Below are 49,214 nucleotides of genomic sequence, written 5' to 3' on the forward strand. Positions count from 1 at the left end.
CCAGTCAGGAGCAGCAGCTGGCCCAGCTACGCAGCGAGGCAAGCCAAGCCCAGGCGGCTCTAGACCGACTCCGCTGCGACCAGGAGGCCCAGCTGGCCCGATTGCGCAGCGAAGCTTCCCGGGCGATCAGCTCAGCGCAGGCTGCCCAGGCCGATACCCAGGCGGTCGCTGCAGATGTGTCCAGTCAGATGGCAACGATGGACCAGCAGATTCAGCAGGCCCAGCAGAGCTGCAGCCGGGCCACGGCCAGCCTCGATGCTGCTGTGGCCAGCAGTGGCCAGGGGCGGGCCGAGGCCCTGGCCACTGCCCAGCAAGCCCAACGCCAGGTGGAGAAGCTGGCTGGCACTCTGGGGGCTCAGATGGATACGGCCCGCCAGCAGCTGGCGGCGGCGGTTCAGGCCAGCAAGCAGGCCCAGGAAGTGGTGGACCGTTTGGAGCAGGGCGCGCCAGCTTTTGTGGCTGCCGCCCCAACAACCGCTACCGGTTCCGATGCCTTCCTGAGTTGCTACCGAGAGGCTTGCGAAGAGCTGGGAGTACTACCAGGCAGCGGTTGGCAGGATGTGCGCGCTACCTGGCGCCGTAAAGTGATGGATTGGCATCCAGATCAGGGTGGTGACTCCAGGCTTTGGGTCCGCCGCAATGCTGCCTATCAGCTGCTTGTGGCCTGGTACGAGTTCAACGGGGCTTCCTGATTCATACGGTGCACGCGGCGAGTTCCAAGATCCGTGGCTGGTGCCAACCCTGTGACTGAGCCAGTTGCTAGCGCTGCAGTTGCTATCGGTGTAGTTGGTGGCGGCCAATTGGCCTTGATGCTTGCCGCCGCTGCCCGCAAGCTCAATGTGCCCCTGCATGTTTTGACACCAGGGGCTCAGGATCCCGCTACTGCCCTTGCCAGCAGTGTGGTGCTGGCTGAACTCGACGATGTGGCGGCCACCCGGGAGCTGGCGCGCCGCAGTGGCGCGATCACCTTTGAAAACGAATGGGTAGACCTGCCGGCTCTGGCGCCGCTCAGTTTTGACGGAGTCGTCTTTCTGCCAAGCCTGGAGGCCCTCGCTCCCCTAGTCAGTAAGCGGGGCCAGCGGCAGTTGCTGCAGGATCGGGGGCTGCCGTGCCCGCGCTGGTGTGATCTGCCCACCAGTGGCCTGTTGCCTGAAGGCTTCGACTACCCATTGATGGCCAAGGCCTCTACCGGCGGCTACGACGGCAAGGGGACAGCCGTGTTGCGCTCCCCTGAAGATCTCACGGCCTTGCTGGCAAGGGTGCCCCTAGGCGACTGGATTCTTGAGGAGTTTGTCAATTTTGAGCAGGAGCTCTCCCAGCTCGCCTGCCGCGACCGGGCTGGCAACGTGCGCTGTTATCCGTTGGTGCAGACCCACCAGCACCAGCAGGTATGCGACTGGGTGCTGGCGCCGGCCTCAGTGCCCCATGCGGTGCAGGCATATGCCCGCAATATCGCCGCTTCCCTGCTCACGGCGATCAATTACGTGGGCGTGATCTCCATTGAGCTTTTTTATGGCCCGGGCGGTTTGCAGGTTAATGAAATCGCCCCCCGCACCCACAATTCCGGCCATTTCACGATCGAGGCAGCCCATACCAGCCAGTTCGAGCAGCAGGTGAGGATCGTTGCTGGCCTGCCGATGGGGTCTGTCGAGTTCCAGGTGCCGGGGGCACTGATGGTGAATCTGTTGGGCTTTGAAAGTTCGGAAGCCGACTACCAGGCTCAGCGGGATGATCTGGCAGCCATACCGGAGGCCACGGTGCACTGGTACGGCAAGGAGGGCTCCAGCCCAGGACGCAAGCTTGGTCATGTCACCCTGCTGCTGCACGGGGTCACAGCTGGGGAAAGGGCTGGCCAGGCGGAGCAGCTTTTAGAGCGGGTCAGATCCATCTGGCCCCTGCCCCCGCAAAACCCGTAATCGGCCTACACTTCCAGAGGACTGCCTTGTTGGTGACTGCCTTTTACAGTTTTCTGATCTGACTCCCTTTTCGACATGGGGGTCTGCAGCGGAAGCAACGTAAACCGGCCTCGTAGCCGGAAACGGCGCCCCGTCCTTGACCCTCTTCTGGTTCCACCAGGTCGAACACTGGGGCAAAACGGCACGGCGGTCCACCCCTTTCAAATCAACGCCTCTCGATGAGTTCGGCGGGGGCGTAGCGAACCTTCGCCAGTGAGGCGTACTTATCGCTGCTGTCGCGATAGCCAGCCGCACACACCACACAGCTGCGGTAGGGCGAGTCTGCCAAGTTGAGAATGCGGTCGTAAGCAAGCGGATCGAAGCCTTCGATGGCACAGGTGTCCACTTCGAGCAGGGCAGCAGCTGTCATGAAGGTGCCTAGGGCGATGTACACCTGATTGCTGGCCCAGCGGTCGATCTGCTGGCTGCGAGGGCCATTGATCAGGTCGACATCGATCATCTGGCGGTAGGTGGCCAGGGCGGCTGAATCGAGGCCTCGAACGGCTGCCATCGTTTCGATTAGGCGATCGGCTTCGGCGGCGCCGATCTGGCGTTGCACCAGGAACACCACCAGATGGGAGCAGTCGGTGATCTGGCTCTGGTTCCACGATTCGGGGCGCAGCTGCTGGCGCAGGGCGGGGTCGTTTATCTCCAGAAATTTCCAGGGCTGCAGGCCATAGCTCGATGGGCTCTGCACGAGGGCGTCCTCCATGGCGGCCCAGGTGGTGTCGTCAATGCGGCGACTGGGGTCAAACACCTTGGTGGCGTAGCGCCAGGCCATGGCCCCATTGAGCTGCTGGGGTGAGATCGGCATGGTGGGGTGGCGACAACGGTGGTGATCAGGGGCCATTCTGGACCTTGTTACTGCCGTGGTCGGGTTCGGCCGCCAGCCTCGATGGAGTCCTTTCAGCAGGCCTTTGAAGCCCTTCTGGCCCTCGCCCCTGGCCCGGTTTTTCCTCGCGCTCGGGAGCTCTACTTGCGCAAATACTGCCTCGAGGGACGCGACGCCCAGGATCGCTTCCGCACCTTCCTTTTTGAAGAGGAGATTCAGGAATCAGAAGGGGGCACCGTGCGGGTTAGCGCCTTGAGCTTCGCGGTGGTGCATTGGCAGGCCGCCCAAAGCACCCCTGAGGAATATGCCGCCTACCTTCAGCAGCGCTGGCAGCTGCAGCCCGAAGGGCTCAGCCTTGAGCTTGAGCCCTGGTTTCGGGAGGGGGGCGCCTTTGCCCGGTTTCAGGCAACGGCGTCCTACGAGCGTTCCCCTTCCGGTGAGTTGCTGTTGGGTGGTGTCTGACCCAGCAAGCGATCTAGGCACTGCTGCAGTTGCTCGCGGCTCCAGCCGGTGACTACAAACACCTCCTGCACGCTGCTGCCGCGGCGGGCGACGAGCTTGTGCCCACCGGTGATGGGCGCTGAAACCCGCAGCCGCATCTGGCTGCTGCGGCCACGCACGCGGCTGATAACCGCCGGGGTGACGGTGTCGATGCCAGGGCAGAGCGCAAGTTGCTTGAGCAGCGGAATCAGCCCCTCCACGTAGGTGCTGTGGGTGATGACCACCCGGCCCATCAGGCCCGCTCCAAAGGAGCCATGGTCAGGCCGGCTGCTCCCAGCTGCTGGTGGTAGAGCTCAGCCTGTTCCTGGGGGCCGCACCACACCACCGCCGAACCCTCCCCGTCTATGCGGTGGGCCAGCTCCCAGGCCTTATCAGCGAGCATGCCCGGGATGATGCGCACCAGTGATTCCACCACGTGCTGAAAGGTGTTGAAGTCGTCGTCAAGCACCACCACCTTGAAATCGGGGTATGGCTGGCGCAGGCGCAGTCGCTCCTGAACGGGGCTGGCGGAGGAAAGGACCACAACCACGGACTGCAACGACGAACACCTTTAGGGCTCCAGCCTAGGTAAAGTGCCTTCAACGATTGCAAGCTGCACCATGTTGATCTCTGCGGGTTGGGCCTCCTTGGCTGCTCTTTTCAGCTTTTCCATCGCCATGGTGGTCTGGGGTCGTCACGGCGACAACAGCATCAAGTTCTGACCTGGCTTTGACGATCCTCTGTGCCTGAGCTGAATCTCTCCGCCTCCCAGGTGCTTTCCGCAATCGCGGTGTTGCTTCTGGTGTTTGTCAGCGGAGGAGTGATCTATCTCTCCATCATCGAGTGGAGCGATCGTCGCCGTCGCAACGCCCTTCAAACCAAGCGCCGCAAGTGAGCCCAGCCGGCTCTTCGCCACCATCCTCCACTCCCGCTGGGTTAGCGGATTGGGCCTGGCAGAGCGCCGCAGAGCTGCTGGTGCCACCCCCAGCTCGGCCCTTTAGCCCTTCGGCAGCCCCCGACCTAAATGCTCTTGACCTAGAGATCCCCGACCTAGAGGCACTTGTTGCGGCCATTGACTCGGCCCAGCCGAAGCTGCCGCTCAGTGGTGATATTGATAAGCACGACCCGAGCAGCTGGGATCCGGCCTTGCTTGCCTCCCTCGGTCTGATCCTGCTGAGCCGCACCGCTGATGCCGAGCAGGATGAATTGCTGCGCCGCGCTGCAGACGGCTTGCGTCAACAACTGGCTGGCAACATCGTCACCTACGTGGTGAACCGCAACCTCAACGTTTCAAACCACTGCATCAAGCATTGCAGCTTCTGCGCCTTCCGCCGCGATGCTGGCGACCCCGGCGCCTACTGGCTTAGCGAAGCCGACCTGCAGCAAAAAGCCGTCGAGGCGCTTGAGGCTGGAGCCACTGAGCTCTGTATCCAGGGTGGACTCAATCCAGCCGCCACGGTGGCAGGCAGTCAGCTGGCCTATGCCGAACGGTTGCTTGGTCTGTTGCAGCAGGCGGCACCGGGGTTGCACCTGCATGCCTTTTCGCCCCAGGAGCTGCTTTATTTCGCCCAGCACGACAGGCTGCCCCTCGATCAGGTGCTGGCGCGGTTGCAAGCGGCTGGCCTGGGATCGGTGCCGGGTACGGCGGCAGAGGTGCTCAGTGAGCCGGTGCGGCAGGTGCTCTGTCCGGAGAAACTCACGGCCAGGGAGTGGGTGGCGGTGATGCTTCAGGTGCACCAACACGGCTTGCCTGCCACCAGCACCCTGATGGCAGGCCACATCGAGTCCCCGGCAGACGTGGTGGCTCACCTGCTCACCCTGGTGGCGGTGCAGCGCTACGCCTGGCAGCATCAGCGCCAGGGTTTCACTGAGTTTGTGCTGCTGCCATTTGTGGGCGCCTCGGCGCCAGCTGCCCTGCGCTCCCGGGTGCAACGGGACCAGCCCGACCCTGCAGCGATGTTGCGGCTCACGGCCCAGGCCCGGCTGTTACTGGGGCCCTGGTTTCGCTTCCACCAGCCCAGCTGGGTGAAGCTCACCCTCCCTGGAGCCACCGAGGCCCTGCGCTGGGGATGCAATGACCTGGGCGGCACCTTGATGGAGGAACACATCACCACGATGGCCGGTGCCTGCGGCGGCACCCGCCAGTCCCCCCAGGCGCTTGAGGCGGCTGCCCAGCGGCTTGGCCGTCCGGTGCGGCGCCGCACCACCCTCTACGGAGCTGTGGCGTGACCCGCTTGCGCTGGACCCTCACCCTGACTGTTCTGTTGCTACTGCTTCCCGCTGGCTTGCTGCTGCGATCCCCCCGGCCCCGGGCCGAGGGCCTGGAGCGGTTGATTGGCCAGGCTGCCCTGCTGCAGAGCTTTCCCGCCGCCCCGGAGCGACCGGTGCCAGCCCTGTGGAGCCAGCGCCTCGGCGCTGCTCAGGCGCGTCGGATTTGGCGTCAGCAGCGCCGCTTCTGGTGGCAGTTCTGGGGGCGCGATGGCGATGGTGGCGCCTTTTTGGCCTATCAGTTTCAAGTAGGAAGCCCCCTGCCTCCCCATGGAATTCGGGTTGATGACCTCGTGGTCGTGGCAGCCGATCCCCTTGCCAAGCGGCTATTGCAAGACCAGCTCAAGTTGGCCCAACGTCAGCGCCGCGGTCTGGAGCAGCGCTGTCTGCAGCGGTTGCAGCAGGAGCAAGCGGTTTTCTGGGCCCCCCTTGGCCTCGGCGTGATGGCGGGCCCTGCAGCTCCTTTGCTGCAACGCTTCCAGGAGGGATGTTTGAGTCTCGAGCTCGAGGGGGCCAACCTGGGGCTCGCTGGAGAAGCAGCTGCCGCCAGCGGCCTGCTGGCCGCCCCAGGCCGTGCGCTGCCAGCCGTTGTGCCTCCCCCCCTGCCTTCAGAGTTGCTGCTGGAGTGGCGCGGTCCTGGCCTTGAGGGCTTACTGCAGGGGCTGCTGAGCCGCCAGCTGATCCGGGAACCGCTGTCGGCTCGCTACGGCATCGGTGATGCCCAAATAACCATGCTGCGTCGTGTGCCCTTTGTCTTGCGACTGCGCCCGCTGGCCCAGGGGCCCTTCCAAACGGGTCTGGAGCTGCAGTTGGCGGTCTCAGGGGATCGGCGTCCCTGGAACCAGATGCTTGCCGGGCTTGTTGAACCGCTGGAGACCCAGGGACTCGAGGCGACGCAATCTGGCTCCAAGGCCTTAGCCGCGACGCTCTGGCGCCAGCAGGATGGGCGAGTCGTGGGAGGTTGGCGCTGGGTGCTGGCTGGTTCAGGCAGCACCCAGCTGCTGCTGTTCCTTGGACCCGAACCACCTGCCGCTACTCCTGCAGCAGCCACGCCTGTGCTGAATCAGCCAGGCCTTGGCGCTTCGATGCAGTTGCGGCTGCGGCCTGCAGCGCTTGCAGAGCGGGGCTTGCTGCCGCCCGAATTGCCCAAGCCCGTCCAACTGGCAAGCCAGCTCAGCCTGACGGCAGTGCCAGCTGCTCCTGGCTCAGCCCTCAGCCAGCTGACTGGGCGGCTTCAGCTGCAATCTCGGTAGGTGCCTCGGTGGCTTCCTGTTGCTGCCGTTCCCGTTTACGGCGTTCAGCAGCAACGGTTTCCGCCATTAGCTCAACTGCCTGGGCCATTTTCTCGAGGTTGGTGGCATAGAGACTCAGGTCCTTGTCGAGTCGCTCGCGCAGCAAGCCCATGGAGCCGCCCAGATCGTGGGCATAGCTGCGCAGGGCGGAGGCATCCAAGGCGTCTGCGCCCTGCGCCTGCTCCAACAAGCTCAGCAGGCCTACGGCCATCAACCGTGAATAGTGGAAATCGGGGCGGCGGATGTCAGCAAGAGCTGCCGCAAGGGGTTCGGGTGCGCCCGAACCCTCCTGTTCGATCCATTGCTTCACCTGCTCGACGCTGTGGCTGCCCATGGCTGCCATGGCGCTGTCACGCTGCTGGCGCAACTGGTTGGCATCGAAGCCGGAAGCGGAACAAAGGGCTTGGAGCAGGGGGAGGCGCTGGCCGTCAGGGCGATAGCCCCGGGCAAAACTGTCGAACACCTGGATCAGGCCGCAGGCAAACAGGGCATCACTGCGAAAGCCGGTTTGACGGCTGAGCAGGTGCAGCTCCACAAGCAGCTCATCCACCATGCGGCGATAGAGCGGCGCGATTACGTGGGGGAAGGCGCGGTGAAACTCCCGCTTGCTGTCGGCAACGGTGAGGGCTGCACTCACGCTGGATTAGGCCAAGGTTGGTCGACCCTAGCCGCCCGGGCTCAGTAGGATCGGGACCACTCGCAAATGCAGCTCCATGATCCCGATCGTTATTGAAGAGTCGGGCCGGGGTGAGCGCGCATTTGACATCTATTCCCGGCTACTGCGGGAGCGCATCATCTTCTTGGGTGAACCGGTCACTGCTGAGTCGGCCAACCGGGTTGTGGCCCAGTTGCTTTTCCTTGAGGCAGAAGATCCCGAGAAGGATATTTTCATGTACATCAATTCTCCGGGTGGATCGGTATACGACGGTCTGGGAATTTTTGACACCATGCAGCACATCAAGCCAGATGTGCAAACCGTCTGCGTAGGCCTGGCCGCTTCGATGGGTGCCTTTCTGCTTTGCGCTGGCACCAAGGGCAAGCGCAGCAGCCTCACCCACTCGCGAATCATGATCCACCAGCCCTTGGGCGGCGCCCGCGGCCAGGCCAGCGACATCCGTATTCAGGCAAACGAAATTCTCTACTTGAAGCAGAAGCTCAACCAGGAGCTCAGCGATCGCACGGGACAAGCCCTGCCCCGCATTGAGGAAGACACCGACCGCGACTTTTTCATGTCACCCGCGGAGGCTGTTGAGTACGGCTTAATTGACAAGGTCATCGAAAAACGACCTGTGCGTCCTGTTTGAGGGATTGGCTGGTGTTCCCGGGCAATATCTGAATAAAGGGTTTTTTAAAAAGGTTTTTTAAAGTGTTTTTTAAAACGAGTAGCGCAAACTCAGCTGCACCCCATGGGCTTGTAAGGCCGCCTGGGTTCCTCCGATAGGGATTGTGGTGCCTGCTGGCAGCGTCGGTCGCGACAAGCCAGCCTGACCACTGTTGGTGCGCACATCCCCAAGGTCGCTAAAGCGATAGGCCAAGTCGAGATCTAGCCGCTTTTTAAGGGGAATGCTGATGCCGGCGGTGAGTAGGTAGGCCAGATCGCTGGAGCTGCCATCGGGCGTGACCGTTGCAGCATTAGCAGCGATGCCAGGGAAGCGATAGCTAACGGAGCTAAGGCTGTTGCGGGCGACACCCAGGCCGGCGCCAAGGAAAGGGCGAACCCGGCCCACTTTGGGTAGATCGACATAGGCAACCCCAAAACCGGCCACTGAGGAGGCTGAGCCAGTCACAGGCTGGTTGGCCCCAGCACGCCCAGAGAAGTTGCTTTGGCCGCTGAACTCAAGCTCTGGCCTCCAGCTGAGCAGGGCTTCGGCCCGCAACCAGCTGTTGAAGCGATATCCCGCCGCGGCATCGATCACTGCTGCCGGCTCGAAGCTGCCTGAAGCTCCAAGGGCTAGGCCGTTATTGCCAGTGCCGCACCCAAACAGGGCAGGGGGCTGCTGGCTGGCACAGTTGTTGTCACTGAAACCGTTTGCCTTTGGCCAATCGCTGCCTGCACCCAGGCGCAAATAGGGGCCGGGAGCCAGCGGCGGGTTGGCGAGATTCACATCAATATCAGGCATTCCAGGCACTCGGATCGGGCAGAGCTTGCCAGGCGTCAATTTCCAAGGCGTAGGCCGCATGACGCTGGATCGCATCATCCATGAACAGGGCTGCCCGGATCGGAATATCTGGGCCCGTGAAGGAATGCATGGCTATGCCGGCAGTGATCGTCCGTAAAGCCGCTAATTGCAGGTCGTACCTGGCCTCTTCAAGCGAGTAATCGCAAACTCCAAGCTTGAGTAGTTCTTGGTGCCACGCCAGCAGCAGGTCTTCATGACGTCCAAGCCGCTGAGCCTGGGGTGTGCTGCCGCCAATCAAAAAGGCGATATCAATAGCGGCTGAACTACGGCTGGCCCAGGACCAATCAATTATTACCGACTCCGGATCTTCCAGCGTATGGCCGAATAGCAAATTGTCTGCGCGCAGATCACCATGGAAGAGGGTCCAAGGCCTGTCATTGAGAGCCTGATCAATTTCAGAGCTTTGCTCTAGTACGGCGCGATATAAACGGCAAATATCCGTGCCGAAGCCCACGCCGTAGGTGGCAAAGAAATCATCAACGATTTCGGCTTTGGAGTCTGCAAACCAGAAGCCATGGTTTGGCAACCAGCTGTGCTCGTGTAAGGAAGGATCAAGCCAGAATTCGGCGTGGATAGCTGCCATGCGTTGAATCGTGGCCAACGTTTCCTGGTAGCTGAGTCCGATTACTTGATCACCTGAACGTAGGTGGGTCAGATCCTCGATCAGTAACCAATATGGCTCAGAGGAATTGGTTGCAAAGACTGAGGGTTTGTGATTTTCCAATCTTGGCGTGCAGTGAGTGTAAACACCCACCTCACGACCAAAGGCGTTATTCAGTCGACTGAACTCATTGAAGTCCTTATTGGAGGTTTCACTTTTGAGAATTACGCTTGCTGGCCCTTGTTCAGGTGGATCGCAGTTCAGCTCCAGGCGCCAAGTGGTCGATTGAAACCCCCTGCCCTCCCCCAGCAGCTTGGCCTCCAGGCTTTTTACATTGGTGCCGAGAGCCTCGCCGATCCACTGCGGCTCGGGCTGCTTTACCAGCGTTTCTGTTGGATCGATGGCCGCCATACCAAGAAGTCCAATTGAGTGCTTTGGTGTGGAACTTTAGTTGGGTTAGGGCCGCTTCCCTTAAGTGCCTGCCTACGAATCATGGCTTGCATATCGGTCATCTAAAGGAGTTTCGAACACGGGTTGGTTTACGGATCGGACCAGTGCCGCCAAGTTTTATTGCTTACTACTTCGTGGACGTGGGTGAGCCCGGTGACCGGATGATCTCCCTCAGAGTGTTTGAGAGCAGTTAGGCAGCTGAGGAGTCGAATCGAGTGGCAGCGGGCTGGGTGGCTCGCTGGCTAGCTGAGCAAAAAAAATGCACCCACGACGAGTCGCGTGGATGCCGGTCCTGTGATGGCTAGTGCGACTGCTTGATCAGCCGGCCAGCAGGGGCGAGAAGCGCTCCTTCTCTGGAATTGCCGTGAATTCGGCCACGATGGAGCGGAATTCTTCGCCATCGAGGCTCTCTTTCTCGATCAGTAGCTCCACTACCCGATCCATGCAGGCGCGGTGCTCTGCCACCAACTTGACCGTGTCTGCGTAGCAGCTGTGCACCATTTGGCGCACGGCATCATCGATCTTGCTGGCAAGGCGATCGGAGCCATCGCTGCGGGTCATCAGGTCGCGGCCCAGGAAAACCTCCTGGTTGCCTGCTTCAAAGGAGACCTGGCCTAGATCGCTCATGCCAAACCGGGTGACCATTTGGCGGGCAATCGAGGCGACCTGCTGGATGTCACCACCTGCACCGGTTGTGACCTCTGCGTGGCCGAAAACCACATCCTCAGCAGCCCGGCCGCCGAGGGCACCCATGATGCGAGCACGGAGCTGGGCCCGGCTCACCAACATCTGCTCCTCGTCGGGGGAGAACCAGGTAAGTCCCTGGGCCTGACCCCGTGGGATCAGGGTAACCTTCTGAACTGGGTCATGGGCCTGAACGAGGGTGCCCACGAGGGCATGGCCAACCTCGTGATATGCGATAAGGCGCTTGCTGCGCCCGTCGGTGAGGGGCTTGCCCTCCATACCGGCAATGATCCGATCGACGGCATCATCAATTTCGGCAAGTGAAGTTGCCTCCTTGCGGCGCCGGGCCGTGAGAATTGCCGCTTCATTAAGCAGGTTGGCGAGATCGGCGCCGGAGAAGCCCGGGGTACGGCGAGCAATAACTTCGAGGCTCACATCGTCGGCCAGCTTTTTATCGCGGCTGTGCACCTTGAGCACAGACAGCCTTCCTTTGATGTCTGGCACATCAACTTGAACCTGGCGATCGAAACGACCTGGGCGCAGCAGGGCTGAATCGAGCACGTCGGCTCGGTTTGTTGCGGCAATAATGATGATGCCGCTATTGCCTTCAAAGCCGTCCATCTCGGTGAGCAGCTGGTTGAGGGTTTGCTCCCTCTCGTCGTTACCGCCGCCGACACCAGCACCACGCTGGCGTCCCACCGCATCGATCTCGTCGATGAAGATCAAACAAGGGCTGTTTTCTTTAGCCCGCTTGAACAGGTCGCGGACCCTGCTGGCGCCAACGCCAACAAACATTTCAACAAATTCAGATCCTGAAAGCGAGAAGAAGGGAACTCCAGCTTCACCAGCAATTGCCTTGGCTAGCAGGGTTTTGCCGGTACCGGGAGGTCCTACCAGCAACACCCCTTTGGGGATCTTGGCGCCAACTGAAGTGAAGCGCTCAGGGGTTTTTAGGAAGGTGACAACTTCCTGGAGGTCCTGCTTGGCCTCTTCAACACCAGCTACGTCGTCAAATTTGACGCCAGTTTCAGCTTCCATGGCGAAGCGGGCTTTGGTTTTGCCGAATTGCATCGCCTGACCTGGACCCCCGGGCATGCCGTTGCCGCGGCGTGAAAGGAAGATCAGCGAACCGATCAGCAGCAATGGGAAGAGCAGATTGCCGAGCAATCCAAGAGCTGGTGGAGCGGTTTTAGGTGGATGGATATCGAAGCTGATGCCCTGCTCTTTGAGCTTGTTGACCAGCTCTGGAGCAACACCGGGCAGGTCTACGCGCAGACGCTGCACCCGATTGTCGAGGTCAGGATCCACAGCCTCGATAACTGCGCTGCGACCGCCGTCGAAAATATCAACCGCCGTTACCCGGCCCGCATCGACGTAATCGAGGAAGCGGCCGTAGCTCATGCGGGCTACGGCCGCATTGCGGGGAGCAACCGTGGCGCCTTCTGGTTTGAAACGGGCCGTGCCGCCGTTACCAAGCAGCTGCCAGCCGAGGAATGCGACCACTGCAAGGGGCAGCAGCCAGAGGGCAATCAGACGCCAGCGCTGGTTCATAGCTGAGACACTTTGTTGACAAGTGTAACGGCGCCAGGACCCTTCCCCGAGCCCAGCTTCAGCTGGCCGTTGCCCAGGGCAGCTCGCCATCCAGCAGACCGGGGACGTAGCCGCGCGAACTGGGCAGCGCTTCGAGTTGGGCCGGTTGGGCTGATCGAGCTGGTTGGGAAGCTGCCTCGTTGAGCAGATCGCCTGCGTTAACTGTCTCCACCAATTCAGGCCCACCTAGGCCGTGGGTCCAGATCTTCACCACGCTGCTTGGTGGGCACTGGAAGCTGAGCAGCTCGAAGGGAAACACCACTCGTTCGAGGAAGAACTGCTCTGGACCGATGCAGCGCAGGATCACCATCCGATCGCTGGTATTGCGGTAACTGCACGCCAGGTGGGCCACGACTGAATCCCGATTTCTCCACCCATAAAGCCACTGGCTTGAGTGCGGGTTTAGTGACGGACGCCACTGTTTTTGGTTTTTAATGGTTTTTTCTGGTTTCGTCCCGTCACGCTGCCGACTCTCCAGAGCGTTTCAAAGGCTGCGCAAGGCAACGATTGGGTCGAGGCGCGCAGCCCGGCGCGCGGGCACTACGCCGAAGAAAAGGCCAATTGAACCGGATAGCCCCACCGTGACCAGCACCGTGGCCGCACCAATCGATGCCGGTAGGGGTGTCAGAACGCCAACCACAGCCACCGTGCCAAGGCCCACGGCGCTGCCGATCACGCCCCCCAGGCTGGCCAGCACCAGCGACTCCACCAGAAACTGCAGCAACACATCGCCGCTGCGGGCCCCGAGGGCTTTGCGCAGGCCGATCTCCTCGGTGCGCTCACTTACCGACACCAACATGATGTTCATGATGCCAATGCCGCCCACCAGCAGCGACACGGCACCAATGGCAGCCAGCATCAAGGTGAGGCCACCAGTGATCGTGCTCACAATCGTGAGGGCATCTTTCTGGGAACGCACGGCAAAATCGTCTTCCCGCAGGATCCGGTGTCGCTGGCGGAGCAGGTTGGTGATTTGAAAGCTCGCGGCCCCCGTGCTCTGCTCGTCGCGGGCCTCGACGCTGATGAAATTAAGACTGACCCCGTAGGTGGGGTCGCGTCCTGAAAGCTTGCTCACCATGGTGCTGAGGGGCACATAGGCGTTCTCGTCTTGGTTTTGACCAAATACGGCTCCCTTGGGTTCAAGAACGCCTATTACTTCGAACAGCTGGTTGCGAATACGCAGCTGGCGCCCCACTGGCGCCTTGCCTGGAAACATCTTTGTGCCCAAGTCGGGCCCCACCACGGTGACATTGCGAGCGCCGTTGAGATCGCTGGCGGTGAAGAAGCGCCCCTGGGCAATCTCAAATTGACGAACCGGCAGAAACTCCGGTGTAACACCGGAAATTGACGTGGTGCTGCTCAGGCCGCCCGCCTGAACCACCTCGCTCAAGGTGATCTGGGGGGCTACCCGCTTGACGCTGGGTACCTGCTCGCCGATGGCGACCGCATCTTCGAGCACGAGGGTTTTGGGGAAGTCGATGCCCTGGCGCCGGGTGTCGTTGCTGCCAGGCACTACAAACAGCACGTTGGCGCCGAGATTGCTTAGCTGCCCTTCGGCCAGGTTCTGGGCACCTCGCCCCACCCCCACCAAGGTGATCACGGAGGCATTGCCGATGACGATGCCGAGCATGGTCAGCAAACTGCGCAGCCGATTGGAGCGCAGGGTGCTCAGGGCCATGCCTACGGTTTCCCGCATGGGGAGCTTGGTTGGCATGGCTGCGGTGGCGGCTGCTGGCCTTAAACGATGGCGGGTCTGTCGTCAGCGTCGTGGCTGCGGGCGCCCCGATGCACCTCGCCGCGCTGCAGATCCAGGGTCACGATTTCCCCCTGACGCAGGTTTGCGATCGCGTTACAGACACCCACAATCGTTGGTACGCCAGTGCGCTCGGCGATCAAAGCGGCATGGCTCTCGAGGCCACCGGCTTCCGTAACTACCCCTTTGGCTTTGCGAATCGCCTCGACGTAATCGGCGCAGGTTTCATGCACCACCAGGATTTCGCCAGATTGGATTGCCGCCGCTGCCTCTGGGCTGTCAACCAGGCGAACTCGACCGCTCACGGATCCAGTGCCGACGCCGGTTCCCTTAGAGAGCACCGCGGAGACGATGCCCACCTTGATGAAGTCGGTGGAGCCGCTGATACCCGAGAGGGTGCCGGCGGTTTGAACGACTAGGTCACCATCGCGAAGAAAGCCCAGCTCGCGTGCCATGCCCATGGCCAGGCTGAAGGTGCTGGTGGAGGAGCTCTGCTCCTCCACTACCAAGGGGTTGACGCCCCAGCAAAGCTGCAGCTGCCGGGCCACATTCACCTCGCTGGTGATCGCCAAAATTGGGGTACTTGGGCGGAACTTGCTGACATTGCGAGCCGTAGAGCCCCCCTTAGTGAGCGGCAAAATTGCGGCCGCATTCAGCTGGCGAGCAATGCTGCTAACCGCCTGGCAGATGGCATTGGGGATGGTGGTTGCCATGTGGCTATCGAGCACCCGGCGGGGGTAATCCCGCTCGATGCGCCGGGCGATTATGGCCATGGTGGCCACCGCTTCCACGGGGAAATCGCCCACAGCGCTCTCATTGGAGAGCATCACGGCATCGGTGCCATCAAGGATGGCGTTGGCAACGTCGCTCACCTCGGCCCGGGTGGGCCTGGGGCAGCTCACCATTGAATCGAGCATCTGGGTGGCAGTGATCACCGGGATGCCGAGACTGTTGGCCTTGCGAATCAGCTCCTTCTGCAACAGGGGAACTTCTTCGGCGGGCATCTCAACGCCCAAGTCGCCCCGAGCCACCATCACCCCGTCGCAGAGGGGCAGGATGTCGTCGATCTGATCGATGGCCTCAAACTTTTCGATCTTGGCCACCACGGGGGTTTCGTGGCCATGGCTGCGGATCAGTTCCCGGATCTCGCGCATGTCCGAGGGGTTGCGCACAAAGCTGAGGGCCACCCAATCAACCCCCTGCTTCAGCCCAAAGGCCAGATCAATGCGGTCTTTCTCGGTGAGGGCACGGATTGAGAGCTGCACATCGGGGAAATTCACCCCCTTGTTGTTAGAGAGCACTCCACCAACGGTGACGCGGCAGAACAGGGTCTGCTCCGGCTTGTCGACGCTGTCGACCACCATCTCCACCCGACCGTCATCCAGCAGGATGCGACTGCCTGGCACCACCTCATCGGCCAGAGATGCGTAGGTGACGGTGGCAATCTTCTGATTGCAGGCCACATCCCTGGATGTGAGGGTGAACTGATCGCCCTTGGCCAGGGTGATCGGCCCATCGGCAAAGCGGCCCAAACGAATTTTGGGACCCTGCAAGTCTTGAAGGATGCCGAGCTCAATTCCCAGCTCCGTTGACACCTGACGAATCGTGGCGATGCGAGCCGCATGCTCGCTGTGGTCGCCGTGAGAAAAATTGAGCCGGAAAGTAGTGGCGCCGGCGGCCACCAACTCGCGCAGACGTTCGGCGGATTCCGTGGCAGGCCCGATCGTGGCCACGATCTTGGTGCGACGCATGAGATCGGGCTGGGGCATGTAAACGCCAACAGACGACTGGAAACTACCATCCAGGCCTGCAATGGGCTGCCATAGGTGGATTTTCAGCAATACCAAGAGGGTTGCCGCGCCACGGCCCGCTACCCAGATGCCGGCGCCAACCCCATCTATCCCACCCTGGGGCTGTGCGGTGAGGCTGGCGAGGTGGCCGACAAGGTCAAAAAAGTGCTGCGCGACCGTCAGGGCAATTTTTCGCCTGAGGTGATTGCAGACCTGCAGCTCGAGCTTGGTGATGTGCTCTGGTACGTGGCCCAGCTCGCTACTGAACTTGGCCTGGAGCTAGAGCAAATTGCCCAGACCAACCTCGACAAACTGGCCAGCCGCGCCGCCCGTAACGTGATTGGAGGCAGTGGTGACAGGCGGTGAGCAAGCAAGGTTTTGAGCTTGGGCCACGGCATGAGATTGCAAAGTGGCTGGCGCGGTTGCTCGCCCTCCTAGTCATTGGTGCGCTGGTGCTGCCAGCTCCTGCCTGGGCAGCAGATCTGCAGGTATCTGAGCTGAGCATCGATCCCTGCCCCGCCGAGGACATCGGTGCCCAGCCGGAATTGCGGCGCCCGGCTGGTGCCAGCTGCTACGCCCTGCGCGGCAGCGTGGTGAATCCCACCCGCAAGACCGTTGTTGATACCGACGTCTTTGCCCTGATCGTTGATTCAAGTGGCGAGCCGGTGCTGCAAAACCGCACCCGGGTGGGTTCGATTGGTGATGTGCCACCAGGCACCTCTGCCTTTGCCCTGCGCCTATCGGTGCCGGCTGGCACCCCTGGACCGCTCAGCTTCAGAAATGTCAAGGCAAGGGGTTTCAGTGCTCCAGTGCGCAGCCGCGCTGGCGCCGATGACGAGCTGCTGCCCCTTGAACAGGCATTAGCTGATCAGTAACCAGCTCCGAGCACCGAAACGCTGGCGCCTTCGAGCAGGCTCTGCACCAGTTGCAGGGCAATGAAGGCCACGATCGCCGAAAGGTCTAGGCCGCCTAGGGGCGGAATCAGGCCGCGGAAGGCATTCAGGTAGGGATCGGTGATCGAGCTCACCGTCGAAAGCACGGGGTTGCTCCAGTCGAGATTGGGAAACCAGCTCAGCAACACCCGCACCAGCAACACCAGGGTGTAGATGCTGAGGGTCTGGGCCAGAACCTGCAGCAGGAAACTCAGGGCGTCCATGTAATTTTGTTAGTGGGCCAACTCTAGGCAGCTTGCTTCCAGAGGTCAGCCTCAGCCTTGATGGCGAAGGTGCGGTGGAACTTCTCGCTGAGGGTGAGCCAGTAGGAGCGGCCCTCGCTTTGGCGCTTGCGCTCGATGAAATTTTGGGCCAGTAGCTCCTTGATGTGGTCGTAGGCGCCGGAGCCGCGCAACTCGACTAGATCCGATTGCAAGATCCGCTTTTTTAAGGCAATCGTGGCCAGGGTCCGCAGGGCGGCCGTGGATAGGTCCACGGGCAGGAGGTTTTGAACCAGGTCGGCCAGCCCATCGCGCAGCTGCAGGCTGTACCGGTTTCCCTCTTGCCGCACTTCCAAGGCCGTATCCCGGTGGGCGTAGTCGGTAATCAAGGTGATCAAGCCAAGCTCCGCCTCCTCTCGGCTAACCGCAGCGATCTCAGCAAGTTCTGCCAGGCTGAGGGGCCGGCCTTTCAAGTAGAGGATCGCCTCCATCCGGGCGGGCAGGGATAGGCCCTGAATCAGCCCCGTGCTTTGCATGCCCGCAGGTTACCGCAGCTTTTTTGGCTCATGCCAGGGCTGGCAGGGGCGCTGAGCTGGGGCCTAAAAACAGCTTGTAGGCAGGGTTGGCCGATTCGTCCCAGTGCTGATAGCCCAGGCCGTCGAGGAACTCCTGCCAGGCGGGTCTTTCAGCGCGAGGCACCTGCACCCCCACCACGATCCGCCCCACGTCGGCGCCGTGGTTGCGGTAGTGAAAAATGCTGATATTCCAGTTGGCGTGTAAGGCGTTTACGAACGCCATCAGGGCGCCTGGTTTTTCGGGGAACTCGAATCGATAGAGCAGCTCTTCGCCCTGCTCAAGCGCCGGGCCAGCGCTGGCGGGCAGGCGGCCGCCCACCATGTGGCGCAGGTGCAGCTTGGCCAGCTCGTTGTTGGAGAGGTCGAGGCAGGGGAAGCCGGCGTTCTGCACGTCGTTGATCAGTTGCTGCTCGTCGGCCGTGCCACTGGTCTGCACCCCTACAAAAATGTGAGCAACCCTGGGATCGGCCAGCCGGTAGCTGAACTCGCTGAGGCTGCGCTGGCCCAGCACGCCACAGAAGCGCCGCAGGCTGCCGGTCTGTTCGGGGATTTCCACCGCCAGCATCGCTTCGCGGTCTTCGCCGATCTCAGTGCGCTCGGCCACGAAGCGCAGCCGGTCGAAGTTCATGTTGGCGCCGCAGGCCACCGCCACCAAGGTTTGGCCGTGCAAGCCCTGTTGCACCACATCGCGCTTCATGCCGGCTATTGCCAGGGCTCCGGCTGGCTCCAGGATCGAACGGGTGTCTTCGAACACGTCCTTGATGGCGGCGCAGATGGCGTCGGTGTCGACTGTCACCATGCGATCCACCGTTTGCTGCGCCAATTCAAAAGTGAGCTCACCGACGCGGCGCACCGCCACGCCATCGGCGAAAAGGCCCACCTGCTCAAGCTGCACCCGCTCCCCGGCGGCTAGGGAGCGGGTCATGGCATCAGCGTCCACCGGCTCAACGCCAACGATCTGAACTTGGGGCCAGAGGGTTTTGACGTAGGCCCCAATGCCGGCGATTAAGCCGCCACCGCCTACGGCCACATAAATAACGTCAGGCGGCGAGGAACACTGGCGCAGGATCTCCAACCCGATCGTGCCTTGACCGGCGATCACATCGGGATCGTCAAAGGGATGGATGAAGCTGAGCCCCCGCTCAAGGCCCAGTCGTGTGGCTTCCGTGCAGGCGTCGTCGTAGTTGTCGCCATGCAGCACCACCTCGGCCCCCCGGGCCGCCACCGCCTTCACCTTCATCTCCGGTGTGGTGACAGGCATCACAATCACGGCCTTGCAGCCCAACTTCTGGGCGGCTAGCGCCACTCCCTGGGCATGGTTGCCTGCGCTGGCGGCGATCACGCCCCGCTCCAGCTCGGCAGGCGAGAGGCCAGCCATTTTGTTGTAAGCGCCGCGCAGCTTGAAGCTGAACACGGGCTGCAGATCCTCACGCTTCAGCAGCACCCGGTTGTGCAGGCGCGCCGAGAGATTCGGCGCAGGATCCAGTGGCGACTCAATGGCCACGTCGTAGACCCGCGCCCGCAGGATCCGTTGCAGATAGCTCTCAGGGGCCTCGCTCATTCCACCAGTGTCGCAATTCGCACCCCTGGGCGGAAGCCAAGGCCTAGATTGCACCCCACCTCCAGGGTTGTGCATGCATCTCAGCGAGCTGAGTCACCCGAATCAGCTGCACGGCCTGAGCACGGCAGAGCTTGAAGCCATTGCCCGCCAGATTCGTGAGCGCCATCTGGAGGTGGTGAGCACCAGCGGCGGGCACCTGGGTCCCGGGCTGGGAGTGGTGGAGCTCACCCTCGCCCTCTATCAAACCCTCGATCTCGACCACGACAAAGTTGTGTGGGACGTGGGTCACCAGGCCTACCCCCACAAGTTGATAACTGGCCGTTACAAGGATTTCGATAGCCTGCGCCAGAAGAACGGGGTAGCCGGCTACCTCAAGCGCAGCGAGAGCCCCTTTGACCATTTCGGTGCCGGACACGCCAGCACCTCGATTTCGGCTGCCCTAGGCATGGCCCTGGCCCGCGATCGCCGCGGGGAAGACTTCAAATGTGTGGCGGTGATCGGCGATGGCGCCCTCACCGGTGGCATGGCGTTAGAGGCGATCAACCACGCCGGCCACCTGCCGAAAACCAAGCTGGTGGTGGTGCTGAACGACAACGACATGTCGATCAGCCCGCCGGTGGGTGCCCTTTCCACCTACCTCAACCGCATGCGGCTGAGCCCACCCTTGCAATTTCTGCAGGGCAATGCCGAGGAGGCGATCAAGCACCTGCCCTTCCTGCACGGCGAGCTGCCCAACGAGCTCAAGACGCTCAAAGAGAGCATGAAGCGTTTGGCGGTGCCCAAGGTGGGTGCGGTGTTTGAGGAGCTGGGCTTCACCTACATCGGCCCCATCGATGGCCACGACATCGCCGGCATGGTGCGCACCTTTGAACAGGCCCACCGCACCGAGGGTCCTGTGCTGGTGCATGTGGCCACCACCAAGGGCAAGGGCTACGCCTACGCCGAGGCCGATCAGGTGGGCTATCACGCCCAGAGCGCCTTTGATCTGGCCACTGGCAAGGCCTATCCCTCCAGCAAGCCGAAGCCGCCCAGCTACAGCAAGGTGTTTGGCCAGACGCTGGTGAAGCTCTGCGAACAGGACCCCACCGTGGTGGGCATCACCGCCGCCATGGCCACCGGCACCGGCCTGGATCTGCTGGAGAAGGCTTTTCCGGCGCAGTATTTCGATGTGGGCATCGCCGAGCAGCACGCCGTCACCATGGCGGCTGGCATGGCCTGCGAAGGGCTCAAGCCCGTCGTGGCTGTTTACAGCACCTTCCTGCAGCGTGCCTACGACCAGTTGATTCACGACGTCGGCATCCAGAACCTGCCGGTCACCTTTGTGCTGGATCGGGCCGGCATCGTTGGCGCCGACGGCCCTACCCACCAGGGGCAATACGACATCAGCTACTTTCGCGCCGTCCCCAATTTCACGGTGATGGCCCCCAAGGATGAGGCTGAGCTGCAGCGCATGCTGGTGACCTCAATTCACCACAGCGGCCCCTGCGCCCTGCGCATTCCCCGCGGCGAAGGCGAGGGGGTGCCTCTGGCAGAAGAGGGTTTTGAACCCTTAGAGATCGGCCGGGGCGAGCTGCTCACCGACGGCGACGACCTGCTGATCGTGGCCTATGGCGCCATGGTGGCTCCGGCGATGGCTACGGCCGGACTGCTGCAGGAAAAGGGTCTGCGGGCGGCCGTGATCAATGCCCGCTTCCTGCGGCCCCTAGATGAGGCCTTGATTCTTCCCATGGCCAAGCGCATCGGCAAGGTGGTGACCATGGAGGAGGGCGCCCTCCCTGGTGGCTTCGGTGCCGCCGTGGTGGAAACCCTCAGCGACCACGACGTGCTGGTGCCCGTGTTGCGCATCGGCATCCCCGATGTGCTCGTGGACCACGCCAGCCCGGAGCAGAGCAAGCAGAGCCTGGGCCTCACCCCGCTCCAGATGGCGGAGCGGATCATCAGCCGTTTTGGTGCTCCCCTTCAAAGCAGTCTCCCTGCTGCAGCTGCGCCCGTTGCTGTCTGAACCGGAGCCCTACGACTGCGAGGTGCTTGTGGTGGGTGCTGGCCCTTCGGGTGCTGAGCTAGCCCGCCTACTTGCCCAGGCTGGGGTTGATGTGCTGCTGGTTGATCGGCTTAAGAATTTGGGGCAGGCGGCTTTTAGTAGTGCGGCCCTGCCGCTTGAGACCCTCGATCGCTTTGGCATACCCGCTCACGTTGTGGCGGCGCGCTGGAGTGGCTGGCAGCTGGTGGGACCAGGCGAGCAGCGGCGGCTGTGGAGCGCAGAGCAACCCCTCGGCGCCGTGCTCGATTTTAGCGCCCTGCGCCAGTGGCTAGCTGGCCAGGCCCAGGCCTGGGGCGCCCGCCTGCAGCTCGGCGTTACGGCTATTGGCTGGCATCAAGATGGCGCTGGCGTTTGCACCGTGGTGCGCGATGGCGCTGCTGGTCGCCGCTTGCTGCGCAGCCGCTGGCTGGTGGATGCCAGCGGCGAGGGCCGAGCCTTGATTGGCGAGCAGGCAAAGCTGGCCGATCCGCTGGTGGCCGGCCTGGGGGTGGAATGGTTGTTGCAGGTGCATCCCGAGCAGTACCGGCCCTGGGCAGACCGGCTCAGTTTTTTCCTTGGCAGCGACTGGGTACGCCAGGGTTACGGCTGGATATTTCCGATGGCACCGGGCCAGCTCAAGGTGGGGGTGTGCCGCTTGGCCGATCCCAGCCGTGCCCAGCCAGCGCTGGCTCTGGAGCTGGGCGCCCTGGTGCAGCGCTGCGGCCTAGGCCAAACCGAGGTGCTCGATCGCCATGGGGGCCGCATTCGCAGCACGGTCCGCCGCCATGAACCACACCGGCTGGGCAGGTTGATCGGCCTGGGTGATGCTGTGAGCACGGCCAACCTGCTGGGTGGGGAGGGCATCCGCCACGCCCTAGCCAGTGCCCGGGTGCTGGCACCGCTGCTGCTGAAGGCCCTGGCCAAGCAAGCTGGCTGTGCCGTCCTAGACCAATACCCGAGCCTGCTAAGGCGGGAGCTGGGCTGGCGCTGGAGCCTGAGTGGCCGCCTAGCTAGGCGCACCTGGCTAGGACTGGCTGATGCCAGGGCCGATGCTCGCCTGGAGCGCCTGCTGGCGGGCTTGCAAACCCGGCGGGCGGAGGATCTCTCCGCCCTGTTGTTTGACTACCGCTTTGAGCGCTACGGGCTTAAAGCGCTGCCCTACTTGCTGGGTTGGCGCTGAGCCCTGAGGTTGGAACCCAGGCCCTTAAACCACGCCGCGGGAGGCCAGGCCAAGGATGGCGCCCATGCCGAGGATGTGGCCGAGGCTCAAGGTGCCGAGCATGGCGCCGTGGCTGAAACCGCCAAATAGGCCGGCGCTGGGCAGCTTCAGACCAACGTTTTGATGTTGGATTGTGGCCTTGCCAAGGGCGATGGCAATCACGTTGCAGACAATCATCACCAGCGCCACCTTGGGTGACCAGCTGATGGTGGCGGGGGCAAGGGCCAGGAGGGGAGCGATCATGGAGCAGGTGCCAACGCCCCATCTTCCGGGCAGCACCGCCCCTGGATCACCCGGCTTAAGACTTGTTCATTGCCTGCTGCCGCAGCCGGGTGACTACGCCATCGCGCTTGAGCCTGCCAAGCGCTTCATTGATCCGGGTTTCGAGGTCTTCGCTAATGCCTGGCGAGAGGGCGAATGCCTGGGATTGGGGGTTGAGGTTGCGCAGAGCCAGCCCGTAGCGCTTGTGGGGCAGTTGCTGCAGCAAAAAGTCGAGCTGGATGTCGTCGGCGAGCACCGCATCCACCGCATCAGCCACCAATAGGCTGTCGGCGCGGATCACCTGATCCAGCTCGCGCAGCTGAATCGGCGGCTGCAGGCCAGAGTCGTTGAGTCTTTGCAGAAGGTCGTCGCTGACGGTGCCACGCCGCACGGCAACCCGCTGGCCGGCGAGATCGTTGAGGTTGCGGATGTTGGGGCTCGCCAATTCCTGGTTGCCCCGCACGACGTTCAAGGTGACGTAGCTGACCAGCAGCGAGGCCGTGATGATCCGCACCAGGTAGGCCACAAAGACAAAGGTGTGGCCCCGTGTACTAACAACAACGGTGTTTGTGCCAGGGCCGGTGGCCAGCACCTGGAAGATCAGGGCGAAGGCGCGTCGCGGCCCGATCTCCCAGCTGCTGGGTTTGCTGCCGTTGCGCTCCACCTGCCAGACAGCCACGCTCAACATGCCTATCAGCACCACGTAGGCCAGCAGCAGCCTGATCAGATCAGGCGCCAGCAGGCTGCGCAGCAGGGAACTGCCGAGCTCCAGCTGGTTGCGTTTGACCATCACCCCCAAGCCCGATTCCTGAAAGGGCAGGCTGAAGCGGTTCTGGCGGATGCGTTCTGGTGAGATGGTGATGCAGCCGATCGCAACGTCCACTTCGTTGCGCTTGGTGGCCGCCAGGAGCTCGGTTGTGTTGTCTGCTGGCACAAGTACATAGGGGATCTGCTCCTGGTCGGCGACCTGTTGCCACAGTTCCACGGCCATGCCACTCCAGCTGCCCCGCTGGCGATAGGAGCAGGGCTGGGAGCCATCCGCCACGCCGACTCTCAATACGGGTGCAGCCTGGCTGGGCCCAGCGGCAAGGCTGACGACGATCGCCAGAAGCCAGAGCATCAGGATCGGGGCGGTTGGGCCGTGATCACGGCGCCAATGCCGCTGAAGCCAAGCACTACCAGCAGGTTGGAGATCGTGAGCAGCGATTCAGCTCCCCCATGTAGGGGATCCACATTGGCCAGCAGCTCGCCATAGCGCAGTTGGGCCACGATGGCGGCGGCAATGGTGACGGCCACAAACACCAGGGTGAATTGAAAGCCCCGCAGGGCCAGCTTGGGGAACCCCTCAATCCGCCCTGCCCACCAAAGGAAGGCCAGATAGGGGAGTAGCGACAGCACGAACAACGGCGTGGGGTCGATGCCGGCAAGCCAGCCGAGGGGGCCGTTCATGGCGCCGCCTGCCGCTGCTGGCGCAGCAAGTTCCAGGCCGCTAGGGCCAGGGCGGCGTTGCCAATGGTGGTGAGGCCCGCCTGAAACACCACCAGGCCCTGCAGGTTTGGGCTGTTGTCAAACAGATGCCAGGTGCAGGCAGCCATGGCACTCACCAAGGCCGGCATCATTGCCAGGCTCAACCAACGCCAACCGCCCTCCCGGCGAGCCACCCCCAGGCGCTGCACGGCCACCATCGCTACCACCCACTCGAGCACCGAGGTGACGTGAATCCACCAGGTGGGTAGGGAGAGGGCATGCATGGGGTCAGAGCAGGGGCGTGAGCTTCTCTTCGGAGCGTGACAGGTCCTGGATGCGACGGCGCAGGGTGTCGACCAGTTCGGCAATGGCCGGCGCGTTTCGGTTGTCGTGCAGCACCACCAAGCTCTCGACGTAATGGGAGGGCACGGCGACATCGAGCTCAACCACCGGCAGGGTGGTTCGCAGGGTCTTGAGTATCAGGCTGTTGGCGAAGTACACGGCCTCTTTCTGACTTTGTTTAGCGACGGCGTAGGCCTGCTCTGGCTGGAAGTGATGCTGGAAGAAGTTTTGGATGAACAGCTTCTGGGCGCGGGGATTGAACGGGAAGGTCGCGATCTGGCAGCACGATCCGATCTCCAGTCGGGTTGGGCTGGAGATATCAACCACACGAGAGTCCGCCAGGGTCACCAGATGGATTGGCGAGCGGTAGAGGTCGAAACAGGTGAAGCGATGGTCGTCGCTGGACGGTCGTTCGGGCAGGGTTGCCAGGCAGGCGTCGACCACCCGCTCCTTCAGCAGGTCCAGACAGTGATGGGGCGACCCCGGCGCGTCGCTGGGGTTGATGATCCAGTTCTTCGGCAGCGGCCTTAGTAGGTGGTCTTGACTCCAGGCTGGAGCCTGAAGCCGCAGGGGGCGATGGCCATGGATTCGATTGAGTTGGTGCACCTCTCTCTCCATTCGCACCAGCAGGGAATTTCCGCTCAGGTGCCACTGGCCGCCTCTGCGTTGCAGCTTGAGGCCGAGGTTGGACTCGGCCTGACTGACCCGCCGGGAGACCGTGCTCTGATTGCAGCGGGCCCGATCTCCGGCTAGGACACCACTCCCCAGCCAGATCAAAAGATCCAGAGCTTCCAGTGTCTCAACGGTGACCATCGCGCCTAGCCAGCCACCGTGGGCAGTTGTTGATCGCAGCTTCGATGGAGCCAACTGTGGCAGTCGGGGCTGAGGGCGTTGCGGCTCACCCGCTCGTAAGCCTCCAGCTGCTCCGGCCGCAGCACCCCCCGCCAACGCCCGTTGGTACCCCGGTAGAGAAAAGATTCGGCGCCCCCCTTCCAGAGACGCCCGCCGCAGGGCACATAGGTGGCGCTGCGCCGCCGCATGGCTTTGAAGTCGACGGCGGCACACACCATTTCTAAGCGCTCCGGGTCGGGGTCTATGCCCAGGAAGCAGGCGATCCGCTGCACCTGAGCCAGGAGATCGGCCTTGAGGTCGTTGTAGTGGAGCAAGAGAATGTTGGGTTGTTGGTGGTGATCCCACCAAGACTGCACGTTGTGAAAGAACGACCAGTAGGGCCACCCGTCCTGCTCCCAACCCAGCCAGCCGCGTTGCAGCCAGTCATCAAAGAAGGTCTGCACATCGGCGGGGGCGCGCGGAAAGGTATCGCCCCGCTCGTTGGGCACTTGGTTGACCAGCTGGTGGGCTTCGTCACTCCAATTGATGTAGTGATTCCAGAGTGACATCGCCACATCCCGTCCATCGCGGGCAATGTATAAAAACGAGCGCTGGTGGTCCCAGGGGAGGGCATCCAGGGGTAGATGGCTCTTGATGAAGCGGCGGTGGCGTTGCTGCTCCAGGGTTTGCTGCAGGGCCTCAAGATCGTGATAATTCGCCTCCAGCCAGGGAGAGAGCTCTGCCAGCGAGGCAGGCAATTCGCCCTCAAACAGCAGATGGGCCACGATCGACTGCAGCCAAGTGGTTCCGCTCTTGTACGGACTGGCGATGATGATGTCGTCGTCGCGGGGGGGCAGCCCATTCCAGCGCTGGCTATCGAAGTGGTGATTGCGGATGCGGCGCGTAAGTTGCGGGTCACTGCATCGCGGGTCTGGGCATTGAGGGTCAGAGCTCACCAAACCGCAAAAGTGGAAAAGCTGCGGAGAACTTAGGTAGGCTGAAAGGCTATTTGGGTGCTTTCGAGCGGTCTGTGGTCGCAACCCGCCAGGAGATCTCGGAGCCGACCCCGCGGCTGTTGCTTTGCGGCTACTACGGCGAGCACAACCTGGGCGACGACGCCCTGCTGGAGGTGCTGCTGAGCCAGTTGCCAGCGGGTTATCAGGCCACGGTTACGGCCCACGACGGTGCTCTCGTGCGGGAGCGCTTTGGGGTTGATACGGTGGCGCGCCGCAGCTTGCCCCTGGTGCTCAAGGCGCTGCGGCACTGTGATGCCTTGGTGCTTGGCGGCGGCAGCCTGTTGCAGGATTCCACCAGTTTCAAGAGCCTGCTCTATTACGCAGCTCTGATTGGGGCCGCCCGCTTGCAGGCCAAGCCTGTGCTGCTTTGGGGCCAGGGGCTGGGACCCCTGCAGCGGCGGCGCAGCCGATTGCTGGTGGGCCGCCTGCTGCGATTGGCAACGGCTGTGAGCTGGCGCGACCCGGAGTCGGCTGCCCTGGCCAGGAGCCTGGGGCGTGACGGACCCGTGGGCAGCGATCCGGTCTGGGGCCTACCTCCCCAGCAATGGCGGGGTAGGGGCGGCCCCTTGGTGCTTTGCTTCCGCCCCACCCGCCAGTTGCAGGGTTCAGCTTGGAGGCCCTATCTGGCAGCCCTGGATCAGTTGGCCGCCAGCCACGACCGGAAGGTGATCTGGCTGCCTTTCCACGCCAACCAGGACCGGGGCCTGCTGGAGCAGCTGCGCCGCGAGCAGCTGCTGCCGCCCGGGCTGGCAGCCCGCAGTCGGGAGGTGCTGGCTGAGCGGCCCCAGGAGGCGATGGCCATATGCAGCGGTGCTGGCTTGGTGGTGGCGATGCGGCTGCACGGCCTGATCCTGGCAGCCCTCTCCGGTGCGCCCTGCGCTGCCCTTAGCTATGACCCCAAGGTGGCTGCCGCCGCCGCCAACCTGGGCTGCTCCTGTCAAAATCTGGATATGGCGCCCGGCCCTGGGCTGGTGGCCAGCTGGGATAGGGCGCTAGACACCCCTCCACCCGCTTCAAGGCTGCTGGAGCTGCGCCAGCAGAGCGAAGTACACCAGCAAGTATTTGCATGTCTGGCGCCACTGGCTGTTTTATGACCTATTGGGTGTTTTATGACCAATTGGCTGCGTTAGCGCCTGATCAGCTGGCCTGAAGCTCCCGAAGGCTGGTGAGCACTTCGGCGCTGTGGCCGCTGGGACGGACCGCCACCCAGGTGGAGCGCAATATGCCCGAGGGGTCGATGAGGAAGGTGTGGCGCTGAGAGAAGGGAGCGATCCAGCTGCCATAGGCGCGGCTCACAGTGCCAGCTGGATCAGATAGCAAGGGAAACGCCAGCCCCTCGCTGCTGCAGAAATCGGCGTGGGATTCGGCATCGTCGGCACTCACTCCAACCACGGCCGCATTGGCGGCACGGAAGCTGGCCAGGTCTTTTTGAAAACCACGAGCTTCGATGGTGCAGCCGCCGGTGAAATCACGGGGATAGAAGTAGAGCACCAACCATTTGCCCTGGAAGTCGGCCAAATTCAGCCGAGTAGGTACGGCTTCACCATCGGCTGCTGGCGCAATGCCGGCTAGGTCGAAATCAGGGGAGGATTGGTTGAGTGCGGGCAGGGTGCCTCCCAAAGCAAAAGCCTGTCGGCTGGATGCCAACAGGCTTGCAGCACCCGCAGCTGCGGGCAGAAGAGCAACTAGGCCCTGCAGAAGTGCCCGACGCCGCATCGCAGGCTCAGATTTTGGCCAGGTTGACGCCCAACTCTTTGGCGTAAGCGCCCAGGCCCTTCTTCTGAATGGTTTTCAGAGCGCGGGTGGAGACGCGCAACTTGATGAAGCGGTTGCCTTCAGCCCACCACAGACGGCGCTCTTGCAGGTTCACCTGCTGGAGCTTTTTGGTGCGCACGTGGGAGTGCGAGACGGCCATGCCGTTGTTGGCGCGCTTGCCTGTGAGCTGGCAGACCCGGGACATGAACGATTTCCTAAACGACTTGCAGGCCCTAGCCCGAAAAATCATCCTACCAAACGGCAGATCCAGCCTTGGCCGGGCCTGCCGCTAGCGGCAGGAGAGAGTCAGAGCCCCCGCTCCATCAGCTTGCCCATCAAATCGGCGCTGCGCTGCTGGAAGCCAGCAAGCTCATTGGGCTCCAGGCCGCCCACGGCCAGACGGGCCAGCTCGTAGACATGGCGGCCAAGATCATCGGCCAGCTGCTGGCTGGGGGAGCTGCCGCCACTGCCACCGGTTGTGATCACCGAACCGGCAGAGAGCTTGAGCAGGCCTTCCACCAGCTTGTGTTTGCGGTTCACAAGCAGCACGTGGTGATCGGGCAGGCCGGGCAGGCGCTGCTCCATCAGGGCGCCCATGTCGTTGAGGCGGCGCATCTGCTCCGGCAGCAGGATCAAGGCGGCGGGGGCGTTGTCACCTTTTAGGGCCTGCACCTGGATGGTGATCTTGTCGTTGGCCAGAGCTGCCTTGAATAGGTCGCGCAGCTTTTCGGAATTGTCCTTGCCGTCTGCGTCGCTGATCTCGCTTTCTTGCTCCTGCAGCGATTCATCCAGCTCGCTGTCCACCCGCTGGAATTTGAGCTCCTCGTGGCGGTATTCGAGCCAGGGGATGAACTGGGTATCGATGAAGGTGTCGGCCAGCAGCACCTCGGCCCCCTGGCTCTTCCATAGGGCAAGGGCCCCAGCCTGGCCTGCTTCATCGGTGCAGTAGAGGATGCGCTTGTCGTTGGCGCCATCTAGGCGGGTGCGGTAGCCAGCCAGGGTGGTGTAGGCCTTGCCGCCTTCGCCGGGGATGGGGTCAATGCTCTCGCCCTCACCAGGCTCCTGCTCCGTGGGGGAAGCACTAGTGCCAAACAGCACCAGATCGGCCACCTGGTCGGCGAACTTTTCATCCTCCATGGCGCCGATCTTGATGAAGGGGGCCAGCGACTCCCAGCTTTCGGCGTAGCGCTTGGGGTCGTCGCGATGTAGCTCCTTGAGCCGGTCGCCCACCTTCTTGGCCACGAAGCCACCGATCGAACGCACCCGCCTGTCGGTTTGCAGGGCGGAGCGGCTCACGTTCAGGGGGATGTCGGGCGAATCAATCACGCCGCGCAGGGGCAGCAGGTAGCGGGGCACCACCTCCTTGATCGAGTCGCTCACAAACACGTTGTTGCAGTAGAGCTTGATCTCGCCCTTCTCCCAATCGGCCCGGCCAGTGGATTTGGGGAAAAACAGGATGCCCTGCAGGTTGTAGGGATAGTCGGTGTTGAGGTGCACCCACAGCAGGGGATCGCCCTGGAAGGGATAGAGGTAGCGGTAGAGCTCGATGTAGTCGTTGTCGGTGAGGTCCCTGGGGCTCTTGCGCCAAGGGGCCTCGCGCTTATTGACGGTTTCGCCTTCCAGCTGCACTTCCACCGGCAGGAAGTCGCAGTAGGTGGTTATTAAGGTGCGGATACGGGCCGGCTCGATGTATTCGAGCTCCTCCTCCATCAGGTGCAGGATCACGTCGGTGCCGGGCTCGCTGCGCTCGGCCAGCTCCAGGCTGAAGTTGGGGGAGCCATCACAGCTCCAGCGCACCGCCTCCGCGCCAGCACTGGCCGAGAGGGTCACCAGCTCCACCTGCTTAGCCACCATGAAGCTGGAATAGAAGCCCAGGCCGAAGTGGCCGATGATCGCGTCGCTTTCTTGCTTGTATTTCTCGAGGAAGTCTTCGGCGCTGGAAAAGGCCACCTGGTTGATGTAGCGCTTCACCTCATCGACATTCATGCCGATGCCGTTGTCGGAGATGGTGAGGGTGTTGGCCTCGCGGTCGATGCGGATCGAAATCTTGGCTTCAGGCCCTTCGCTGCAGTCGCCAGCCATCGCCGCCATGCGCCGCTTGCTGATGGCATCCACGCCATTGCTCACCAGCTCCCGCAGAAACACCTCATGGCCGCTGTAGACGGCCTTTTTGATGATCGGAAAGATGTTTTCGGTGTGGATCTGAATCTGGCCCTGTTCCAGCACCGTCATGGCAAGCGTTAGGTCGTTGGGCCAAACCTTACGGAGCTTGGTCCTTCCGGCTCAATGGCCCAGAGGGAGGGGTCTCCGAACTTTGACTTGGCTAAGTCTTGGCTTAGCTAAGTGGCGCAGCGCACAGCCTGCCTGCTGCGCCGCTCAGCCTGCCTGCTGCAGCTCGGGCTTTTCTTCGGGAAGGATGGCCCCCTGCACGGGGCACACCTGCAGGCAGATGCCGCAATCGATGCAGGTGTCGAAGTCGATCCAATAAAAGTTTGTGCCCTTGCTGTTGGCACCTTTCCCGGGGTTGATGCAAGCCACGGGGCAGGCATCAACGCAATCGGCTACGCCCTCGCAGACGTTGGTGACGATCGTGTGAGCCATCTTCGAACTTTAGGAATCGATCCAGAGGGTACGGCCGCAGCCGCGGGCTTGGCCGAGGGCTTCTGCTTCAGCTTGGTTGGCGCAGGCCCCGCTGAGCAGCTCAGCGCAGGTGCCCATCTGGTGCAAGGCCTCCAGCTGATCGAGGGCTGCGGCCAGGTGTTGGGGGTTGCCGTAGGCCACCAGTACCGGCGAAGGGCTCTCTATGGCAGGTGCCACCAGCTCCCGCACCGCTCCCACATCGAAGCCAAAGCCCACTCCCGCAGCCTCGCTTGGCTCTGGACAAAAGCGACCCACCAGGGCGTCGTAACGACCGCCGCTGGCAATCTCCACCGGCACCTCCTGGCCCTGACAAACCAGCTTCAGCACCAGGCCGTCGTAGAGGGCGAAGTGGGGCTGGAAGCTGGGGTCGAGCTGCAATTGCACCCCCAGGCGCTCGGCGGCCGGGGCTACCGCAGCCAGGGTCTCGCCCAGCTCCGTTAGCAGGGGGATGGGGCCCAGCCATTGCTCCAGTTGATACAGCACCTTGGCTGGCTCGCCGCGCAGGCGCATCAAGTTGCCCAGGCGCTGCCGATCAGAATCGGGGAGGGCCAGTTGGGCCAGAGCCAGGGGATCGAAGTTGGTGAGGGCAGCGCGGGCAGCTCCCTGCTGCTGCTCGGGCAGCTGGCGCAGCAGGGCGCTGAGCACCCCGTGGTGCCCAACTAGGAGCCGGGGTTGGTGATGGGCCTGCAGTCCAAGGGCTCCGGCGGCGGCAAGCAGCAGCCGCATCAGCTCCACATCGGCGGCGGCGGTTTGGGCCCCGAGCAGCTCTACGCCGCTCTGCAATTGTTCATGCAGCCGCTGGGAGCCGCCGTCAGCCGTGGAGCAGCGGAAGGTGCTGCCCATGGCCCAGAGCCGCAGGGGGCGGGGCCGCTCGGCCAGGCGGGTGCTGGCGGCGCGGGCGATCGAGGCGGTCAGCTCCGGACGCAGCCCCAGGGGCTCATCACTTGCCAGCCGCACCAGCTCGCGGCCGTCGATGCCACCACCAGCCTCCAGGGTGTCGAGCCGCTCAAAGCTGGGCGGCGCCACCTCCTGATAGCCCCAGAGCCGATACACAGCTGCGAGCTGATCGGCGATGCGCCGGTTGCCTTCAACTTCACGGGGGTTGAGATCCCGAACGCCAGCGGCAGGTTGCAGGGCCATTGCGGCGTTGAAGGTGGGATGGGGTGGGCTGATCCTATGGATCGAATCAGGGGGAGTCGAGTTCGGGGGCGCCATAGCTGGCGCCAACCAGGGGGCGGCAGGAAGCCAGGCCCTCGATCAGGGCTGGTTGCAGGGTCGCTCCACAGGCCAGGATCCGCCCCGAGTCGATCGCAAATGCCGAGCCGTCGTAGGCGCTCACCACACCACCGGCTTGCTCCACAAGCACCGCTCCGGCGGCCAGATCCCAGGGCGATAGGCCCCGCTCCCAAATGCCATCGAGCTTGCCGGCGGCCACGAAGGCCAGATCCAGGGCCACCGAGCCGCCGCGGCGCACGCCCTGGCTGCGGTGGGTAAACCAGGCGAATTCGGCGTAGTTGTTATCTAGTCGGCTGCGGCGGTCGTAGGCAAAGCCTGTCACCAGCAGGGCCTGCTCAAGGCTGGGGCAGGCGCTAACGGTCAACCTGCTGCCATTGCACCAGGAGCCCAATCCGGGTGCGGCCCAGTACAGCTGCTCCAGGCCTGGTGCGGCTAGGGCGCCGAGCAGGGGCTGGCCGCGCCAGCACAGGCCCACCGAGGTGGCAAACAGCGGGTAGCTGTGGGCGTAGTTGGTGGTGCCATCTAGGGGATCGACGCACCACTCCAGCTCGCCGGGCCTGGGGCGGCGTCCGCTCTCCTCGGCCAGAACTCCAATCTGCGGTGTTTCAGCCTCGAGCAGCGCCAGCACCGCTGCTTCAGCGGCATGGTCTGCCTCGGTGACCAGATCGCCGGAGCGCCCCTTCTCACGCACCTGCTGCAGGCGGCCAAAGTGCTGGCGCAGTTGCTCGCCACCGACCTCCGCCGCCCGGCGCGCCACCGCCGATAGGTGTTCGAGCTCGCCGCTGCTCAGGCCCGATTGCTCGTAGGCCGTGGTGCTAGCTGCTTTCATTCCTCCTCCAGGGGTAGGGCGCTGCGCACCTTGCCGCGGCCAAAGTGCCGCCCAAACTGCAGTTCGTAGACCTCGTCCTCCTCCTGGGTCACCACCTCCAAGGGGCCGGTGGCCCGGGCCACGCAGAGAAGTCCGTAGCCACGCCCGCGCAGCTCCCGCGATAGCCCCAGGGCCTCGCGCTGATCGATTTCGCCGCTGATCACGCGCACGGCGCAGGCGGTGCAGCAGCCGTTGCGGCAACTAAAAGGCAAGGGATCGCCCTGCTGCTCAAAGCTGCGCAGGATGTATTCCCCTTCGGGAACCTCATGGCGAATCACCTGGCCGGTTTGGAGCCAGTGAACCGTGATCGGATGGGTGCGAGTCATGCTGCTACATTGCCATCTGGTTGCCCCATTTTGCCCCTGGAGAGGTGGCCGAGTGGTCGAAGGCGCAGCACTGGAAATGCTGTATAGGGGCAACTCTATCGAGGGTTCGAATCCCTCCCTCTCCGTTATAAAGCCGGCCTTGCGGCCGGCTTTTTCATGGCCTTTAGAGATTGAATGAATCAATCCATACTTAGCCAAGTTCCTAATTTTGATATAAATTTCTAATTTAAACCCTTATCGTTGTATATCAGCCGAATCGGCCGCTCACGTAGTCCTGGGTGGCCTGCTGGCCGGGGGCATTGAAGATCCGCTCGGTGTCGTTGAACTCCACCAGGTAGCCCACCTTGCCAGTGCCACCTTCCACTGCTTCGGCATTGAAGAAGGCTGTTTGATCAGCCACACGCACGGCTTGCTGCATGTTGTGGGTCACGATGATGATCGTGTAGCTGCGCTTCAGCTCATGCATTGTTTCTTCGATCTTCAATGTGGAGATCGGATCAAGCGCTGAGCAAGGCTCGTCCATCAAGATCACCTCAGGCTCGGTGGCGATGGCGCGGGCGATGCAGAGGCGCTGCTGCTGGCCGCCCGAGAGGGCAAATCCGCTCTCCCTAAGCTTGTCCTTGCATTCGTCCCACACTGCAGCCTTGCGCAGGGAGCGCTCCACCAGCTCATCCATATCACCCTTGAAGCCGTTGATCCGGGCGCCGAAGGCGATGTTCTCGTAGATCGATTTTGGGAAGGGATTGGGCTTCTGGAACACCATGCCAATGCGCCTGCGCACCTCCACTGGATCCACTTTGGGATCGTAGAGATCGTGGCCGTCAAAAACAACTCTGCCCTTGAGCTTGCAGCCCGGAATCAGATCGTTCATCCGATTGAGGCCGCGCAATACGGTCGACTTACCGCAGCCTGAAGGTCCGATAAAGGCGGTCACCCGGCCGCGGGGAATATCCATGAACACATTTTTCACCGCCTCAAACTTGCCGTAGGAGATGGTGACGTTCTGCAGGGACATGCAGGCATCCCCCGTGGAGGAATCGGCGGACTGGCTGGAGTGGGAGCTGCTGGTCATTGCTCTGTAAGGAATGGGGGAAACGGAGGGGCTGGAGGTTCGGTCTTCAGACTTTGGTAATCCGAGCTATCCAGCGCGCCAGCAGGTTGGCGGCCAGGATCATCATCACCAGCACAAAGGAGGCAGCCCAGGCGAGTTCGTTTTGGGCTTGATAGGGCATGATCGCGAAATTGAAGATCAACACCGACATGGTGGCGATCGGATCAAACACCCCATCAGGCCAGAATGAGGAGAAGAGAGCCGTGAAGATCAACGGAGCCGTTTCACCGGCGGCTCGGGCGATTGCTAGCACTACACCAGTCGCGATCGGAGTGAAGGCCGATGGCAGGGTGATCCGCATCACGGTCACAAATTTTGAAGCACCTACGCCGTAGGCACCCCAGCGCAGCTCTTGGGGCACCAGTTTGAGCCCCTCATAGGTGGTTTTAATCACAGTCGGCAGCATCAACACGGCCAGGGCGATACCGCCAGCCATGGCGCTGTAACTCTGACCGAAAAATACACGGGTGGTTACAACAATGCCGTAGACGAATACACCGGCGATGATTGAAGGCACGCCGGCCAAAACGTCATTGCCGAAACCAACAAAATTGGCAAACCAGCCGCCGGTGGAGTATTCGCTGAGGAAAATGCCGCCCCCCACCCCCACGGGGATGGCAATCAGAGAGGCGATTACTGTCACCAATATGGTGCCGAGGATGGCGTTACCTATACCTCCACCTTCCATTCCGATGTCGGGTGGCAATTGGGTGAATAAGCCCACGCTGATCAGGCGGCCGCCTTGCATCAACACGTAGAACAAAACTAAAACTAGCGGTAAAACCGCAATAGCAGCAAATATGGAAGCAATGCCTGTGAACAGCAGGTTGCGTATGTTGCGCGTCAGCCAGGGGTCGAAGCGCAATGGCCGCCGGTCAAAAAGGGCGGTGTTGTCGTAGGTGATCGGAGAAGGATTGGCCATGGTGGTGATCAGTAACGCAGGCTGAGGCGACGGACGATCCACTGGGCTGCCACATTCACTGAGAATGTGAGCACCATCAGGATGAGGGCGGCATACATAAGGGCCGACACCTGGATGCCATCGGCTTCTCCGAACTGATTGGCGAGCATCGAGGCGATCGTGTTACCAGGCGCCAGCAGTGAAAAGCTGAAGTTGAAGGAGTTGCCAATAATCATCGTGACCGCCATGGTTTCCCCCATGGCCCTGCCTAGGGCAAGCATCACTCCGCCAGTTATGGAAGAAATAGCTGCCGGCAAGATCACGCTGAATATGGCTCCCCAGCGGGTAGTTCCTACCCCGTAGGCCCCCTGCCGCAGTTCAATAGGCACTTGATTCAGGGCATCTCGTGAGATGGCCGTGATGATTGGTAGCACCATCACCACCAGGATCAGAATGGCCGGGGCCATGCCAGGGCCCTGGGGAGCGGTGTCAAAGAATGGGCTCCAGCCCAACAGTTCGTGCAGCCAATCGAGGACAGGCCGGATGGCGGGCCCCATCACAAAGATTGCCCAAAGTCCGAGCACCACCGATGGAATTGCGGCAAGCAGTTCCACCATCAGGCCAATCGCCTCACGCACGGAGCTGGGGATTAGGTCTTCGGTGATGAAGATCGCGGTGCCCACACCGAGGGGAATGGCGATGGACAGAGACAGGATCGAGGTCACCAAAGTGCCGTAGATGGCGGTGAATGCCCCGTATTGCTCGTTGACGGGATCCCAGCTGGAGATGGTTAGGAAGCTGAGGCCAAAACTGGCCATCGCCTCCCGCGCACCCTGAAACACCGTGATGAAAATGCCAAGCAGAACGATCGCTACAACTGAGGCGAGCGCCAGGGTTAGCTGGCGAAAGCCCAGGTCGAGCAACTTTTCTGAGGGTGGGCGGCGACGCAGGGTGAAGGCGTCAGCATCTAGATTGCGATTGGGATTCGTTGGGCTTGAGCCCGCTTGGCTGGAGTCCGTCAGCATGGGTAGGGATGGCTTTGCATCGGTCAGCGCTAAGCGGCCGATCCAATCGAAATCTACGAAGGCCCCCCCTCGCAGCTGTTTAAGCAGTGATTAACGTCTGGGAGACCGTTAGTTTGGGGACCAACAGCGCGGGGCTGAGCCGCCGTTTTCATGGGTCGACGGGGTTCTAGGCGCATGCTTCTAAGTAAAGGGGTGCCATGTCCCGGATAGTTGGCATCGACCTAGGCACCACAAACTCAGTAGTGGCGGTACTGGAGGGCGGCCGTCCCCAGGTGATCGCCAGCGCTGAAGGCGGCCGCACCACCCCCTCGGTGGTGGGCTTCAGCCGCGACCAGGAGTTGCTCGTCGGCCAGCTGGCCCGGCGTCAGCTTGTGCTCAACCCCCGCAATACGTTCGCCAACCTCAAGCGTTTCGTTGGTCGTCAGTGGGACGAGCTTGAGGAAGACAGCCTGTCGGTGCCCTACAGCGTGCGGGCCAACGACCAGGGCAACGTGCGGGTGGTGTGCCCAGCCACTGAACGGGAATACGCCCCTGAAGAGCTGGTTGCCAGCGTGCTGCGCAAGCTCTGTGATGACGCCGCCACCTACCTCGGCGAGCCCGTGGAAGCGGCGGTGATCACCGTGCCGGCCTACTTCAACGACGCCCAGCGCCAGGCCACCCGCGACGCCGGCCGTCTGGCTGGGATCAGCGTTGAGCGGATCCTCAATGAGCCCACCTCGGCAGCCCTGGCCTACGGCTTTGATCGCAGCACCGTCAAACGGGTGCTGGTGTTTGACCTGGGCGGCGGCACCTTTGATGTGTCCGTGCTGCGCATCGCCCAAGGGGTGTTCGATGTGAAGGCCACCAGCGGCGACACCCAGCTGGGCGGCAACGACTGGGACCGGCGCATCGTCGATTGGCTGGCCGATGCCTTCCTGGCGGAGCACAGCATTGATCTACGCCGCGACCGCCAGGCCCTGCAGCGGCTCACCGAAGCAGCGGAGAAAGCCAAGATCGAGCTAAGTGGCGTTCAGAGCACGCCGATTTCCTTGCCTTTTATTGCCACCGGCCCCGACGGGCCGCTGCATATCGAAACCACCCTGGAGCGGCGGGTGTTTGAGGGCCTCTGCCCCGATCTGCTGGATCGCTTGCTGCGGCCGGTGCAACGCGCCCTGCGGGATTCGGCCTTCGCGGCGGAAGACATCGACGACGTCGTGCTGGTGGGTGGCTGCACCCGCATGCCCATGGTGCAGCAGATGGTGCGCACCCTCATTCCGCTGGAGCCCTGCCAGTCGGTGAACCCCGATGAGGTGGTGGCGATCGGTGCTGCGGTTCAGGCGGGGATTCTCACCGGTGAGCTGCGCGATCTGATGCTCAACGACGTCACGCCCCTTTCGCTTGGCCTGGAAACCATTGGCGGCGTGATGAAGGTGCTGATTCCTCGCAACACCTCGATCCCGGTGCGCAAGAGCGACCTGTTCAGCACTTCCGAAGCCAACCAAAGCTCGGTGGAGATCCACGTGCTGCAGGGGGAGCGGCAGATGGCTGTTGATAACAAGAGCCTGGGGCGTTTTCGCCTGTCTGGAATTCCGCCGGCGCCTCGGGGTGTGCCCCAGGTGCAGGTGTCCTTCGACATCGATGCCAACGGCCTGCTGCAGGTGTCGGCTACCGATCGCACCACCGGGAGGCAGCAGAGCGTCAGCATCCAGGGGGGCTCCAACCTCAGCGAGGAGGAGATCACCAAGTTGATTGAGGAGGCCGATCTCAAGGCCAGCGAGGATCGGCGCAAGCGAGCCGAGATTGATCGCCGCAACCGCGCCCAAACCCTGGTGGCCCAGGCGGAGCGCCGTTTGCGCGACGCATCCCTTGAACTGGGCCCCTACGGCGCCGAGCGCCAGCAGCGCTCCGTGGAGATGGCCCTGCGCGATGTGCAGGATCTGCTGGCTGCCGACGACCTGGTGGAGCTGGAGCTGGCCGTGAGCCAGCTGCAGGAAGCTCTGTTTGGCCTCAACCGTCGCTTGCAGAGTGAACGCAAGGCAGAGCAGGGGCCGCTGCAGGGGCTCAAGAACACCCTGGGCTCGCTCAAAGATGAGTTGTTTGCCGATGACGATTGGGATGACTGGAACCGCCCTGGCAGCGATCCCTGGGCTGCTCCCCCCAGTCGCTACGACCGGGATCCCTATCGCGAGCCCTACAAGGATCCCTACAGAGAGCCCTACAGGGAGCCCTATCGCGAACCTGAACCGGTAGCCCGCGAGCGCCGGCCCCGCAGCGATTCAGATCCCTGGGGGGATAGTTCCTACCGGTGACCTCTAGCCCCGCCGCCTCGGCCGACTACTGGTCGGTGCTGGGCCTAGAGCCTGGCGCCGATGCCAGCAACCTCAAGCGGGCTTTCCGGGCCCAGGCCCGCCGCTGGCACCCCGATCTCAACGGCAACGACCCGCTGGCGGAGGAGCGCTTCAAGCTGGTCAACGAGGCCTATGCGGTGCTCTCAGATCCGCGCCGCCGCCAGGCCTGGGAGGCCGGTATGCCCGCTGACGGCCCGGGCCGGGAGTCCCAGGATCCCTTTGCTTCCGGTTTCCCGGACTTCGAGGCATATCTCGAGGTGCTTTTCGGTGAGCGCCGCCGTCCCCGCCGGGCCGCCGAACCCGAGTGGCAGGAACCCGAGCCCGAGCCTCCTGCAGAAAATCGCCGTCAGGCTTCTGGATCGGTAACCGCCGCACCGCCGCCACCACCACCGGTGCGGGCTTCCAGCGATCAGGAGAGCCTGGTGGACCTCACGCCGGAGCAGGCGTTGCAGGGGGAGCGGCTGGAGCTGGAGCTGGCTGATGGCACGGCGGTGGAGGTGTGGACCCCTCCTTTTGCCGGCGATGGCTGGCGACTGCGGCTGGCGGGGGTGACCCCTGGCGGCGGCGATCACTTCCTGCAGTTGCGGGTGCGCACCGAGGAAGGCCTGCGCATCGACGGCCTGCGGGTGCTCTACCCCCTCGAGCTGACCCCAGCGGAAGCGGCCCTGGGGTGCCAGGTGGTGGTGCCCACCCTGCGCGGGCCGGTGAAGCTGCGGGTGCCGGCCGGCTCCTCCAGCGGCCGCCTGCTGCGCCTGCGGGGGCGGGGCCAGGAGTGGGCTGAGCAGCGCGGCGACCAGCTGGTGGAGGTGCGCATCCTGGTGCCGGAGCAGCTGGGTGAGGCGGAGGCAGCCCTCTACAAGCGGCTGCAGGAGCTCGCCGATGACCCCGACGAACAGCACCGGTGACACACTGGAGGGCCATTGCCCCATGCCGCGATCCATGCCGGTGCATGTGCTGCTGTTTGATGCCGGAACCGATCAGGAAGGCATCCATTCGTTGGAGCTAAATGGCCGCACGGTGGTGCTGCTGTTTGAAGACAGCGACGATGCGGAGCGCTACGCCGGCCTGCTCGAAGCCCAGGACTTCCCCGTGCCCACCGTGGAGCCGCTCGACCGCGAGGAGATGGAGCTTTTCTGCGGCGAGGCTGGCTATGAGGCTCGCTTTGTGCCGGCGGGCTTCCTGCCCCAGAGCGCTGAAGACCGGCTGCTGATTGCGCCGCCCGAGCGCAACATGGATGTAACCAACTGGCAGGAGCAACGGGAGCAGCAGGAGCAGCAGGAGCAGCAGCAGGAGCAGGCGGGCGAGAGCACCCCTGATCCCAGCCTCGAAGCTTTCCGCCGTCAACTGGAGGGCCTGCTGTGAGCAACCCTTCTGTGAGCAACCCTCCTGTTAGCGGGCCTGATCGCGGCCACCTGCTCACCGAGCAGGCCAATCCCCTCAGCGAGCGGCTCGACCAGCTGCCCACCGACGAGCTGGTGGGCCTTTTTTGTGCCAACGAACGGGAGCCCCAGCGGGCCCTGGAAGCGGCGGCCCCGGCCCTGGCTGCCGCCGTTGATGCCATCGCTGCCCGTTTGCAGGCCGGCGGGCGACTTTTTTACCTAGGGGCCGGCACCTCCGGCCGGCTTGGGGTGCTGGATGCGGCCGAGTGTCCGCCAACTTTCTGCACGGCGCCCGAGCTGGTGCAGGGGGTGCTCGCTGGCGGCGCCCCAGCCCTGCTGCGCAGCTCCGAGGGCCTGGAGGATCTGGCAGCTGCTGGCCGCAGCGACCTGGAGGAGCGCGGCTTTGGCCCGGCCGATTGTTTGGTGGGCATCGCTGCTGGCGGCACCACTCCCTACGTGCTCGGGGCCCTGGAGCACGCCCAGGCGATCGGAGCCCTGGCAATCGCCATGGCCTGCGTGCCAGCCGAGCAGGTGCCGATGCCCTGCTCCATCGACATTCGCTTGCTTACGGGCCCGGAGTTGCTGGCGGGCTCCACCCGGCTCAAGGCCGGCACCGCCACCAAGATGGCCCTGAATTTGCTCTCCACCGGCGTGATGGTGCGCCTGGGCAAGGTGCACGGCAACCGCATGGTCGATGTGGCCGTCACCAACAGCAAGCTGGAGGATCGGGCCCTGCGCATCCTGCGCGATCTGGCTGGGCTGGAGCGGCAGCGCGGCCGGGAACTGCTGCAGCAGAGCGGCGGCTCGGTGAAGCTGGCCCTGTTGATCGCGGCCACTGGCCTGGACGCGGCCTCAGCCTCAGCCCACCTGGCCAGCCATGGCCCCAGCCTGCGCCAGGCGCTGGCGGCCTGCGGCGCTCAGCTGAACGGGCCCCAGTAGGGAGCCGTAAACAGGTCGAGCTTGCGGCGGGTGGCGGCAGGCACGTGCTCCTTGGGGGTCATCAGGGCATGGCGCAGGGCCTGGTGGGCGCTGCTGGTGGGTCGCTGGGCCTCAACCCGCTGGGCCGCTAGCCGCACGATTTGCTGGGCCAGGCTGGCGTTGGCCTGCAGGTTGGCGATCACCATTTCCACCGTCACCGAGGCGTGTTCCTGGTGCCAGCAGTCGTAGTCGGTCACCATCGCCAGGGTGGCGTAGGCAATCTCGGCTTCCCGGGCCAGGCGGGCTTCGGTGTGATTGGTCATGCCGATCACTTCGCAGTCCCAGGAGCGGTAGAGCTCCGATTCGGCCCGGGTGGAGAAGGCCGGCCCCTCCATGCAGAGATAGGTGCCGCCGCGGTGCAGCTTGCGGCCCTCGGGCATCAGGCTTTCGGCCACATCGGCCAGCAGGCGGCTGAGCGCCGGGCAGAAGGGCTCGGCAAAAGCCACATGGGCTACCAGCCCCTCACCAAACAGCGTCAGTGGCCGCTGCTGGGTGCGATCGATGAATTGGTCCGGCACCAGCATGTCGAGGGGCCGAACCCGCTCCTGCAGGGAGCCCACCGCCGACAGGGACAGGATCCAGCGCACGCCGAGGGAGCGCAGGGCCCAGAGGTTGGCCTGGTAGGGCACCTCGGTGGGGGTGTGGCTGTGGTGGCGGCCATGACGGGCCAGGAACACCACCTCCAGATCGCCGATACGGCCCAGGCGCAGGGCATCGGAGGGGGCTCCGTAGGGCGTTTCGATCGTGAGCTCTTGAATGTCTTCGAGGCCCTCCATGGCGTAGAGACCGCTGCCCCCCAGGATCCCCAGGCGGGCGCTGCTGAGATCGATGCCGTTAGGGGAGTTGGGGGTGGGGCTGCTCATCGGCGGCGGGGTCTGGCGACGGGGCGTTGAAAAGGGTTGGTCCGGCTTGAACCTGCCCCATTCTCAGCATGGCGTTTCAGCCGGTTGGCCCGTGCCACCCCATAAAGTCGGCCTTTATCCCCTGCCGCCGTGACCAAAGCCTTGATGGAGACCGACGCCGGCACCATCGAACTCGAACTGTTCGAGGCCGATGCACCCAACACCGTGGCTAACTTCACCAAGCTCGCCAGTGAGGGCTTCTACGACGGACTGGCTTTCCACCGCGTGATTCCAGGCTTCATGGCCCAGGGCGGTTGCCCAAATAGCCGTGAAGGCGCCCGTGGCACCGCTGGCACCGGCGGCCCCGGCTACCAGATCGACTGCGAGATCAACAGCCAGAAGCACCAAGCGGGCACCCTGGCCATGGCCCATGCCGGCAAGAACACTGGCGGCTCGCAGTTTTATATCTGCCACGGAGCCCAGCCCCACCTTGATGGCGTGCACACCGTGTTTGGCCTCACCGGCAACATGGATGTGGTTACGGCCCTGAAGAACGGCAGCCTCATCAACAAAGTGACAGTTCAAGACTGATTCAGATCCAGACCAGGAAGGCACCGGGCTGAAGTATCAGGTCGGTGCCCAGATCTGCAAGGGGCCGCTGCTCTGACTCCAGATCAGCGCTGGGATGGCTGCTGCGTTGACCATCAGGGGCTAGTAGCAGGCTCAGCCGTTCGGTTTGGGGCCAGTCGCCCATCAGCACCAGCGCCGCAGCAACTGCCCCCACTCCACTGCTGGCATGGTCGAGGCCGCCCAGCAGCACCGCAAGCTGGGGCTGGTCGAGCAGGGCCAGCAGCCTTGGATGCTCCTCTCGCTCCACCTGCAGCCCCTGCTTCAGGGCCCAGCGTTGCAATTGCTCAAGCTGGCCATTCGCCAAGGCCTGGCCGTGCCAGGCCAGCACTGCCGTGGGTCCGCCGATCGGGCAGGAGGGACCATCACCCATCAGATGGCCAAGTTTGATGCGCTTGGTTTGCAGGTAAGCGGCGTTGTGGCTGCCGGCATCCATCACCAGCGGCACCCGGTCTTCGACCTGCAGGCCATAACCACCAAGGCCTGCGATCTTGCGCGGATTGTTGGTGATCAGGCGTAGCCGGTGCACGCCCAGGTCGCTGAGGATTTGAGCTCCAACTCCGTAGTTGCGCAGGTCGGCAGCGAAGCCAAGGCGTTCGTTGGCTTCCACCGTGTCGAGGCCGGTGTCCTGCAGGGAGTAGGCCTTGAGCTTGTTGATCAGGCCAATGCCCCGGCCCTCCTGGCGCAGATACACCACCACCCCAACGCCGGCGGCTTCGATCATGCGCAGGGCCGCCTCCAGCTGGGGGCGGCAGTCGCAGCGCAGCGAACCAAAGGCATCGCCGGTTAGGCACTCGCTGTGCACCCGCACAAGCACCGGCTCCTTAGCCAGCTGCGGTTGGCCCTTGATGATGGCAACGTGCTCGCTGCCATCGAGTTCGTTGCGGTAGCCAATGGCGCGGAAGTCGCCGAAGGCGCTTGGCATGGCCGCTTCCGCCTGGCGCTGCACGAAGCGCTCGGTGTCGAGGCGGTAACTGATCAGTTCGGCAATGCTGATCAGGCGTAACCCGTGGCGTTTGGCGTAGGCAGCCAGCTGGGGTAGCCGGGCCATGGAGCCGTCGCTGTTTTGAATTTCGCAGATCACCCCGGCGGGATAGAGACCTGAAAGCCTGGCCAGATCGACGGCGGCCTCGGTGTGTCCAGCGCGTTTCAGTACGCCGCCCTGCTTGGCCCGCAGCGGGAAGATGTGGCCAGGCCGGCGCAGGTCGGCCGGACGGGTGTGGGGGTGGATCGCCACCTGGATGGTGCGGGCGCGATCGTCGGCGGAAATTCCAGTGCTGACGCCGTTTTCTGGGCCAGCATCGACGCTCACCGTGAAGGCGGTCTGGTTGCTGTCGGTGTTGCGATCCACCATCAGCGGCAGATCCAGGGCATCGAGCCGTTCACCCTCCATGGCCAGGCAGATCAGGCCCCGGGCCTCGGTGGCCATGAAGTTGATCTGCTCGGGCGTTGCAAACTGCGCGGCGCAGATCAGGTCGCCTTCATTTTCACGATTTTCATCGTCCACCACCACGATTGATTCGCCGTTGCGGATCGCGGCTAGACCATCGGCAACTGAGTCAAAAGCGATTCGCTCTTCCCCGTTCAAAGCGACCTCCGGGCTGGAACCGGATGGCAAGGGCGTGGAACTCGAGTCGCGCAGGAGGGTCAACGGAGTGCGTGCGGGGACTGGGCCCTAGCGCAATCATCCTTTATAAAGCCCCTTCGTCCTGCCCCCGGGCCTTGCCATGGCCAACAAGCGTGTTGCGGTAATCGGCGCCAGTGGCTACGGAGGCCTCCAGACCCTGCGCCTGCTCCACCAGCACCCTGCCCTGGATATCAGCTTCCTGGGCGGCGAGCGCAGCAGCGGCAAGCGCTGGAGTGAGCTGGTGCCCTTTTTGCCCCTGGCCGGCGACCCGGTGGTGCAAACCCCAGACCCCGATGCCATCGCTGCGGCGGCTGATTTCGCGGTGCTCAGCCTGCCCAATGGCCTGGCGGCCCAGCTGGTGCCGCCCCTGCTGCAGCGCGGTGTGCGGGTGGTTGATCTTTCCGCCGACTACCGCTTCAGCAGCCTCAGCCGCTGGCAGGAGGTGTATGCCAGCGAGGCCCGGGATGTGCCCCGCAGCGATGACGACCTCTGCGCTGAGGCCGTCTATGGCCTGCCCGAATGGGAGGCGGAGGCGATTCGTACCGCCCGTTTAATAGCGGCTCCTGGCTGTTTCCCCACGGCCTCACTGCTGGGGCTGCTGCCGTTCTTGAACCAGGGGCTGATCGACACCACCGGCATCGTCATCGATGCCAAAACCGGCACCTCCGGTGGTGGTCGGGCTGCCAAGGAGCACCTGCTGCTGGCGGAATGCTCCGAAGCGGTTGCTCCCTATGGGGTGGTGGGCCACCGCCACACCAGTGAGATTGAGCAGCTAGCTAGCCGGGTGGCGGGCCATGAGATCCAGCTGCAGTTCACCCCGCACCTGATGCCGATGGTGAGGGGCCTGCTGGCCACCGTCTACTGCCGTCTGCGCGATCCAGGCCTCACCGCTGAAGACTGCGCCACCCTGCTGGCTTCCGCCTACCGCCAGGCCCCCTGCGTTGAGGTGCTGCCGGTGGGTACCTACCCCTCCACCAAATGGGTGCGCCAGACCAACCGGGCCCTGCTCTCGGTGCAGGTGGATCGCCGCACCGGCCAGCTGATCGTGATGGCTGCCATCGACAACCTGGTCAAGGGCCAGGCCGGCCAGGGGGTGCAATGTCTCAACCTGATGGCCGGGCTTGAGCCCACCGCCGGCTTGCCGCTGCTGCCCTTCTATCCCTGAGCTGAGAGGTTCTGGGCGTTGAGGTGTTGGGCGGTGAGGGCCACCGCCAGGGGCAGGATGCGGTGCTCCTGGCGCTGGATGCGGGCGTTGAGGCTGGCGTGGTCGTCCGTGGCAAACACCGGCACCGCCGCCTGCACCAGGATGCGTCCTGCATCAACTTCCTCGCACACCAGGTGGGCGGTGCAGCCGGCCAGGGTGACCCCCGCCGCCAGGGCCTGGCCCACCGCATCAAGGCCGCGGAAGCTGGGCAGCAGTGATGGATGAATGTTGATCAGACGCTCGGGGAAGGCGCCGATCAGGGTGCTCGTGACGACGCGCATCCAGCCCGCCATCACCACCACATCAACGCCGGCTGCCTCAAAAGCCCCCACCAGGGCCTGGTCGAGGGCCTCGCGGCTGGCCACACTGCGGTGGTCATGCACTTGGCAAGGTATGGCGAGGCGCTCGGCCCGTTGCTGGGCACCGCAGCCGGGATTGTTGACCACCAGCAGGGCCACCTCTGCCTGGAGCTGGCCGTGTGTGCAGGCTTGCACCAGGGCTTCAAAGTTGCTGCCGGCTCCCGAAGCCATCACCCCCAGCCGCAGGATTGGCTGGGCCCTGGCCCAATCCGGTGGCAATTCCGGTGGCAATGGCCACTGGACGCAGGTCTCCTGATCGCTAGGGTCTGAAAAAGCGGGCATTGTGCCGTGTCCCACCTCACCATCCTGCCCACAGTGCTGCGCGATGCCGAGGGGCTAGCCGCCAGCTTGGTGGCTCTGGGCCACACCCCCATCTATGGCGGGGTGCTTAAGGGCTTTGCCACCGAGCGCCAGCCCGTTCTTCTGCAAGTTGTTTTGCCGGGTGGTGAAAGGCTGGGTTGGCAGCGCCACCGCGACGGCTCCCTTGCCCTGGTTGGCGACCTGCAGCGCCTTAGCCGCTCCCAGAGCCTGCAGCGCCTGCTTGGCGCCATCACCCGCCGCTACGCCGCCGAGCTGGCCCTGCGCCAGGCCGCCAGCGCCTTTCCTGGGGCCCAGGTGAGCGTGGCGTCCTGACGCCGTGCCTGAGCTGCATCTCGACCTCACCGCCTGCCACCAGCACCTGGTGCGGGTCCGCCTGCTTCACACTCCCCGTCACCTGAGCCTGCGCCTGGCCCTGCCGGCCTGGACTCCCGGCTCCTACCTGATCCGCGACTATGTGCGGCAGCTTGAGAGTCTGGAAATCACTCAGGCTGGACACCAGCTGGAGTCGCGCCGCACCAGCCCGAGCAGTTGGCAGCTAGAGCTGCCCAGCCTCGAACCAGTCGAAATCAGCTACGCGGTGCTGGCCGCCGAGCTCACGGTGCGCACCTGCCATCTCGATGGCGACCACGGCTTTCTGGCCTTAGCAGCCGTGGTTCTGGAGCTGGCGGGGGAGCGTTGGTCGCCCCACCGGCTGCAGCTCAGCCTTCCGCCCAGCTGGGATGCCTTCGTGCCCCTGCCAGAGCTGCCGGGCCCGACGAAGGGCTGGCTTGCTGCTGATTTCGACCAACTTATCGATACGCCGATTGAGGTTGGTCCCCATCGCTCCCATCACTTCAGCGTCGCCGGTGTGCCGCATCGCTGGGTGAGTTGGGGCCGCGATCTCCAAGGTGCCGATCTGCTCGACAGTGATCCCCAGCTGCTCAGCGATCTCGAAAAGGTTTGCCTGGCCTGCTGCCGGTTGATGGGCGTGGAGCGACCTGCGGCCGACCACTACCTATTTGTGCTGCACCTCACCGAAAGCGGTTATGGCGGCCTGGAGCACGATTGCAGCACCGTGTTGCAGTTTGGACGTCTGGCTCTGGCTAAGCCTGGTGGCCGCCGCAAGTTGCTGCAGCTAGCCGCCCATGAATACCTGCACCAGTGGAACGTGCGCCGGCTGCGGCCCGCCGAGCTGAGCCCTTATCGCTACGACCAAGCCGTGGTGGTGCCCACCCTCTGGTTTGCCGAGGGCATCACCAGCTATGTGGATCAGCTTTTGCCCCACTGCGCTGGCTGCAGCAGCGAGGGGGAGCTGCTTGAGGATCTGGGCGCGGATCTGAGCCGCTACCTGCTCAGTGCTGGGCGGCGGTTGCAGAGCCTGCGCGCCAGCAGTGAGGAGGCTTGGGTAAAGCTTTACCGCCCCGATGCCTACTCCCCCAATAGCCAGGTGAGCTATTACCTCAAGGGTGCGGTGCTGGCCTTGGTGCTGGACCTGCACCTACGCCGTGCCGGCAGCGGTCTGCCCGTGGTGCTGCGGCAGCTTTGGGCCAGCCATGGCGCCGTGGGCCGGGGTTACCAGGAGGCAGACCTGATTGCTGCCTTTGCCAGCCAGGCGCCCGATCTAGCTGAGCTGTTGCCCCGCTGGCTCAGCTCCTGTGAGGATCCGCCCCTGTTTGGCTATCTGGCCGATATGGGCCTGCGGCTTGAACCCCGGCTGGCTGCCAGCCAGGAGCTGGGCTGCCGCTTGGAGCCAGGTGGTGGCGGGTTGGTGGTGCAGCGGGTGGGCCGCGATGGACCGGCCCAACGGGCGGGGCTGGTAGTGGGCGATGAATTGATTGCCCTCGATGGCATGCGCCTGCGCAGCATTGACGATTTCATGGTGCATCTGCGGCCGGAGGCCCCCCTGATTCCCCACCAGTTGCTGTTCTGCCGGGACGGTTTGGTGCGCAGCACCGTGCTGCTGCCAACGGCACCAGCGGTGGAGAGCTGGCAGCTCCAGCTCGATGCCAGCACTGCTGATCTGGGCAGTGTTGATCTGGGCACTGCCGAAGTTTGCGCTGAGCGCCGCCGCCGCTGGCTGGGTCTTGAGGCTGCATGAATTCCAGCCCCCAGCCCCTCTGGATCGCCCTAGGCGCCGGCGCCATGCTCGCCCTTGGCGGGCTTGGCTGGCTGGCTCGGGATCTCTCAGCCCAACCGAATGGCGGCCAGAAGCGACCCAGTCTGCTCGAGCTGCTTGAAGAGGTGCGCCAAGCTCCGGCAGCACCTGAGCCGGGCCGCCGGGCGGCACCGGGGCCGCCTAACCACTCGCCTTGGCAATCCCCCCTGCGGGCGAGTTGCGCTCCCGGCGATCCAGCCCAGCGTTTAAGACTGCAGCAATTGGCAGAAAGGGTCCAAACCTCACCGGCGCGGGTGCAGATCCACCCCACCAACTTTGGCGAGCGCTTCAATCGTGATGCCTACGGCAATCCGGTGGATCCCACACCCCAGCTGGTGGTGCTGCACGAGACGGTTTATGGCATTGGTTCAGCCATCAACACCTTCGTGACGCCCCATCCCCGCGATGAAGATCAGGTGAGCTACCACACCTTGATTGGTGGCGATGGCTCGGTGGTGCAGGTGCTCGATCCTTCCAAACGGGCCTTTGGGGCTGGCAATTCGGCCTTCAACGGCCGCTGGGTAGTAACGAACGCCAAGGTGGGTGGCTCGATCAATAACTTCGCCCTGCACATCAGCTTGGAAACGCCCCTCGATGGCGAGAACGACGGACCATCCCATAGCGGGTACACCTCAGCCCAATACGACGCCCTGGCGGCCCTGCTAGCCGGCTGGATGCAGCGTTTCCCCATCCCGGCCTCCCACATCACAACCCACCGGGCGGTGGACCTGGGCGGCGAGCGAGCTGATCCCCGCAGCTTCCGTTGGTCTGAGTTGCAAACCCGAATGCAAATCCTCGGCCTGCTCTGCAAGCCTTGATTGCATTATTAAACTTTTGATTGAATTATTAAACTGTTGATTGAATTATTAAACCGTTAATTAAATTTTCAAGCTGTTAATTCACTAAGGAGACTCTGGAAAGCCCAGCCTATCTGCGCGAAAATGAGCCTGTAACCGCATGCCAGGACTGGGTTGATGGGCGGCAAGCAGCTTGGCTTCTCGGATTACGAGCTCACAACAGCCAAGAAGCAGACCAAACGGGAGAAGTTTCTCTCTGAGATGGAGGTGGTGGTGCCATGGCAGGCACTCATCGATCTGATCGAGCCCCACTACCCCAAAGCGAGTAAGAAAGGCGGCCGCCCCCCGTATCCACTCGCCACGATGCTGCGGATCCATCTGCTGCAGCAGTGGTATTCCCTCAGTGATCCGGCCATGGAAGAGGCCCTGATCGAGGT

At 63.3% G+C, this 49,214-nt stretch carries 54 protein-coding genes, 1 tRNA gene, 1 other RNA gene and 1 pseudogene; 25 read left to right on the plus strand and 32 right to left on the minus strand.

Annotated features, from left to right (window positions below; genetic code table 11):
• The 3 genes and pseudogenes from KBY74_RS03150 to ssrS all read left to right on the plus strand — a co-directional run.
• A pseudogene (locus KBY74_RS03150) lies at window positions 1–692 on the plus strand (hypothetical protein); the annotation flags it as partial.
• A gap of 51 nt (window positions 693–743) precedes the next feature.
• On the plus strand, window positions 744–1,916 hold the full coding sequence (locus KBY74_RS03155; protein ID WP_254941468.1) for a 5-(carboxyamino)imidazole ribonucleotide synthase: 1,173 nt from the start codon (window positions 744–746) through the stop codon (window positions 1,914–1,916).
• Window positions 1,917–1,931: 15 nt separating this feature from the next.
• Window positions 1,932–2,113, plus strand: a non-coding RNA gene (gene ssrS / locus KBY74_RS03160) — 6S RNA.
• 8 nt (window positions 2,114–2,121) lie between these two features.
• On the opposite strand, the gene KBY74_RS03165 is transcribed toward ssrS, so the two are convergent.
• Window positions 2,122–2,769 carry an NAD(P)H-dependent oxidoreductase gene (locus KBY74_RS03165; protein ID WP_254941469.1) on the minus strand — a complete coding sequence of 216 codons (648 nt, stop codon included), beginning with the start codon at window positions 2,767–2,769 and terminating at the stop codon, window positions 2,122–2,124.
• 81 nt (window positions 2,770–2,850) lie between these two features.
• Between KBY74_RS03165 and KBY74_RS03170 the strand changes: the two genes are divergently transcribed.
• Complete coding sequence (locus KBY74_RS03170) at window positions 2,851–3,249, plus strand: hypothetical protein (protein WP_254941470.1); 399 nt, start codon at window positions 2,851–2,853, stop codon at window positions 3,247–3,249.
• Here KBY74_RS03170 and KBY74_RS03175 read toward each other — a convergent pair.
• A complete protein-coding gene (locus KBY74_RS03175) occupies window positions 3,204–3,521 on the minus strand; it encodes a DUF2103 domain-containing protein (protein ID WP_106501619.1) in 318 nt (105 codons plus the stop codon). The two genes, KBY74_RS03170 and KBY74_RS03175, sit on opposite strands and share 46 nt — an antisense overlap.
• Window positions 3,521–3,817 carry an ATP-dependent Clp protease adapter ClpS gene (gene clpS, locus KBY74_RS03180; RefSeq protein WP_254993370.1) on the minus strand — a complete coding sequence of 99 codons (297 nt, stop codon included), beginning with the start codon at window positions 3,815–3,817 and terminating at the stop codon, window positions 3,521–3,523. The genes KBY74_RS03175 and clpS overlap by 1 nt, the downstream gene beginning before the upstream one ends.
• Before the next feature lie 70 nt (window positions 3,818–3,887).
• Here clpS and petN point away from each other — a divergent pair, with 70 nt between their 5' ends.
• The 4 genes from petN to KBY74_RS03200 are packed head-to-tail and all read left to right on the plus strand — an operon-like array spanning window position 3,888 to window position 6,788.
• Complete coding sequence (gene petN / locus KBY74_RS03185) at window positions 3,888–3,989, plus strand: cytochrome b6-f complex subunit PetN (protein ID WP_106501620.1); 102 nt, start codon at window positions 3,888–3,890, stop codon at window positions 3,987–3,989.
• 20 nt (window positions 3,990–4,009) lie between these two features.
• Window positions 4,010–4,162 (plus strand): hypothetical protein, encoded by a 153-nt coding sequence (locus KBY74_RS03190; protein WP_193486092.1) that lies wholly within the window; start codon window positions 4,010–4,012, stop codon window positions 4,160–4,162.
• Window positions 4,159–5,496: a CofH family radical SAM protein gene (locus tag KBY74_RS03195; RefSeq protein WP_254941472.1), complete on the plus strand. Its 1,338-nt coding sequence runs from the start codon at window positions 4,159–4,161 to the stop codon at window positions 5,494–5,496. The genes KBY74_RS03190 and KBY74_RS03195 overlap by 4 nt, the downstream gene beginning before the upstream one ends.
• Window positions 5,493–6,788 carry a hypothetical protein gene (locus tag KBY74_RS03200; protein ID WP_254941473.1) on the plus strand — a complete coding sequence of 432 codons (1,296 nt, stop codon included), beginning with the start codon at window positions 5,493–5,495 and terminating at the stop codon, window positions 6,786–6,788. Before KBY74_RS03195 ends, KBY74_RS03200 begins: the two co-directional genes overlap by 4 nt.
• Here KBY74_RS03200 and psb29 read toward each other — a convergent pair.
• A complete protein-coding gene (gene psb29, locus KBY74_RS03205; protein ID WP_254941474.1) occupies window positions 6,748–7,464 on the minus strand; it encodes a photosystem II biogenesis protein Psp29 in 717 nt (238 codons plus the stop codon). The two genes, KBY74_RS03200 and psb29, sit on opposite strands and share 41 nt — an antisense overlap.
• A 76-nt stretch (window positions 7,465–7,540) precedes the next feature.
• On the opposite strand from psb29, the gene clpP reads away from it, so the two are divergent.
• Window positions 7,541–8,131 (plus strand): ATP-dependent Clp endopeptidase proteolytic subunit ClpP, encoded by a 591-nt coding sequence (gene clpP, locus KBY74_RS03210; RefSeq protein ID WP_106501623.1) that lies wholly within the window; start codon window positions 7,541–7,543, stop codon window positions 8,129–8,131.
• A gap of 69 nt (window positions 8,132–8,200) precedes the next feature.
• Here clpP and KBY74_RS03215 read toward each other — a convergent pair whose 3' ends face one another.
• The 6 genes from KBY74_RS03215 to pyk form a co-directional block, all read right to left on the minus strand.
• On the minus strand, window positions 8,201–8,947 hold the full coding sequence (locus KBY74_RS03215; RefSeq protein ID WP_254941475.1) for an outer membrane protein: 747 nt from the start codon (window positions 8,945–8,947) through the stop codon (window positions 8,201–8,203).
• A complete protein-coding gene (locus tag KBY74_RS03220; RefSeq protein ID WP_254941476.1) occupies window positions 8,940–10,019 on the minus strand; it encodes an ecdysteroid 22-kinase family protein in 1,080 nt (359 codons plus the stop codon). The genes KBY74_RS03215 and KBY74_RS03220 overlap by 8 nt, the downstream gene beginning before the upstream one ends.
• A 357-nt stretch (window positions 10,020–10,376) precedes the next feature.
• Window positions 10,377–12,293 carry an ATP-dependent zinc metalloprotease FtsH gene (gene ftsH / locus KBY74_RS03225; RefSeq protein ID WP_254941477.1) on the minus strand — a complete coding sequence of 639 codons (1,917 nt, stop codon included), beginning with the start codon at window positions 12,291–12,293 and terminating at the stop codon, window positions 10,377–10,379.
• Window positions 12,294–12,351: 58 nt separating this feature from the next.
• Window positions 12,352–12,684 (minus strand): DUF1830 domain-containing protein, encoded by a 333-nt coding sequence (locus tag KBY74_RS03230; RefSeq protein WP_254941478.1) that lies wholly within the window; start codon window positions 12,682–12,684, stop codon window positions 12,352–12,354.
• Window positions 12,685–12,816: 132 nt separating this feature from the next.
• Window positions 12,817–14,046 carry an ABC transporter permease gene (locus tag KBY74_RS03235; RefSeq protein ID WP_254941479.1) on the minus strand — a complete coding sequence of 410 codons (1,230 nt, stop codon included), beginning with the start codon at window positions 14,044–14,046 and terminating at the stop codon, window positions 12,817–12,819.
• A gap of 23 nt (window positions 14,047–14,069) precedes the next feature.
• On the minus strand, window positions 14,070–15,854 hold the full coding sequence (pyk, locus tag KBY74_RS03240; RefSeq protein ID WP_254941480.1) for a pyruvate kinase: 1,785 nt from the start codon (window positions 15,852–15,854) through the stop codon (window positions 14,070–14,072).
• Between the two features lie 57 nt (window positions 15,855–15,911).
• Here pyk and KBY74_RS03245 point away from each other — a divergent pair, with 57 nt between their 5' ends.
• On the plus strand, window positions 15,912–16,241 hold the full coding sequence (locus KBY74_RS03245; RefSeq protein ID WP_254941481.1) for a nucleoside triphosphate pyrophosphohydrolase family protein: 330 nt from the start codon (window positions 15,912–15,914) through the stop codon (window positions 16,239–16,241).
• A 56-nt stretch (window positions 16,242–16,297) separates the two neighbouring features.
• Window positions 16,298–16,750: a hypothetical protein gene (locus KBY74_RS03250; RefSeq protein WP_254941482.1), complete on the plus strand. Its 453-nt coding sequence runs from the start codon at window positions 16,298–16,300 to the stop codon at window positions 16,748–16,750.
• Here KBY74_RS03250 and KBY74_RS03255 read toward each other — a convergent pair.
• The 3 genes from KBY74_RS03255 to ilvA are packed head-to-tail and all read right to left on the minus strand — an operon-like array spanning window position 16,744 to window position 19,164.
• A complete protein-coding gene (locus KBY74_RS03255) occupies window positions 16,744–17,031 on the minus strand; it encodes a YggT family protein (RefSeq protein ID WP_106501631.1) in 288 nt (95 codons plus the stop codon). The genes KBY74_RS03250 and KBY74_RS03255 overlap by 7 nt on opposite strands.
• A 23-nt stretch (window positions 17,032–17,054) precedes the next feature.
• Window positions 17,055–17,564 carry an SMC-Scp complex subunit ScpB gene (gene scpB / locus KBY74_RS03260; RefSeq protein WP_254941483.1) on the minus strand — a complete coding sequence of 170 codons (510 nt, stop codon included), beginning with the start codon at window positions 17,562–17,564 and terminating at the stop codon, window positions 17,055–17,057.
• 28 nt (window positions 17,565–17,592) lie between these two features.
• Complete coding sequence (ilvA, locus tag KBY74_RS03265; RefSeq protein WP_254941484.1) at window positions 17,593–19,164, minus strand: threonine ammonia-lyase, biosynthetic; 1,572 nt, start codon at window positions 19,162–19,164, stop codon at window positions 17,593–17,595.
• 73 nt (window positions 19,165–19,237) lie between these two features.
• Here ilvA and dxs point away from each other — a divergent pair, with 73 nt between their 5' ends.
• Both dxs and KBY74_RS03275 read left to right on the plus strand, forming a co-directional pair.
• Window positions 19,238–21,166 (plus strand): 1-deoxy-D-xylulose-5-phosphate synthase, encoded by a 1,929-nt coding sequence (dxs, locus tag KBY74_RS03270; RefSeq protein ID WP_254941485.1) that lies wholly within the window; start codon window positions 19,238–19,240, stop codon window positions 21,164–21,166.
• Window positions 21,114–22,364, plus strand: coding sequence for an NAD(P)/FAD-dependent oxidoreductase (locus KBY74_RS03275; protein ID WP_315859029.1), 1,251 nt, complete (start codon window positions 21,114–21,116; stop codon window positions 22,362–22,364). Before dxs ends, KBY74_RS03275 begins: the two co-directional genes overlap by 53 nt.
• Before the next feature lie 24 nt (window positions 22,365–22,388).
• Here KBY74_RS03275 and psaK read toward each other — a convergent pair whose 3' ends face one another.
• From psaK to KBY74_RS03305, 6 genes are read right to left on the minus strand one after another with little or no spacing between them, the layout of a single operon-like run.
• Window positions 22,389–22,646 (minus strand): photosystem I reaction center subunit PsaK, encoded by a 258-nt coding sequence (gene psaK, locus KBY74_RS03280; RefSeq protein ID WP_254941486.1) that lies wholly within the window; start codon window positions 22,644–22,646, stop codon window positions 22,389–22,391.
• Between the two features lie 55 nt (window positions 22,647–22,701).
• Window positions 22,702–23,784: an ABC transporter substrate-binding protein gene (locus KBY74_RS03285; protein ID WP_254941487.1), complete on the minus strand. Its 1,083-nt coding sequence runs from the start codon at window positions 23,782–23,784 to the stop codon at window positions 22,702–22,704.
• Window positions 23,784–24,113: a DUF3593 domain-containing protein gene (locus KBY74_RS03290; RefSeq protein ID WP_254941488.1), complete on the minus strand. Its 330-nt coding sequence runs from the start codon at window positions 24,111–24,113 to the stop codon at window positions 23,784–23,786. The genes KBY74_RS03285 and KBY74_RS03290 overlap by 1 nt, the downstream gene beginning before the upstream one ends.
• On the minus strand, window positions 24,110–24,415 hold the full coding sequence (locus KBY74_RS03295; RefSeq protein WP_254941489.1) for a DUF2499 domain-containing protein: 306 nt from the start codon (window positions 24,413–24,415) through the stop codon (window positions 24,110–24,112). Before KBY74_RS03295 ends, KBY74_RS03290 begins: the two co-directional genes overlap by 4 nt.
• A 4-nt stretch (window positions 24,416–24,419) precedes the next feature.
• Window positions 24,420–25,286, minus strand: coding sequence for a hypothetical protein (locus tag KBY74_RS03300; RefSeq protein ID WP_254941490.1), 867 nt, complete (start codon window positions 25,284–25,286; stop codon window positions 24,420–24,422).
• A 5-nt stretch (window positions 25,287–25,291) separates the two neighbouring features.
• Entirely contained in the window at window positions 25,292–26,260 is a 969-nt protein-coding gene (locus KBY74_RS03305; RefSeq protein ID WP_254941491.1) for a sulfotransferase domain-containing protein, read from the minus strand.
• A gap of 74 nt (window positions 26,261–26,334) precedes the next feature.
• Here KBY74_RS03305 and csaB point away from each other — a divergent pair, with 74 nt between their 5' ends.
• Complete coding sequence (csaB, locus tag KBY74_RS03310) at window positions 26,335–27,414, plus strand: polysaccharide pyruvyl transferase CsaB (protein WP_254941492.1); 1,080 nt, start codon at window positions 26,335–26,337, stop codon at window positions 27,412–27,414.
• A gap of 43 nt (window positions 27,415–27,457) precedes the next feature.
• Here the strand turns inward: csaB and KBY74_RS03315 are convergent, their stop codons facing one another.
• From KBY74_RS03315 to KBY74_RS03345, 7 genes are all read right to left on the minus strand, one after another.
• A complete protein-coding gene (locus tag KBY74_RS03315; protein ID WP_254941493.1) occupies window positions 27,458–28,036 on the minus strand; it encodes a peroxiredoxin in 579 nt (192 codons plus the stop codon).
• Window positions 28,037–28,043: 7 nt separating this feature from the next.
• On the minus strand, window positions 28,044–28,280 hold the full coding sequence (gene rpmB / locus KBY74_RS03320) for a 50S ribosomal protein L28 (RefSeq protein WP_106501739.1): 237 nt from the start codon (window positions 28,278–28,280) through the stop codon (window positions 28,044–28,046).
• Between the two features lie 101 nt (window positions 28,281–28,381).
• Window positions 28,382–30,307, minus strand: a complete 1,926-nt coding sequence (gene htpG / locus KBY74_RS03325) for a molecular chaperone HtpG (protein ID WP_254941494.1) — start codon at window positions 30,305–30,307, stop codon at window positions 28,382–28,384.
• Between the two features lie 144 nt (window positions 30,308–30,451).
• On the minus strand, window positions 30,452–30,676 hold the full coding sequence (locus KBY74_RS03330; RefSeq protein WP_254941495.1) for a ferredoxin family protein: 225 nt from the start codon (window positions 30,674–30,676) through the stop codon (window positions 30,452–30,454).
• 9 nt (window positions 30,677–30,685) lie between these two features.
• On the minus strand, window positions 30,686–31,855 hold the full coding sequence (locus KBY74_RS03335) for an ATP phosphoribosyltransferase regulatory subunit (RefSeq protein WP_254941496.1): 1,170 nt from the start codon (window positions 31,853–31,855) through the stop codon (window positions 30,686–30,688).
• A gap of 46 nt (window positions 31,856–31,901) precedes the next feature.
• Entirely contained in the window at window positions 31,902–32,780 is an 879-nt protein-coding gene (locus KBY74_RS03340; protein ID WP_254941497.1) for an inositol monophosphatase family protein, read from the minus strand.
• Complete coding sequence (locus KBY74_RS03345) at window positions 32,777–33,145, minus strand: 2Fe-2S iron-sulfur cluster-binding protein (RefSeq protein ID WP_254941498.1); 369 nt, start codon at window positions 33,143–33,145, stop codon at window positions 32,777–32,779. The genes KBY74_RS03340 and KBY74_RS03345 overlap by 4 nt, the downstream gene beginning before the upstream one ends.
• Before the next feature lie 38 nt (window positions 33,146–33,183).
• Between KBY74_RS03345 and KBY74_RS03350 the strand changes: the two genes are divergently transcribed.
• A tRNA-Ser gene (locus KBY74_RS03350) sits at window positions 33,184–33,270 on the plus strand.
• A gap of 122 nt (window positions 33,271–33,392) precedes the next feature.
• On the opposite strand, the gene pstB is transcribed toward KBY74_RS03350, so the two are convergent.
• The 3 genes from pstB to pstC are packed head-to-tail and all read right to left on the minus strand — an operon-like array spanning window position 33,393 to window position 36,182.
• A complete protein-coding gene (pstB, locus tag KBY74_RS03355) occupies window positions 33,393–34,217 on the minus strand; it encodes a phosphate ABC transporter ATP-binding protein PstB (RefSeq protein ID WP_254941499.1) in 825 nt (274 codons plus the stop codon).
• 46 nt (window positions 34,218–34,263) lie between these two features.
• Window positions 34,264–35,178 (minus strand): phosphate ABC transporter permease PstA, encoded by a 915-nt coding sequence (gene pstA / locus KBY74_RS03360; protein ID WP_254941500.1) that lies wholly within the window; start codon window positions 35,176–35,178, stop codon window positions 34,264–34,266.
• An 8-nt stretch (window positions 35,179–35,186) separates the two neighbouring features.
• Window positions 35,187–36,182 (minus strand): phosphate ABC transporter permease subunit PstC, encoded by a 996-nt coding sequence (gene pstC, locus KBY74_RS03365; protein WP_254941501.1) that lies wholly within the window; start codon window positions 36,180–36,182, stop codon window positions 35,187–35,189.
• A 197-nt stretch (window positions 36,183–36,379) separates the two neighbouring features.
• Here pstC and dnaK point away from each other — a divergent pair, with 197 nt between their 5' ends.
• The 4 genes from dnaK to murQ are packed head-to-tail and all read left to right on the plus strand — an operon-like array spanning window position 36,380 to window position 40,827.
• Window positions 36,380–38,470 carry a molecular chaperone DnaK gene (gene dnaK / locus KBY74_RS03370; RefSeq protein WP_254941502.1) on the plus strand — a complete coding sequence of 697 codons (2,091 nt, stop codon included), beginning with the start codon at window positions 36,380–36,382 and terminating at the stop codon, window positions 38,468–38,470.
• Window positions 38,467–39,414 carry a DnaJ domain-containing protein gene (locus KBY74_RS03375; protein WP_254941503.1) on the plus strand — a complete coding sequence of 316 codons (948 nt, stop codon included), beginning with the start codon at window positions 38,467–38,469 and terminating at the stop codon, window positions 39,412–39,414. The genes dnaK and KBY74_RS03375 overlap by 4 nt, the downstream gene beginning before the upstream one ends.
• Before the next feature lie 34 nt (window positions 39,415–39,448).
• Entirely contained in the window at window positions 39,449–39,871 is a 423-nt protein-coding gene (locus tag KBY74_RS03380; protein WP_254941514.1) for a DUF3110 domain-containing protein, read from the plus strand.
• Entirely contained in the window at window positions 39,868–40,827 is a 960-nt protein-coding gene (gene murQ, locus KBY74_RS03385; RefSeq protein ID WP_254941504.1) for an N-acetylmuramic acid 6-phosphate etherase, read from the plus strand. Before KBY74_RS03380 ends, murQ begins: the two co-directional genes overlap by 4 nt.
• Here the strand turns inward: murQ and mtnP are convergent.
• The gene (mtnP, locus tag KBY74_RS03390; RefSeq protein WP_254941505.1) at window positions 40,806–41,729 is read right to left on the minus strand and encodes an S-methyl-5'-thioadenosine phosphorylase; all 924 of its coding nucleotides are present in this window, start codon (window positions 41,727–41,729) and stop codon (window positions 40,806–40,808) included. The two genes, murQ and mtnP, sit on opposite strands and share 22 nt — an antisense overlap.
• Before the next feature lie 129 nt (window positions 41,730–41,858).
• On the opposite strand from mtnP, the gene KBY74_RS03395 reads away from it, so the two are divergent.
• Entirely contained in the window at window positions 41,859–42,299 is a 441-nt protein-coding gene (locus KBY74_RS03395) for a peptidylprolyl isomerase (protein WP_254941506.1), read from the plus strand.
• Window position 42,300: 1 nt separating this feature from the next.
• Here KBY74_RS03395 and ribBA read toward each other — a convergent pair whose 3' ends face one another.
• The gene (gene ribBA, locus KBY74_RS03400) at window positions 42,301–43,905 is read right to left on the minus strand and encodes a bifunctional 3,4-dihydroxy-2-butanone-4-phosphate synthase/GTP cyclohydrolase II (protein WP_254941515.1); all 1,605 of its coding nucleotides are present in this window, start codon (window positions 43,903–43,905) and stop codon (window positions 42,301–42,303) included.
• A 157-nt stretch (window positions 43,906–44,062) separates the two neighbouring features.
• On the opposite strand from ribBA, the gene argC reads away from it, so the two are divergent.
• Window positions 44,063–45,127: an N-acetyl-gamma-glutamyl-phosphate reductase gene (argC, locus tag KBY74_RS03405; protein WP_254941507.1), complete on the plus strand. Its 1,065-nt coding sequence runs from the start codon at window positions 44,063–44,065 to the stop codon at window positions 45,125–45,127.
• Here argC and purN read toward each other — a convergent pair.
• On the minus strand, window positions 45,118–45,807 hold the full coding sequence (purN, locus tag KBY74_RS03410; protein ID WP_254941508.1) for a phosphoribosylglycinamide formyltransferase: 690 nt from the start codon (window positions 45,805–45,807) through the stop codon (window positions 45,118–45,120). The two genes, argC and purN, sit on opposite strands and share 10 nt — an antisense overlap.
• 6 nt (window positions 45,808–45,813) lie before the next feature.
• Between purN and KBY74_RS03415 the strand changes: the two genes are divergently transcribed.
• The 4 genes from KBY74_RS03415 to KBY74_RS03430 form a co-directional block, all read left to right on the plus strand.
• Entirely contained in the window at window positions 45,814–46,158 is a 345-nt protein-coding gene (locus KBY74_RS03415; RefSeq protein WP_254941509.1) for a DUF1257 domain-containing protein, read from the plus strand.
• A 4-nt stretch (window positions 46,159–46,162) separates the two neighbouring features.
• Window positions 46,163–47,923: a M61 family metallopeptidase gene (locus KBY74_RS03420; RefSeq protein ID WP_254941510.1), complete on the plus strand. Its 1,761-nt coding sequence runs from the start codon at window positions 46,163–46,165 to the stop codon at window positions 47,921–47,923.
• Complete coding sequence (locus KBY74_RS03425) at window positions 47,920–48,798, plus strand: N-acetylmuramoyl-L-alanine amidase (RefSeq protein WP_254941511.1); 879 nt, start codon at window positions 47,920–47,922, stop codon at window positions 48,796–48,798. Before KBY74_RS03420 ends, KBY74_RS03425 begins: the two co-directional genes overlap by 4 nt.
• Window positions 48,799–48,954: 156 nt before the next feature.
• Window positions 48,955–49,214: transposase (locus tag KBY74_RS03430; RefSeq protein WP_254941512.1), on the plus strand; the 260-nt coding region annotated here is incomplete at its 3' end.

The sequence above is a fragment of the Cyanobium sp. A1C-AMD genome, assembly GCF_024346495.1.
In the GTDB taxonomy this organism is placed as follows: Bacteria; Cyanobacteriota; Cyanobacteriia; order PCC-6307; family Cyanobiaceae; genus Cyanobium_A; species Cyanobium_A usitatum.

What these genes read in the sequence shown, in the direction of transcription:
- KBY74_RS03165 (WP_254941469.1), bottom strand. Translation starts at nt 2,769, where the DNA reads ATGCCGATCTCACCCCAGCAGCTCAATGGGGCCATGGCCTGGCGCTAC.
- KBY74_RS03170 (WP_254941470.1), top strand. Translation starts at nt 2,851, where the DNA reads ATGGAGTCCTTTCAGCAGGCCTTTGAAGCCCTTCTGGCCCTCGCCCCT.
- KBY74_RS03175 (WP_106501619.1), bottom strand. Translation starts at nt 3,521, where the DNA reads ATGGGCCGGGTGGTCATCACCCACAGCACCTACGTGGAGGGGCTGATT.
- petN (WP_106501620.1), top strand. Translation starts at nt 3,888, where the DNA reads ATGTTGATCTCTGCGGGTTGGGCCTCCTTGGCTGCTCTTTTCAGCTTT.
- clpP (WP_106501623.1), top strand. Translation starts at nt 7,541, where the DNA reads ATGATCCCGATCGTTATTGAAGAGTCGGGCCGGGGTGAGCGCGCATTT.
- KBY74_RS03215 (WP_254941475.1), bottom strand. Translation starts at nt 8,947, where the DNA reads ATGCCTGATATTGATGTGAATCTCGCCAACCCGCCGCTGGCTCCCGGC.
- KBY74_RS03220 (WP_254941476.1), bottom strand. Translation starts at nt 10,019, where the DNA reads ATGGCGGCCATCGATCCAACAGAAACGCTGGTAAAGCAGCCCGAGCCG.
- ftsH (WP_254941477.1), bottom strand. Translation starts at nt 12,293, where the DNA reads ATGAACCAGCGCTGGCGTCTGATTGCCCTCTGGCTGCTGCCCCTTGCA.
- KBY74_RS03235 (WP_254941479.1), bottom strand. Translation starts at nt 14,046, where the DNA reads ATGCCAACCAAGCTCCCCATGCGGGAAACCGTAGGCATGGCCCTGAGC.
- pyk (WP_254941480.1), bottom strand. Translation starts at nt 15,854, where the DNA reads ATGCCCCAGCCCGATCTCATGCGTCGCACCAAGATCGTGGCCACGATC.
- KBY74_RS03255 (WP_106501631.1), bottom strand. Translation starts at nt 17,031, where the DNA reads ATGGACGCCCTGAGTTTCCTGCTGCAGGTTCTGGCCCAGACCCTCAGC.
- scpB (WP_254941483.1), bottom strand. Translation starts at nt 17,564, where the DNA reads ATGCAAAGCACGGGGCTGATTCAGGGCCTATCCCTGCCCGCCCGGATG.
- ilvA (WP_254941484.1), bottom strand. Translation starts at nt 19,164, where the DNA reads ATGAGCGAGGCCCCTGAGAGCTATCTGCAACGGATCCTGCGGGCGCGG.
- dxs (WP_254941485.1), top strand. Translation starts at nt 19,238, where the DNA reads ATGCATCTCAGCGAGCTGAGTCACCCGAATCAGCTGCACGGCCTGAGC.
- psaK (WP_254941486.1), bottom strand. Translation starts at nt 22,646, where the DNA reads ATGATCGCTCCCCTCCTGGCCCTTGCCCCCGCCACCATCAGCTGGTCA.
- KBY74_RS03285 (WP_254941487.1), bottom strand. Translation starts at nt 23,784, where the DNA reads ATGCTCTGGCTTCTGGCGATCGTCGTCAGCCTTGCCGCTGGGCCCAGC.
- KBY74_RS03290 (WP_254941488.1), bottom strand. Translation starts at nt 24,113, where the DNA reads ATGAACGGCCCCCTCGGCTGGCTTGCCGGCATCGACCCCACGCCGTTG.
- KBY74_RS03295 (WP_254941489.1), bottom strand. Translation starts at nt 24,415, where the DNA reads ATGCATGCCCTCTCCCTACCCACCTGGTGGATTCACGTCACCTCGGTG.
- KBY74_RS03300 (WP_254941490.1), bottom strand. Translation starts at nt 25,286, where the DNA reads ATGGTCACCGTTGAGACACTGGAAGCTCTGGATCTTTTGATCTGGCTG.
- KBY74_RS03315 (WP_254941493.1), bottom strand. Translation starts at nt 28,036, where the DNA reads ATGCGGCGTCGGGCACTTCTGCAGGGCCTAGTTGCTCTTCTGCCCGCA.
- rpmB (WP_106501739.1), bottom strand. Translation starts at nt 28,280, where the DNA reads ATGTCCCGGGTCTGCCAGCTCACAGGCAAGCGCGCCAACAACGGCATG.
- htpG (WP_254941494.1), bottom strand. Translation starts at nt 30,307, where the DNA reads ATGACGGTGCTGGAACAGGGCCAGATTCAGATCCACACCGAAAACATC.
- KBY74_RS03330 (WP_254941495.1), bottom strand. Translation starts at nt 30,676, where the DNA reads ATGGCTCACACGATCGTCACCAACGTCTGCGAGGGCGTAGCCGATTGC.
- KBY74_RS03335 (WP_254941496.1), bottom strand. Translation starts at nt 31,855, where the DNA reads ATGGCCCTGCAACCTGCCGCTGGCGTTCGGGATCTCAACCCCCGTGAA.
- KBY74_RS03340 (WP_254941497.1), bottom strand. Translation starts at nt 32,780, where the DNA reads ATGAAAGCAGCTAGCACCACGGCCTACGAGCAATCGGGCCTGAGCAGC.
- KBY74_RS03345 (WP_254941498.1), bottom strand. Translation starts at nt 33,145, where the DNA reads ATGACTCGCACCCATCCGATCACGGTTCACTGGCTCCAAACCGGCCAG.
- pstB (WP_254941499.1), bottom strand. Translation starts at nt 34,217, where the DNA reads ATGACCAGCAGCTCCCACTCCAGCCAGTCCGCCGATTCCTCCACGGGG.
- pstA (WP_254941500.1), bottom strand. Translation starts at nt 35,178, where the DNA reads ATGGCCAATCCTTCTCCGATCACCTACGACAACACCGCCCTTTTTGAC.
- pstC (WP_254941501.1), bottom strand. Translation starts at nt 36,182, where the DNA reads ATGCTGACGGACTCCAGCCAAGCGGGCTCAAGCCCAACGAATCCCAAT.
- dnaK (WP_254941502.1), top strand. Translation starts at nt 36,380, where the DNA reads ATGTCCCGGATAGTTGGCATCGACCTAGGCACCACAAACTCAGTAGTG.
- KBY74_RS03380 (WP_254941514.1), top strand. Translation starts at nt 39,449, where the DNA reads ATGCCGGTGCATGTGCTGCTGTTTGATGCCGGAACCGATCAGGAAGGC.
- mtnP (WP_254941505.1), bottom strand. Translation starts at nt 41,729, where the DNA reads ATGAGCAGCCCCACCCCCAACTCCCCTAACGGCATCGATCTCAGCAGC.
- argC (WP_254941507.1), top strand. Translation starts at nt 44,063, where the DNA reads ATGGCCAACAAGCGTGTTGCGGTAATCGGCGCCAGTGGCTACGGAGGC.
- purN (WP_254941508.1), bottom strand. Translation starts at nt 45,807, where the DNA reads ATGCCCGCTTTTTCAGACCCTAGCGATCAGGAGACCTGCGTCCAGTGG.
- KBY74_RS03425 (WP_254941511.1), top strand. Translation starts at nt 47,920, where the DNA reads ATGAATTCCAGCCCCCAGCCCCTCTGGATCGCCCTAGGCGCCGGCGCC.